The organism is Olleya sediminilitoris (assembly GCF_016785945.1).
In the GTDB taxonomy this organism is placed as follows: Bacteria; Bacteroidota; Bacteroidia; order Flavobacteriales; family Flavobacteriaceae; genus Olleya; species Olleya sediminilitoris.
Genome location: NZ_JAEMEF010000003.1, coordinates 230,685 through 288,355, shown reverse-complemented (window position 1 = coordinate 288,355; position 57,671 = coordinate 230,685). Strand labels below are relative to the sequence as shown.

Here is a 57,671-nt window from a genome sequence, read left to right as displayed (position 1 = left end):
CTTTAGGCGAAATGGAAAGTGAGAAACAAAGTTCTTATCCTGGAAAAATATTAGATTTAGCTATGGAAAGACAAATTATTACCGAAACCGAACGAGATGCTATTTGGGAAGATAACGTGATCCAATGGTTATGTGGTGATGACCAAGATGCTAAGGACAAATTAGTAAAACGAATTTTAGGATAATAAAAAGATCTCCTCGAGCGCAGTCGAGAGTGTTTTTATTTTTAATGATATATAATAGAAAGGTCTCGACTGCGCTCGACCAGACAATACCATGTATTTTTTACCCGAAAAATTAGACGACTACGTTGTAGCTCACAGTCAGGATGAGCCAGAATTATTACAACAACTGACTAGAGAAACTTACCAAAAAATATTACAACCTATTATGCTTAGTGGGCCGTATCAAGGTCGTGTTTTAAGCATGATTTCTAAATTAATTAGGCCAAAATCTGTTTTAGAACTTGGCACTTTTACGGGTTATGCGACACTTTGTTTAGCGGAAGGTTTACACCCTGAAGGGCAAATACACACCATTGATGTTAATGAAGAGCTGGAAGATTTTCAGCGTAAGTACTTTGATAAATCTGACTATGGAAAACAAATACATCAGTATTTGGGAAGTGCAATGGACATACTTCCTGATATGAATAAAACCTTTGATTTAGTTTTTATTGATGCTGATAAGCCTAATTATGTCAATTATTTTCATTTAATAATTGACAAATTAAATCCAGGCGGAATCATATTATCAGACAATGTTTTATGGCATGGAAAAGTTGTGGAACCCTTAAACGACAAAGATGTATCTACAAAAGCTGTTTTAGATTTCAATACACTTTTAAAAGAGGATCCAAGAATTGAAACCGTTTTACTACCTATAAGAGATGGTTTAACCATTAGCCGAAAAATATAAAAATACCAATGAATAAATTAGAAATAAGAACCGTTGATGTTACACAATACATCACACCTTTAAGAGAAGGTGGTTCTTTACCTGCAATTGTAAAAGCAGATGACGATTTTTTATACGTTTTAAAATTTAGAGGTGCTGGTCAAGGAAAAAAAGCTTTAATTGCTGAATTTATTGGTGGCGAATTAGCAAGAGCTATTGGACTAAAAGTTCCAGAATTGGTGTTTATGAATTTAGATGATTCGTTTAGTAAAACCGAACCTGATGAAGAAATACAAGATTTATTAAAATTTAGCGTCGGTTTAAATCTAGGTTTACATTACTTAAGTGGCTCTATTACTTTTGACCCCTTAGCTTCTGTTGCAGACCCTTTAACAGCCTCTAAAGTGGTATTACTAGATAGTATTATTAGTAACATTGACAGAACAGTTAAAAACCCAAATGTACTTAATTGGAATAAAGAATTATGGGTAATTGACAATGGTGCAAGTTTTTATTTTCATCATAATTGGGATACTTGGGAGAATCATTTAACACGTACATTTCCTTTAATTAAAGATCATGTTTTACTAGATCGTGCGACAAAATTAGACGAAGCATCACTACATATTACCTCAACACTAACAAGTAATACTATCAATACAATTATAAACACTATTCCTGAAGATTGGCTAATAAACGAATCTGACACGTTTACACCAGATCAAATAAGAGAAGCTTATAAAACGTATTTAAACTCTAGACTTGAAAAGATAAACTCACTAGTTAAAGAAGCGGAAGATGCAAGATAAAGTTACTTTTGAATACGCGATTATTAGACTTGTCCCTAAAGTAGAACGTGAAGAGTTTTTTAACATTGGTGTTATATTGTTTTCTAAAAGAAAAAAATATCTAAACGTTAAATTTAAAATAGACAAGACTAAATTAGCTGCATTTGCATGCGAATTAAATATGGAAGACTTAAATACCTATTTAAAGTCTTGGGAATTAATTTGTAAAGGAGATAAATCAAGCGGAAAGATTGGACAGTTTGAATTATCAGACAGATTTAGATGGTTAGCAGCATCACGCAGTACTGTAATACAAAGCTCTAAAACTCATTCTGGATTAACTAATAATCCCGAAAAAGAATTAGAACATATTTTTAACAACTATGTGCTGTGTAAATAACTTAAACAATTACTCATATTTTAATAACTAAAATTCAATCAAAAAAGAAAGCTAATATTCTAGGAATCTTAGTTGGTATTATTGCATTTTTAATCTCCTTTTATGGTGTTAAGCAACTATTTAAAAAAGACATTGCTGCAGAATTAAAAAAGGTTGCAATAGAAATGAACAAGCAAACACCTATAGCAATTGACCAATACACTAGACTAGACAGTACGTCTTCTAAGGGGAAAACTAATTTTATTTATCACTATACACTTTTAGACACCAAAAAATCTGAAGTTGTTATGGACACCGTAAATAAGTACATAAGACCTAATATTATTGAAAATGTAAAAAACAGTCCTGATTTAAAAACGTATCGTGATAATAATATAAGCTTAGACTATAGGTATTACGATAAAGACGGTGTTTTTACTATGGAAATTTCTGTAACGCCAGAGCTTTATAACAAATAAAGGCTCTATTAAATTTTGAGTTTGCTTAAATAAACAAATACTTAAAATTTAATTTTTACCATTTATAACATTTGCTAAATAACTAGCGTCTTTACTGACACCTCCTAAAGTAGCAGAACCTCGAGTAAACATCCAAGGTAAACCAATAAAATATAAACCGTCCATATTACTTACACCTCTGTAATTTTTAGGGTAACCGTCTGCATCCAACTCTAAACCATGTATCCATTTAAAGTTTGGACGATAACCTGTTGCCCAAACTACATTTTTAATAGATGATTTTTTAGTAGATTCAAAAATAATTTGATCATTCAAAGCATCCTTAGTTCTTCCAACAGGTATCACATTATCTCTAGACAATATACCCTTAACATCTGTACCAATAACAGGCTGTGTAGATCTATTTATTTTTTTTCCTATCCAGCTGTATTTATTATAACTTAAAAAACCAACCTTAGTAAACCACCACCATAATGTTTTACCTAAAAACTGTTGTGGCAAAGATTTGACTTTAGTATCTCCGGAAAAAAATACTGTTCTGGATTGGTCTTTAGAAATCTCATTTAATATTTGATAACCACTATCTCCTCCTCCAACTACCAAAGCGTCACCAGACTGCAATTGGTGTGTGCCTTTATAATAATTACTATGCATTTGCAAAGTTGAATCTTCAATTTTTGTATGACAAGGTGGTGTATATGGTATATGAAATGGTCCAGTTGCAACTATAACATTATTAGCCTTAATACTTCCGTTTTTGTGTATAACTTCAAATCCGTTTTCGGTTTTATTAATTGCTGTTACATGTGTATTAAGTTGCATAGGAATGCTAAATTTTTCGACGTAAGTCTTAAAATAATTAGCGACTTCAATTTTAGAAGGATAATGACCTTTAGGTGCATCAAATTTTAAACCTGGTAAATGATTATACTCTGTTGGAGTAAATAATTTTAACGAGTCCCAACGATTTAACCATGAGGCACCAACTTGAGACTGACCATCAAGCACTATAAATTGTTTATTCATTTTTTGCAAATGATAAGCCATAGCTAATCCTGCTTGTGCACCTCCAATAATCACATAATCCATCCTTAAACTTATTGTTTTCTGCAAAAGTAAAAACATATATACAACTGACTAATTATTGCTAATTAAATACCTATGGATTACTTTAAAATTGAAACTTCATTATTTTATCTAATATTAATGTTTTCTTAAAGTCAAAAAAAACGTCTTTAAACAGTTAATTAATTGATATTTTAAAAAAAAACCAATGTATTAACTACTAAAACATATTAAATTTTAATTTATGGAATGGATATACTCTATCAACGACCCACTAATAGAAACACTTGCAGGAAGCTTAATTTTATTTATTGTAATTATCGTAATTACACGTATTATTGGTCTTAGATCTTTTGCTAAATTTACAGCTTATGACTTTGCATTTACAATTGCTATTGGTAGTATTATCTCTTCGACTTTAACATCAAGTACATCATTAACTCATGGAGCTGTTGCAATTGCTAGTTTATTAGTGTTGACTTATATTTTTTCTTTTTTACAGAAAAAATTCTCGTTTATTTCTTCAATTATATCTAACAAACCTTTATTATTAATGAAAGGAAAAACTATTTTGTATGACAATTTAAAATATGCTAGAATTGAAAAGCCACAATTAATTGCGAAATTAAGGGAAGCCAATGTATTAGATTTTAATCAAATTGAAGCAGTTGTTTTAGAATCAACAGGAGACATATCTGTATTGCATAAATCTTCTGGCAGTGACGATACAAGTCTTAATAACGTTTTACTTGAAGATGTAAGAGAAAAACCATAAATATATCGCTATTTCAAAAAAAAAGCCTCTCAAGATTTTGAGAGGCTTATTAAATTAACACTTACTGTTTTTATTGAACTGCTTGTAAAGCATCTATATTACCATAACCAAAACTGCTATTTTTGTTAGGATAAAATTCTGCAGATTGTTTTAGTTTGTTTAAAACTTGTGTTCTTGACCAACTTGGATATCTAGACCAAACTAAGGCTGCAATACCAGCTGTTGTTGCTGTTGCAACAGAAGATCCTCCAGTATAACGTCTGTCTCCATCATAAAATCCTAATGTTGGAGGAGCTTTACTTGTATTATTGTTACCTTCCATGATAATGGTAAAATCTATTTTACTTCCACTATGACAAGTTTCGCATCTTTCATAGTTCGGTCCATCATCTACTCCTGTTACAGCAACAGTCTCACTCATAGTAGCTGGAAAAATCACTCCATATCCATTGGTAAAACTTGTCGAAGTTCCACCTGCTGCAAAAATTAATTTTCCTTTGCTGTAAGCATACTTAACAGCATCCTTTATATTACCTATAGACCATAAGTAACCAATAGACATAGATATTATTTTAACATCACTTCTATTACCTAATTGGGTTAACGCTTCAGAGACACCTTTACGTTCATGATAGTCATTTAATAAAACATCTTCTGTTGCTCTATAGGCTACCAAATTAGCATCGTAAGCTACACCAACAGGCATACCATTGTCATTACGTGGAGCTGCCATAGTGGATGCCATAGCTGTACCATGTCCACACTTATCATGTGGTCCATCATAATTATCTGACCACCACCAATTTGAATCTATAAACGTTCCGTATTTTTGAATGTATCGACTATTAGATGAATAGCCATCTTTAAATCCGTTTCCGTTTAATAGTGATTGAGAAGCAGACACACCTGTATCTATTAATCCAATAGTAACTCCGTTTCCTGTACTATAATTCCAAGCAGACGGAATATTAGTCGCATTAAAATGCCAAGATACTTGTGCGTCATTAGGACTTATTGTTGTGTAATGTGCCGAATTAATACTGTCTGCATTTTTATCACATCCAGAACTTGATCTTCCATTACTTAAAGTTTCATATTGATTGTAACCGTTAGGTTCTAAATACCTAACACCATCAGATTGTAATAAAGCTTTAATGGTTTGATAATTTTCTACCTTTACATCTATGACATTAATAATATCATGTTCTACCAAAGTTTCTTGACTACTTTTATAATCTTCGTTAGCTTCTACTACTTGAACAAGATTGGACAAAGTAGCTTTTAATTCTGAGGTTTTTATTTCGGAAAAACTTTGACCTTCCTCTCCGTAACCTATAGTTAAGATATTGTTACCTCTTACAACTGCACTCCATAAAGTGTGTGAGTGTACATCTTTCCAATTAAAAGTCCCAGTGGTATTTAAACTTTGATTGATAATGGCATTAATTTCTGAAACCGATAAAGCTTCTTTTTGGTCGTAATCAATAGTTTGCTCTTGAGGTAGTTCTTGATAATCCTCTTTCTGACATGCGTTAAACATTGTAAAAACTACCATAAGTACGGATAGTTTAAGTAATGGTTTTTTCATTTTATTAATAATTTTAGGTTGAAATCTAAATATATAAATTTTTCCTAAAAAAAGACTGATAATTTTATCAAATTAACAACTTTAAAGTAAAGTTAATAATAATTTGACACTGTCTTAAAGACCATGGTAATGCGTTAGCGGTAGAAATGGCATCCTTTTTTTGCTGCCATAAATGGCAAAAAAAGATATAATGGATGACGCGACCCTTGTGGTAACGCCAAAACAATTAAGATTAAATTATAATTTACGACGTACAGATCCTGTAAACTCTTCTAGATCGTCTTTAACTTTTTTAAGTTCTTCGTTTACGCCATCAGTGATACTAGTATCCAAACCGTTACGTTCTGCAGATTTTGTGATTTCGGTTTTAATATCATTGGTTGCATCTTTTATTTGACGCATACCTTTACCTAAACCACGAGCAATTTCAGGAACATTTTTAGCTCCAAAAACCATAACAACGATAAGCAGAATAAAAAATATTTCTCCTCCACTTATAAATAAAAATGTTGCTGTTGTAATCATAGTACAAATATACTAAGTTGTTTTGATTGTTTAGTTAAACTACTGTTTTTTTTAAGAGTCTTTTAGTACGTTTTTTGTATTTTTACAACACTTGAAATTTATACCAATGAAGTTTAAAAATATTGAATCTAATCCTATACTGGATCGTTTACCTAAGCATTTAAGACAGTTTATAAAGCCTCAAAATTATGAGGATTATACTGCTATTGATCAAGCTGTTTGGCGTTATGCAATGCGTAAAAATGTGGATTATTTAAGCCAAGTGGCACATAGTACGTATATGGATGGTTTACAGCAAACTGGTATAAATGTAGATGCGATACCAAATATGTATGGTATGAACCGTATTTTAAAAGCTATTGGTTGGGCTGCTGTTGCTGTGGATGGTTTTATACCTCCAAATGCATTCATGGAATTTCAGGCTTATAATGTGTTGGTTATTGCTAGTGATATTAGACAATTAGAACATATAGAGTACACTCCTGCTCCTGATATTATACATGAAGGTGCTGGCCACGCACCAATTATTGCTAATCCTGAGTATGCTGAATATTTAAGACGTTTTGGTGAGATTGGTTGTAAGGCAATTAGTAGTGCTAAAGATTATGAATTATATGAGGCTGTACGACATTTATCTATTATAAAAGAAGCCCCAAACACACCTCAAGATGCTATTGATCTAGCAGAAAAAAAGGTGGAAGATTTGCAAAACAATATGGGTGAACCTAGTGAAATGGCTTTGATAAGAAATTTACATTGGTGGACGGTTGAGTATGGACTGATTGGTACAGTTGAAAATCCTAAAATTTATGGTGCTGGTTTGCTATCTTCTATTGGTGAAAGCGCTTGGTGCATGACTGATAAAGTTAAAAAATTACCTTATACTATAGCTTCTACTTTTCAGAATTTTGACATTACAAAACCACAACCTCAACTTTATGTCACTCCTGATTTTGCGCACCTTAGTTTAGTGTTAGAGTCATTTGCTAACACTATGGCTTTACGTACTGGTGGACCTAGTGCTATAAATAAATTGATACAAAGTCAGGCTTTAGGAACCATTGAGCTGAGTACAGGCTTACAAATATCTGGTGTGTTTACTAATATGATTGAGCATAACGGAAAGGTTAGCTACATACAAACTACAGGACAAACTGCATTGGCTAACAGAGATAAAGAATTGGTAGGACACAGTGTTTTAGAGCATGCTGATGGTTTTGGTTCGCCTGTTGGAAAACTTAAAGGTATTAATCTTGCTATTGAAGACATGTCGCCTAGAGATTTACGCGCTTATGATATTTATGAAGGTGAAACGGTTACTTTAGAGTTTGAAGGTGATATTATTGTTACTGGAGACATTATAACTGGTACACGAAACCTACAGGGTAAAATTATATTAATAAGTTTTAAAAACTGTACTGTAACATATAAAGACACTGTATTATTTGAACCTTCTTGGGGACAATATGATATGGCTGTTGGTAAAGAGGTTATTTCTGGTTACTCTGGACCTGCAGATCTACATAGTTTTGATTTAATTACACATAAAATTAGTAGTACAACAATACAAGAAGAAAAGTCTCCTGAAAAATTAGAGCTTATTGAATTATACAAACAAGTACGTGAATATCGTGAAGGGACTAACCAAACAGTGTCTAGAACTAAAGTTTTAGAACAGTTAGTAAATCGTTTTCCTATGGATTGGTTATTACCTGTTGAGCTGTTTGAACTTGCTAAAAAAGGTAATGAAAACGAATTATGTGATAGTATTTTAGCTCACCTTGAAACCATCAAACAAAACCGTCCAGAAGTTGGACACTTAATTGATGATGGTATTAAAATTGCTAGTCAGGAAATAGCTGTTTAGTTAACTATAACTATCCAGCTTTTGCTTTGTAAAATTACTTAGCACTAATGTTCCGCTAATCTGAGCACGCTCTATAAGTAACGTATCCCAATGATTGGTATCTTGCCAAAGCACTTTTTTAAGTTCTAAAAGTGCATCTGGATTATATGAGGCTAGTTTTAATGCCAATTCTTGTACTGCTATATCCAAAGCATCTACAGTTTCAAAAACATCAGCATACAGTCCTTTTGCTTTTGCATAATTTGCATCATAAAACGCTTCTGCATTAATGGTCATTTCTGCAAAAGCGGTTTGACCAATTTTTCGGCTTACAGCAGGCTCAATAACAAATGGCCCAATACCAATACTTATTTCTGATAATTTTATTGCAGCATATTTAGTTGCCAAACAATAGTCTGTAGCACTTGCTAAACCTACTCCGCCTCCAACAGCTTTACCTTGCACACGTCCAATAATTAACTTTGGGCAATTACGCATTGCGTTAATAACATTAGCAAAACCTGAGAAAAAAAGTTTACCATCCTCAAGAGTATCAATAGCAACTAACTCGGTAAAACTTGCTCCTGCACAAAACGTACGCTCTCCTCCACTTTTTAAAACAATAACTTTAATGTCATTATTTTGACCAGCATTGATGATAGTTTGTTCCAATTGTTTTAAAATTGGACTTGGCATGGCATTATGCTCTGGTGTAAAAAAAGTGATGTAACCAATATTATTTTCAATGGTTTGCTTAACGTATGTTTGAGACATTTACTGCTTATTTTAAATTGAAGTTAAACAAATTTAAGGATTTTTAAGTTTCAAATTAGTAGCTTTGTAATAAACAATTTTACTATGGGATTTTTTAGTTTTCTTTTTGGAAATAAAGCCAATAAAATCAAAGACTTTACTGATCGTGATGCCATTATTTTAGATGTACGCTCAAAAGCAGAATATGATTCTGGTGCCATACCAGGATCAAAACACATACCTTTACAACAAGTTCAAGCAAAAATCAATCAAATTAAAGCTTGGAAAAAACCTGTAATTACTTGTTGCGCTAGCGGAATGCGATCTGGTAGTGCTGCTTCTATTTTACGTAGTAATGGTATAGAAGTAACTAATGGTGGTGGATGGCAAAGTTTGTATAAAAAGCTATAGTTTAAAACGCTCTAACTTATCTTGTGTATCTATAGTACTGTCATTATACTGTAATGTCCAACCCAAACTATTGGTTAAAATATAAAATTTAGACAACTCACTAATCAACCTGTTTTTGGCATTTAAACGTAAGTTTGAAGCTTCAATTTTTTTTCTAATTCTTATAGTCACTGTTTCTTTTATCTTATTGTAATCGTCTTGATTAAAAGCATTAAGATAACCACTTTCTACATCATAATATTCCAAATCAGGATAGATCTTTAATTCTTCCTGAGGGATTTTTACAATCTTTAAAACTTTATTAATACTATCTATTTGGTATTCAATTTTACTTAAATCATAACTTACAGTAACTTCTGCATTTACAATTACTAAAGCTTGCTTATCTGAAGTCAAGTTTGCAAATAATGCTTTTGAACTTTTATAACTATAAGCATCACTAAAATAGCCTTCTGTTACAACTAGTTTACCAACGTTATTTATTTGTTTTTCAATTAATGCAGAGTGCTCTCTAATAACTGTTTTGTCTGCACTACCTTCTGTACATTTTTTTAAAATGAAAGACACCACAAATGCAATGACGATTCCTATAATAATTTTTCGCATGATATAAATGTACTATTAGATTACTAATTTATCTAATAAAGTGAAGTTAAAATACAATTAAGAAAAAAACACCAAGAAGTAACTACAAGAGCAGTTAAATAGTTGGTGTTAATTTGAATATATTGATTAATAGCATGACCAAATTAGTAATAATATAATATTAACACCTTTTTTTTCGATAAAATGAATATTAATTAGCTGTAAATTAAAACAACCTACCGTCATAAACAAGCATAACTGTCTGATATCTAAAATTTTATAAAAGGAAATTGTTTTTGTAATTGCTCTTGTTTAGCAACTAGCTGCTCTAAAAACTTGATATGCGCTTCAGACGAAGCATTAAATGGCTTGTGTTGTAATCCTTTTTGAATAAGCGCTACAGTTTGCATTGTTTTTTCAGTAGTATCATCAAACCACACCTCTTTAAAACTATCCCAAATATATTGTACTGCTTTATTACATGGATGTATCATATCGTCATTATAAAAACGATAATCACGTAACTGATCCATCATAATTTCATAAGACGGAAAGTAGTGTGATTGATTATCTAACACCTGATGGATTGCTGTAATTAAATGGGATTTACTTTGTGTGTTTTCAACAAAACCATCTTTAATATGTCTTACTGGCGAGACGGTAAAAATAAAATTAACATTTGGATTTACTTGCTTAACTTGACTTATAATAGATTGTAAAGCATGGACTATATCCTGAACACTTAATATATGTTTTTTAAATTGCTGTTGCGGAATTTTATGACAATTTGCAACCACTTTATTAGTTTCTAAATATTTATAAACCCATGCAGTACCTAAAGTTATAATAACATGTGAACTTTGTTTTAAATAGTGTCCTGTTTTTTGTGATGCTGCATTAAGCTGATGTAATATTAAACTTTTGGTAGACTGACTTAACTTGGAGTGTGCATCAAAACTATGAAACTGTTCATTGTTTAAAAACACGTCTTCATCTGTATACTTTTTACCTTGTAAAGCTTTAGTTACAAGGTTATGAATAGCTATAGGATGAAATAAAATACCAAAAGGATTGACATAATTTTGAAACTTGTAATACTCAAATTTATCACCAATATTTTCAGCAAAACAAGACCCTAAAAGAAACACCTTTGTGTTGTAACTTATTAGGTTCTTGTCTTGTTTTTTTAGTGGTATTTTGGTGTGTAGATTCATAATCAAATCTAATATATGCTTTAATTAGGTTAAGCAATATACCCTTTAGCTGCTTCTAAAGCATCTTTGATTCCTGCTGGATTCTTTCCTCCTGCTGTTGCAAAAAATGGTTGTCCACCACCTCCTCCTTGGATGTGTTTGCCTAATTCCCTAACAATTGTTCCTGCATTTAAATCTTTTGTTTCAACTAGACTTTTAGACACATAACATGACAGTATGGCTTTACCGTTATTTTCTGCTCCAAATAATAAAAATAAATTATCAAACTGACTACCTAGTTCAAAACATAAATCTTTTATACCAGACGCATCAAGATCTAATTTTTTAGCTAAAAAATTAACTCCGTTAATTTCAGTAATCTCATTTTTAAGCTCTCCTTTTATATTCTTTGCTTTCTCTTTTAACAATTGTTCTATTTGCTTTTTAAGACTAGAATTTTCATCTTGAAGATTTTGCAATGCCTTAATAGGCTCTTTTGCATTATTAAGCAAGTCTTTCATTTCAAAAAACGCTCTGTTGTTTTCATGATAATAAGACTTAACAGCATCATTAGTAATTGCTTCTATACGACGTATACCTGAAGCAACAGCACCTTCTGATACTATTTTAAAATGCCAAATTTCGGCTGTATTTTTAACATGCGTACCACCACATAATTCTATTGACTGACCAAATCGTACTGTACGTACTGCATCTCCATATTTTTCTCCAAATAAAGCCATAGCACCTTCTGCTACTGCTTTTTCCATTGGTACATTACGTCCTTCTTGCAATGGTAATTTACTTTCGATACGTGCATTAACAAAGTTTTCTACATCACGTAACTCATCTACAGTTAGTTTAGAGAAATGAGAAAAATCAAAACGTAAATACTTTGAGTGCACTGCACTACCTTTTTGCTCTACATGATCACCTAAAACCTCTCTTAATGCTTGGTGTAATAAGTGAGTTGCTGTGTGATTACACTCTGTTCTGTAACGTTGTTTTTCATCTACTTTAGCCTCAAAGGTTTGATTAACATCACTTGGAAGCTCTTTGGTTAAATGTATTATTACGTTATTTTCTTTTTTAGTATCTACAATGTATGACACGTCACCATTACTAGATTGTATATATCCTTTATCACCAACTTGACCTCCTCCTTCAGCATAAAAAGGTGTTAAATTAAATACCAATTGGTACATTGTCCCTTCCTTTTTAGAAACAACTTTACGGTATTTTGTAATCTTAACTTTAGCATCTAGCTGATCATAGCCTATGAATTCTTGTTCTTCATCTTCGATTAAAATAGTCCAGTCATCAGATTTTAATTCTGAGGCTTCACGACCACGACCTTGCTGTTCTTTTAAACGCTTATTAAATTCTCCCTTATTATAAGAAAATCCTTTTTCTCGTAAAATTAGATCTGTTAAATCTTCAGGAAAACCATAGGTATCCTTAAGTTCAAACACCTTTGATCCTGAAACTTGCTTATCTGTAGCATTGTCCACAATACGATCTAATATAGCTAAACCTTGATCTAGGGTACGTAAAAAAGAGGCTTCTTCTTCTTTAATTACGTTTTCTATTAATTGTTTTTGAGCTTTTAACTCTGGAAAAGCTTGACCCATTTTTTCAGTCAAGACATTTACCAATCTGTAAATAAAAGGTTCTTTTTTATCTAAAAATGTAAACCCATAACGTACTGCACGTCGTAAAATTCTTCTAATAACATATCCAGCTCCTGTATTACTTGGCAATTGCCCATCTGCAATCGAGAAAGCTACAGCACGAACATGATCCGAAATAACACGTATAGCAACATCTGCTTTTTCATCTTTACCATAATCTTTACCAGTAATGGCTTCAATTTCTCTAATTATAGGCTTAAAAACATCTGTATCGTAATTAGATTGTACGTTTTGTAATACCATACATAAACGCTCAAACCCCATTCCTGTGTCAATGTGTTTGTTAGGTAGCCCTTCTAAAGTTCCGTTTGCTTTACGGTTGTATTGCATGAAAACTAAATTCCATATTTCAACTACCTGAGGATGATCTTCGTTTATTAAAGTTTTACCATCTACTTTAGCTTTTTCTTCAGCAGATCTAATATCAACATGTATTTCGCTACAAGGTCCACATGGTCCTTGCTCACCCATTTCCCAAAAGTTATCTTTTTTGTTTCCTTTTAAAATACGGTCTTCGCTAATATATTGTTTCCAAATATCATAAGCTTCAGTATCCATATCAAGATTATCTGTATCTTCACTACCTTCAAAAACAGTAACATATAAAATATCTTTATCTATTTTATAAACTTCGGTTAACAACTCCCAAGCCCAAGCAATTGCTTCTTTTTTAAAATAATCACCAAAAGACCAGTTTCCTAACATTTCAAATAAAGTATGGTGATAAGTATCATAACCAACCTCTTCTAAATCGTTGTGTTTACCAGAAACACGTAAACATTTTTGACTATCTGTTAGTCTATTATTTTTTGGTTGTGCATTACCTAAAAAATATTCTTTAAAAGGTGCCATACCAGAATTAACAAACATTAATGTTGGGTCATCCTTTAACACCATTGGTGCAGATGGTACAATACTGTGTTTTTTATCTTCAAAAAACTTTAAAAATGTGGTACGTATGTCTTGAGAATTCATAGGACTATGTTGATAATCTTGTTTACCTAAGCCTACCGCTTATTAAAACAATTTATATATTTGTTATTCGTTAACTATTTTAATGCGCTGAAAATTCAGCTTTAACAATTGCAAAAATAGTATAAAGTTAGATAATGAGTAAGGTAAAATATTATTATGATTCTGAAACGCTCTCTTATAAAAAAATTGAGCGCAAAAAAAGACGCACATTTAAGTACATAACGCTGTTATTAATTGCTGCTTCTTTATTTGCTTTTTTGTTTGTTTTTATAGGTGGACAATACTTTGAATCTCCGAAAGAAAAAGCTTTGAAGCGCGAATTAACTAACCTAGAGTTACAGTTTGATTTATTAAACAAAAAAATGGCTGAAGCCGAAACTGTGTTAGCAAACATTGAAGATCGCGATAATGCTATTTACCGTTTATATTTTGAAGCTAATCCAATTCCGGAAGAACAACGAAAAGCAGGTTTTGGAGGTGTTAATAGATATAAAAAACTGGATGGTTATGATAATTCTGAACTAATAATAAGTAGTAACAAGCGTATTGACAACCTTTTGAAACGTATTGTAGTACAATCTAAATCTTTAGATGAGATTGCAATTTTAGCCGAAGAAAAAGAAAAACTCTTAAGAGCAATACCTGCTATACAACCTGTAAGTAACGAAGATTTAACACGTATGGCTTCTGGATACGGAATGCGATCTGACCCTTTTACCAAATTAAGAAAAATGCATTGGGGAATGGATTTTACTGCACCAAGAGGCACACCAATTTACGCCTCAGGTGATGGTATTGTGGAGCGTGCTGACAGCAACTCGGCTGGTTATGGTAATCATATTAGAATAAATCATGGTTATGGCTATATTTCATTATACGCTCATATGTACAAATATAATGTGCAAAAAAACCAAAAAGTAAAACGTGGAGATTTAATAGGTTTTGTAGGTAGTACAGGACGATCTGAAGCACCACACTTACATTACGAAATTTTTAAAGATGGACAACGTATTAATCCTATTAACTTTTACTACGGAAGTTTAACTCCTGAAGAGTTTAATAAATTGTTAGAACGAGCTTCTTTAGAAAACCAATCTTTAGATTAATGATAATTGATCTACCTGAAAAAAGATATTATACCATTGGTGAAGTTGCAAAAGCTTTTGATGTTAATACGTCTTTAATTAGATTTTGGGAAAAAGAGTTTGATGTTTTAAAACCTAAAAAAACAGCAAAAGGTAACCGAAAATTTACACCAGACGATATTAAAAACCTGCAGTTAATTTATCATTTAGTAAAAGAAAGAGGCTTTACTTTAGAAGGCGCCAAAATTCATTTAAAAGAAGAAAAGAAAAAAACACTTGATAATTTTGAAATTATAGCTAAATTGGAAAGTGTTAAAGCACAGCTAATAAAATTAAAAAATGAACTATAAACAATTACCAGAAAACACAAATAAAAAATCATCTACCATGAAAAAGTTACTTATACCAATTATTATTATAGCAATTATAGCCTTTAGTTTATACAAATGGGCTGTTGGTATAAATAACACTGCTGTAACACTAGAAGCTAATGCAAAAACGTCTTGGTCTAATGTAGAGAGCACTTACCAAAGACGTAATGATTTATATAATACTGTTATAAAAACGGTACAAGGATCTGCAGATTTTGAAAGAAAAACGTTAAAAGAAGTTATTGAAGCTAGATCTAAAGCAACCTCTGTAAATGTAAATGTTGACGATTTAACACCTGAAAACTTAGAAAAATTTCAGAAAGCACAATCTCAACTTAGTGGATCTTTTAGTCGCTTAATTGCTAGTTTTGAGCGTTACCCAGAATTAAAAACAACAGATCAGTTTAGAGATTTTATAAAACAACAAGAAGGTACAGAAAACCGTATTAATGTTGCCAGAGACAGATATAATCAAGATGTAAATCAATACGATATTTATACGTCTAAATTTCCAAATAGTGTCTTAACAGGATGGTTTGGTTTTGAAGAAATGGCTAGATACAAAGCAGATCCAGGATCAGAAAATGCACCTGAGGTAGAATTTAATTTTGACTAAAAAAACATGGCATCAGACAACGTAGAATCTTTTTTATCGACTATTGAAGAACAAGAAATTGTAGCTGCAATACGCACTGCTGAAGACACAACGTCTGGCGAAATACGTGTACATATAGAAAACACTTGTAATGACATGTTAGAACAACGTGCATTAGAAGTGTTTTCTGTTTTAAAAATGGATAACACAATAGACCGTAATGGTGTATTAATTTATGTAGCTGTAAACGATCATAAATTTAGTATTTATGGAGATCAAGGCATTAATAACTTGGTTCCTGATCATTTTTGGGATGATACTAAAACAGTTATCCAAAACCATTTTAAAAATGGACAATTTAAACAAGGTTTAGTAGATGGCATTTTACATGCTGGAGAACAGTTAAAAACTCACTTTCCTATTAAAGCCAATGATATTAATGAGTTACCAAATACGATATCTAAAGGATGATTATAAATTTTTATCAATCCTCATTTCATAATAAAACAAGAAAAACAGCATGTAAAAAACATACTTTTTTAATGCTAATTGGATTGTTATTTTTAGGGACTCAGTTATCTTTTGCACAATATAAAATACCTGACAAACCAACTAAAGCAAATCCAGATGCTGTTTATGACTACGTAGGACTACTAACACAAGGTCAAAAGCAGACGTTAGAAAAAAAACTAATAAAATACTCTGACACAACATCAACACAAATTGTTGTTGCTATTATACCATCTACTCAAGGTGAGTATATTAATTATCTAGCCACGCAATGGGCTCAAAAATGGGGAATTGGTCAAGCTAAAGAAGATAATGGTGTTTTTATACTATTAGCTAGAGACGATCGAAAAATAATGATTACTACTGGTTATGGTGTTGAGCATTTATTAACGGATGTTATCTCTTCTAGAATAATTGAATATGATATTATACCATACTTTAAACGTAACGATTATTATGGTGGCTTAAATAATGGTGTTGACGCCATTTTTGACACTTTAAAAGGCGAATATCAAGGCACAAGACAAGGTCTAAAGAAAAGTACTCCAGTTGGTTTTATATTTATTTTAATACTAATATTTATTATCATTCTTATATCCATATCCAAAAAACGTGGTGATGGTAATGGAACCGATAATTTTGGTGGAGGAAGCAATACAACTAGAGATATTTTAGAAGCCTTAATTTTAAGCAATTCTGGTCGTGGAAGCTACAGACGTCATTCTGGAGGTTTTGGAGGCGGATTTGGAGGATCTTCAGGAGGCGGAAGCTTTGGAGGTGGTTTTGGAGGAGGCTTTGGAGGTGGAGGCTTTGGAGGTGGAGGAGCTTCTGGAGGCTGGTAACTATAATTAAAACTTATTTTTAAAAATGAAACAATTTACTCTACTTCTATTTTTTTTAACACTTCTATCATGTAACTCACAAACCCAAAATTCTAGTCAACAACATGCTTTAGTCGTTATTGATGAGGCTAATTTTTTTACTCGATCACAAACAGACTCGATTTCAAAAATTATTTTAGACTTTGAAAAACAAACTACCAATCAAATTTGTGTTTATATAAAGGACTCTATCCCAAACCAAGAAAACACACTAACTTATGCTACTAAATTAGCTAATAATTTAGGTGTCGGTCAAGCCGAAAAAAACAATGGTCTGCTTTTACTAATATCTAAACACGATCGTCAAGTAGCGATAGCAACAGGTACTGAAACTGAAAAAGTCATAACAGATATTATCTGCTATGACTTGATTGAAAATATTCTTGTGCCTTCTTTTAAAGAAGAACGTTATTTTGAAGGTGTATTACAAGTTTTAGATTCGGTTAAAGTTAAATGGGTTAATCCGTAAAATACATTCCGTTTCCTCTAGTTTCACCTTTAGATCCTAAACTATTAAACTTCCAACTAAAGTTAAGCATAAAGTATTGACGTAATACTGTACTTTGTGTATCTTGAATATAATCTTGCGTAGCAGTACGCCTAGCATTGGTATTTTGATCAAGTAAATCATAGACCTTTAATGTCAATAAACCTTTATCTTTTAAAACAGAATACGCGACACTAGCATTCCAAAACCATGCATCTTTTTGAAAACCATCTGCGATATTTGGATTGTAATTATAGGTGATATCATTACGCCATTCCAATCCTTTTGTTAAGAAAAAAGCAGTGTTTAAATCCAAGTTGTGAGATGTAAAATTAATATCCTCAAACGCATCAATATCATAGGTGTTATTAGTAATTGTTAGTCGGTAACGTGGTTTAAACTCAAACACATCGTTATAAATATAGTCAATCCCAACATTAGGATTGTAAGTAAAAACATTACTAGCATATTGCACATCATTATTATAATTGATATTTTTTGAGAAATTTGACCAGTTACCTATTTTAAATCTCACAGATTGTACAGAGTCTATTTTAAACTTCTTACTGTAATCAATTCCAAAATAACCATTGTGATTACCATTAACATTGTCATAAGTAGTTGTGCGTTTTAAAGTTTCAGAATCTATTGTTGTTCTAGACACTACTGCATTTTGATTTTTTGACACATTTGCATAAATATAAAAACCTGTACGCTCTTTCCAATTATAAGCATTGAAACCCATATATAATCTATGCTCATTTGTTGGTTCTAAATTTGGATTACCAACAACTGTATTTAAAGGGTTTGACACATCCTCAAAAGCTTGTAATTGTCTTAAAGCTGGTGGTCTGTTTGATAACCTATAACTTGCATAAATTGATGCTTTTTTACTAAATCTATAATTAAAATTAGAGTTCAATTCGATTGCATTAAAGTCTCTTTCAACATTAAATTGTGGTCTTAAACCATCTTCATTTTTAAGTGTACGTAACACATAGTCTGCACCAACTCTAGCAGACCATTTTTCTTTTCGATAACTTAAACTAACTCCAGGCACACTTTTAGTATCTGTATATTCAAAATCAGTACTCAAAGCTTCATTAAACACGTCATATTGATTTGATGTATTATTATAATCAAAGGCACTTTGCTTGTTTTGGTCATTATTTCGTTGGTATTCGTATTCAAAATTTACAAAAAACTCTTTTTCTTTAATTGGTAATCTGTAAGTAACATTACTTCTTAAATTGTCACTGTTATTATCGCCATCTGTAAATTGATTACGATTAATAGTTTCGGCTGAGTCACCAAAAACTTCAGTATTAGAATTAATAAAGTCATCACTTTCTGAAGCATTAAAACTATTATTAATTCCAAATCTTATAAAAGCACCTTTAGACCCAAACTTTTTAGTTGCACTAATTTGATTAGAAAAATTATTGCTTTTATTTTCTACAAACGAATTTAAAGTAGATTGATTGGTTAATGTTAGATCTTCATTTAAGGTTTCGTCATTACTATTATAAGTTGTTGTACTTGTAGAACTTGAAAAAGATGGTTTTATATTAATAAAAAATGTCGAATCTATCTTAATTTCAAAATCTGAATTAATGGAGTGACTTTGTGTATCACTATCTGATTCAGAATTTGAATTGGAAAAATATCTTGAATCTGATAAAATAGTTTCACGTTGTGAAGCGGTTTCGTTTTCAGAATTACTATTAGAATAAAAATAATCTGCAGAAACCTCTGTTTTTTCGCCAAAAGCATCAGCATAATTAGCACCTACTAAATTAGACGTTGTAATCCCTTGACCTCCTCCAAATTGTCGTCCATTAATACTAAATGAGCCATTGCTATTAAACCAAGTACTTCCGCCATTACCAAACATTTTTTCGATTTCTCCGAAGCTAAATCCAGGAGAGTTTATATTATTTCCTCCAACCAAAACACTAATACGTTGGTCGTTATCAAACCTATTAAACATACCTGCAAATTCATACCTGTCATCAGTACCAACTCCTCCTGCAACACGACCAAAAACCCCTTTGTTGTTTTCTTCTTTAATAGTCAGGTTTATAGTTTTGTTTTCTGTATCACCTTCTTCACCTGTAAAAGCTTCACTTTTAGTCTTAGTATCTACAACTTGAATTTTTTCTATAATTTCTTTAGTAAGATTTTTAATTGTTATTGAAGGATCATTACCAAAAAAGGGCTTACCATTTACTAATATTTTATTGACCTCTTTACCATTGACTTTAATTTTGCCTTCTTCGTCAATTTCTACTCCTGGTAATTGCTTAAGTAAATCTTCAACTGTGGCATCTTTTTTTGTTTTAAAAGAATTGACATTAAACTCTAAAGTATCTTTTTTGATAGTAACAGGAGCTGATGATTGTATTAAAACTTCATCTAACGAATTACTAATTTGTAGTTTAATGGCTCCTAAATCTATAACCGATTTATTGATTGTTACTTTTTGTTTGTAAGATTGATATCCAACATAAGACACTAATAAATTTAGGTTTTCTAGACTGGTTTGGTCCTCTAGCTCAAAGCTTCCATCTTTATTAGTTATAGTATAAGTTACCAGGCTGCTATCCTTAGCTCTTTCTAGATAAACTGTAGCAGCCTCTAGAGGAGATTGGTCTAAACCATCTAAAACTTGACCTTTAATACTAAATTCTTTGGATTGACTAAATGAAAATACTGTACATAATAGTGTACAAACAATAATTAAGTTACGCATTGTTTTTGGTTGATGTTACAGCTTGATTAATAGCTATTTATTTTCAACGAAAATAACTTTGTAATCCAATTATCTATCTTAAAAAAAAGCTAAAAGTAATTTAGAATGATTATTTTTTACGCATGTAAACGCTAATAGGCACACCTTTAAAGTCATAAATTTCACGTAATTTATTCTCTAAATAACGCTTATAACCTTCACGTACATATTGTGGTAGGTTACAGAAAAAAGCAAACTGAGGCTGTGGTGTAGGCAGTTGCATAATATACTTAATCTTAACAAACTTACCTTTGTAAGCTGGTGGTGGATAGTTATCTATAATAGGCAACAACGTCTCATTTAACTCACTAGTTTTAATACGTTTTGTACGGTTATTATAAACCTCAACAGCAGTTTCAATAGCTTTGTAAATACGTTGTTTTGTTAAAGCAGAAATAAATACAATTGGCACGTCTGTAAAAGGCTCTAATTGTTTTTTGATATACTTTTCAAACTCCGTAGTAGATTTATGATCCTTTTCTACTAAATCCCATTTGTTAATTAACACCACAATACCTTTACGGTTACGTTGCGCTAACCAAAATATATTTTGAATTTGACCATCAAAACCTCTTGTTGCATCAACGACTAATAAACAAACATCTGCATGCTCTATTGCACGTACGCTTCGCATTACAGAGTAAAACTCTAAATCTTCTTTAACTTTAGATTTTTTACGGATACCAGCAGTATCCACTAAGTTAAACTCAAATCCAAAACGGTTATATTTAGTATCAATTGCATCTCTAGTTGTTCCTGCAATATCTGTAACTATATATCTATCTTCACCAATAAGAGCATTAATAAATGACGATTTTCCTGCATTTGGTCGTCCAACTACAGCAAATCTTGGTAAAGTATCTTCTATTTCTTCTTCTTCATTTTCTGGTAAAGCTTTTACTAAAGCATCTAGTAAATCTCCAGTACCACTTCCATTTATACTTGCAACACTAAAATAATCACCAAGTCCAAGGTTGTAAAACTCTACAGCATCCTCTTCACGTTTACCGTTATCTACTTTGTTTACAACTAAAAATACTGGTTTTGTTACTTTACGTAGTAATTTGGCAACATCTTCATCCATTCCCGTAACACCATCTTCTACACTTACCATAAATATTATGGCATCCGCTTCATCAATAGCCAATTCTACTTGCTTATCAATTTCAGCTTCAAAAATATCATCACTACCTTTAACGTATCCTCCTGTATCAATTAAAGAAAATTCTCTTCCGTTCCAATCACTTTTTCCGTAATGTCTATCTCTAGTCACACCACTAACTGCGTCGACAATTGCCTCACGACGTTGTATTAAACGATTAAAAAAGGTAGATTTACCAACATTTGGTCTTCCGACGATAGCTACTATACTGCTCATAATTTTAAGTTTTTATGCATTACATATCCTGTAAGCGAGTGCAAAGGTAGTGTTTAGTTTGAGAAAAAATAGTATTTTACTTTCATTATGAGATATTTATGAACGAAAACTTAAACCAAGTCGTGCTACGACCACGATTTAAAATAGAAATAAATAAAAAACACAGCACTGTTTTAGAGGCTTTTGAAGCTAAAAAGCATAACCAAAGTCAATTTATTGTCTCAAGAATAGATGATCATGTTTTTATAAAACTACCAAAAGCACAACAGCATTTTTGGTCACCACAATTACATTTAGAAATAAATGAAGTAAATAATAATAAAAGTCAGTTGTATGGATTATTTGGACCTAACCCTACCGTTTGGACTTTATTTATGTTTTTACATTTTGTTATTGCTGGTTTATTTATTGCCTTTTGCGTTTGGGCATATTCTAATTATGCGCTTAAAGTAGATTACCATTTACAACTTTGGGGAATAATATTAATGGTTATTTTATGGTTTGTGTTATACTTTTCAGGTCGAATTAGTAAAACCTCCAACCAATCTGAAATGACTAATTTATATACATTTATGAGCCTTGTTTTAGACGAATAAAAAAAGCTTCAGATTAAACTGAAGCTTTTTTACATGAGTTAAAATGTATTACTACTGCTGATTCTCGTAGAAACTAACTGTCCCACTATCCTCATTAGATACAATTAATAAATCTTTTCCGGTTGGACTATCTGCTGCTGGTACAACTAATAAACCTTCTGGAGCATAATCTCCATCATGAGATAAAATAGATAAAAAAGTAGGAGCTGCTGGATTTGTTATGTCATAAACCATGACTTGACAATTTCTTTCTAAACCAACAAATAAAATATAACGTTGGTCTGCGATATTTAAAACAGTAACACTTTCTGGTTCTGCACCTTTATCATCGCTACGTTTATCGTTTTCGTTATCTTCCCAATCCCAATTAAAACGACTTGGTGTATTAGCTAAAATTTGAGTCGCAATATCATTACCACTATCATACACTTGAGAGCCATTTGCATTCCATATTGAAAAAGAACGAGCTCCATAACTATATATCTCGTCTATATCTCCATCATTATCAATATCTCCTAACGTTGTCGTTGTTTTTAAGCGTCCAAGATTCTCGTCTGCTAAATAATCTAATGTTGCAGGAAATACTGTTGGGTCTAAAGTTAAATCTTTTAAACGCTCTTCTTCACTAAAACCATCGTAGTCTCTAGAATCGCCTTCGTTAGCAGAAATCACATAATCTGTTCCGTTAATATTTACAGACACGATAGCGTCTGGCATATAAATACCTTTTACAGGCCAATTTTTAAGTTCTGTCACTTCATCTTTATCACTTGCGTCAATTGAGTTTTGAGCTAAATTATAGTCTTTATAGCCTAAAGGATAAATAGCTTCAATCACTTTAGTGATTAAATTAATTTTAGCAATACCATTATTTTCTTGTAGAGAGACCCAAGCAGTTTGAGAGTCGTCAGAAATAGCTATATATTCTGGCTCTACATCTTCTACTAAAGTTGCATTTGGACCAAAAACTCTAAAGCCTTGAGACGTTAAATTAGCTTCTTGGGACGTAAAGGTTGAAAAATCTAATGTGGTAACCGTATCGTCGTTTAAATCTATGATACTAACTGTTCCCATTGGATCTATTGTATAATCATCGTTAGGCTCACCTTCATTAGCAGATAAAATATAATTACCATCTTTTGAAAACGTAACCATATCTGGTAAAGCACCAACAGTATATTGATTATCTAAAGATAAATCTGAAGTATTATATACATGAATTTGTCCAGGGTTTTGTTTTGTTGAAGCTTCAACTGCTACTGCCAATTTTCCGTCAAGAACAGCAACGCTATTAGGTGCACCAAAAGCATTTAAACTTATTGAAGACTCTTGAACTGGCACGTCTAAATCTGAAATATTATAAACTGAAATTTCGTTTAATTCTGCATTAGTTACAAATAACTTGTTTGTAGAAGCGTCAAATGCTGAAATCTCTGCAGAAGCTTCTCCTCCAACATTAATAGTAGTTTTGTATTGAAAATTAACTTCAGTATTAACTGGATCAATAATGATATCTACATTACCATCGTCGTCATCAGAACAATGTAATAATAGTAAAGACGAAAATAATAGTAATGTGTGTTTTAAATGTTTCATTTTTAGTTGGTTTTTATGTAAACCATAAAGATGAAACTATAGCTTTAACCAAAAGTTAAGCCTAAATGACGATAACATTAAAATTGCTTACTGATTGTAACCAAAACGTTTTAACTGACGTTGATTGCTTCTCCAGTTTTTGTTAACTTTCACATACAATTCTAAGTGAATTTGCTTACCAAAAAACTTTTCTAAATCTTTTCTAGCCTCAACACCTACACGTTTTAAAGCAGATCCTTTATGACCAATTATGATTCCTTTTTGAGTTTCACGCTCTACCATAATTACAGATCTTACACGTATAATTTGTTCTTCTTCAAAAAACTCTTCCGTATCAATCTCTACTGCATAAGGGATTTCCTTTTTGTAATGCATTAAGATTTTTTCACGAATCGTTTCGTTTATAAAAAAACGTTCTGGCTTATCTGTTAACTGGTCTTTTGGATAAAATGCAGGCGACTCTGGTAACAGCTCGATAATACGATCAAAAACTTCTTTAACATTAAAGCCTTCTAAAGCAGATATTGCAATAATCTCGGCATTTGGGACTTTTGATGACCAAGACTGTACTTGCTCTTCTAACTGCTCTTGATTAGATTTATCTATTTTGTTTAAAAGTAATAAAACAGGGATTTTAGCATTGGTGATTTTATTAAAAAAAGCATCATCTTTTAATTCCTTTTCACCAATTTCTACCATATAAATTAAAACATCAGCATCATCAAAAGCAGATTTTACAAAATCCATCATTGAGGCTTGCAGCTCATAAGCTGGTTTGATAATACCTGGTGTATCACTTAATACCACCTGAAAATCTTCACCATTTACAATCCCTAAAATACGATGTCTAGTTGTTTGAGCTTTAGAGGTGATTATGGATAACTTTTCACCAACAAACGCATTCATTAATGTAGATTTACCCACATTTGGATTTCCGATTATGTTTACAAAACCTGCTTTATGTTTCATTTTACTTTAATTTAATAGACCGCAAAGTTACGACCTTGGTTTGTTTATTCCTCTATCATACATCACAATACTTCCTGCAACAGCTACATTTAAACTTAATTCTGACTTAAATTTAACTAAAAAATGGCTTTTTTCAATAGCTTGCTTAGATAATCCATGGTCTTCTGCTCCTAATAAATACACACAACGTCTGGGATGATGGAAGGTTTCTAAGTCTACAGCTGTGTCATCCAACTCAACACCTACTAACCTTGCTCCTTTGGGTATGTTATTATAAAAATCTTCAAAAGTTTTATAATGAAAATATGGCATTGCCTTTACTGCATTATGCGTATCACAAGCTTGTTTAGCATATCTGTTTCCGATAGTAAAAATATAACTAGCACCTAAATTTTGTGCTGTACGCCAAAGCACGCCTAAGTTTTCGGGTGTTTTTCCGTTTTGAATACCTATTCCGAAGTATTCATTTTCAAAATTATCTACCATTTTACAAAAGTAAAATATTTTGAGTTTAGAATTAATTCTTCTTTTTTCAAATTTATAAGTCCAAGTAATGTCTTAAAGTTTTATTAATTAACTGAAAGGTCTGTGTTTTAAAACGACAAATCGATTAGATTTATATAAAAATATCCCAATGTCAACCTTAAAATTCGTAATAATCACATTTGTAATACTTTTATTTTGTGCTTGCAATAATAAGACTACAAAAAAAGAGACCTTAACAAAAAAAACCCCAATTACAACGTCTAAAGAGGTTAGTTTAAGTCCTTCGGAAACCATTTTAAAAGCTACAATAGCTGCACATGGTGGTCCATTGTTTGATTCTGCTAACTATGCTTTTAATTTTAGAGGTGTAAACTATCAATTTAAAAATAACGGTTTAGACTATAAGTACACTAAAAGCTACCAAAAAGAAGGTAAACAAATTACAGATGTCTTAAAAAACGGAACGTTTTTTAGAACCATAAATGATAGTGCTGTAACATTAAGTAAAAAGGACATTAATAGCGCAACAGGAGCTATTAATTCGGTGATATATTTTGCGACTTTACCGTACAAATTAAATGACAAAGCGGTTAACACCAAGTTTATTGAAACCACGACTATAAAAAACAAATCTTATGATGTCATTGAAGTGACTTTTGACGAAGCTGGTGGTGGAGAAGATCATGATGATGTCTTTAATTATTGGATTAATAAAAATACTAAAAAAATAGACTATTTAGCTTACAGCTATAAAGTAAACAAAGGTGGTGTAAGATTTAGAAGTGCTTTTAACACAAGAATTATTGATGGCATTACGTTTCAAGATTATGTTAATTACGAAGCTAAAGTTGGAACACCTTTAAAGGATTTACCTAAGTTATATGAAGCTGGTGAGCTTAAAGAACTTTCAACAATAAAAACAGAAAATATAATTAATCTAAATAACAACTAAAATGAAAAAATTATTATTTATTATCGCAATTATTGTAACAGCATCTACTGTTAATGCACAAGAGTTTAAGAAAATGGATAAAAGCCCAATGGATCGTGCATACTATCCTGATGGAGCACCACACAGAGCTTTTAAGAAAACAGAGGCTAAAAAAACTGCTTTAGAACCACAAATACGTGTAACTTATTCTAGACCTGCAAAAAAAGACAGAGTCGTTTTTGGAGAGTTACTTAAATTTGGTAAAGCTTGGAGAGTTGGTGCTAACGAGTCTACTGAAATTTTATTTAATAATGATGTGACTTTTGGAGGTAAAAACATCAAGGCTGGACGTTACACTATTATAGTAATACCTACTGCTACAGAGTGGACTTTAAAATTAAACACTATTTTAGATGGTTGGGGAAATTATGGTTATGATGCTAGTAAGGATGTTGCTAGTGTGACTGTACCTGTTTCTAAAAGTGATAAAGTTATTGAAAACTTATCTATTGCTTTATATGAAGCTTCAAAAAACACAGTACATTTAAAAATTGGATGGGATACTACAATTGCAGAGTTTCCTATTACAACAAAATAATTTTTAGATAATATTAATAAAAAAGCCTGACTATCAAGTCAGGCTTTTTTTATGCTTTTAAATTAAAGTTAAACTTAAGTTTAGATGATAAACATCAGATTTCTATTTATAAAAATTATTGTAATTTGTTGTAAGTTTAGACACCATAAGTCCATTCAATTTATAAAATATGCGCACCTTAATACTTATAATTACTAGTGTTTTTTTATTCGGTTTTACCGTATTAACTACACCTAAAAAAAACACCATAAATTTTAATGTTGTAAGAAACAATAAAATTATTGGCAATCTTAAAGCCACCAAAACGACAACAAATAATAGTATTAACTATCAAAGCGCAACTACAATTGAAGCTAAAATTATTAAAAATATTATTGTTAAATATAATTATGATGTTACGTTTAAATCCAATAATCTTGAAACTGCAGATGTAAAAATTATAGTTAATAATAATCCGCATACTAGTACAAAAACAAAAAAAACAGATGGCAACTATAAAGTATTAATAGATGGTAAAAATGAAGAAACTATTGATGCTGTAATTAATTTTTCTACTATTCAGTTATATTTTAACGAACCCATAAACATCAGTAAATGCTATTCTGAACAAACCGGACAGTTTAATAGTATTATTGCTATGGGAAATCATGTTTACAAAAAAATAAACGAAAAAGGTAAAGCTGGAATTTTTCATTACACAGATGGTCTTTTAACTAAAGCATCAATTGATGGTGGATTAATTAAATTTGATTTAATAAAACAATAGATTTAAATAACAACTATTAAGTTAGCAAAAAAAATGAATATAGGCTTAGTATTATCAGGTGGTGGAGTAAGAGGCGCAGCACACATTGGCGTGATTAAAGCATTAGAAGAACACAACATTAAACCAACCCATATTTCTGGTACAAGTGCAGGTGCTATTGTTGGCGCATTGTATGCTGCAGGTGTACATTGGTCAGACATTCTGACTTTTTTTAAAAGTGTTTCAATTTTTAAAACCACACGATATGCTAGAAACAAACCTGGTTTTATAAATTCTGATAAATTTTATGAAGACCTAGAAGCCTTCTTTCCTATTGACGAATTTAATGCTTTACAGAAGCCCTTATACATTACTGCAGCAAATGTTATTGATGGTACCCTAAAAATTTTTAAAAAAGGACAATTAATTAAACCTATAATAGCATCTGCATCATTTCCTGGTGTATTTACACCCATAGAAATTAATGGTAATTTTTATATTGATGGAGGTACATTAAACAACTTTCCTGTTGAACCTTTACAACAAGAATGTGATAAAATTATTGGTGTATATGTAAATCCCCTAAAAAAAATAAGCATAAAAGATTTAAGACACTCCTACTCTGTTGTAGATAGAGCGTACAAAATTAAAGTAGCTTCAGAGTCTATGGTAAAATTTAAATATTGTGATCTAATTATTTATCCAGAAGAACTTATTAATTATAGCACATTTGAAATGAATAAAATTGATGCTATTTTTAATCATGGTTACCAAAACACTATTGAAGCTTTAAAAGAAAACCCAAGTTTATTTAGCTAAATAGTGAATGTTTAAATAATAGTATTCAAATTTAAAAATATTACACTAGTTAAATACAATATTATAATCTAAAGGAAATAAAATAAAATAAAAAAAGCTTCACATTTCTGTGAAGCTTTACTTAGTAGCGGGAACTGGACTCGAACCAGTGACCTTCGGGTTATGAGCCCGACGAGCTACCTACTGCTCTATCCCGCGATTTAATATTCGTAACAATTAATTTAGCTTTTAACTATCGGTTCATAATGCCGACCTAATTGTTTCGGACTGCAAATATACAACCCTTTTTAGATATAACAAGCAAAAAATGTGTTTTTTTTATTGTTCAATATTAATCACTTCAAAACCAACTAATTCTGATTCTAAAAATTCTGGCGTTAGCTGTATTGGATTACAACAAACCTCACAATCTTCTATATAAGTTTGTTTTGAGACGCTAGAATCAAGTAACATTGAGATAGTTTCCCAACAATAAGGACATTGAAAATAATGTTCAAACATAAATTTACTTTTTACCAAAAATAAAAATAGCCAACCAAAGGTTGACTATTTTAAACATATATTTAACTAAAAGTTACTCTTTATTTGCTGCTAATGTTGTGTCTTCTAAGAATAATGTTACTTTATTTGGTGCATCATCAACAACAGTTACATAATCATTATTTAGTAGGTTATCACTAACCATTATCAATTTTAATTTAGATAATTGAGATAACTCAAATGGTAATCTTCCAGTAAGATTATTACTTGATAATACTAACTCTTCTAAGTTAGTTAACTCTGCTATTGTTTCTGGGATTTGACCTACTAACTGATTATCTAATAAACTTAATTTTTTAAGTTCTGTTAAGTTATTTATTTCAAAAGGGATTTTACCTGTTAAAAAGTTACTTCCTAATTCTAACGATTTTAACTTTTTAAGCTGCGTAATAGATTGAGGAATAGTTCCTGAGAACTTGTTACTATATAAAGCTAAAGCTTCTAAGTTAGTCATGTTACCAATCCAGCTTGGAATTTCTCCTTCAAATTGATTTAAAAATAATTGAAGAGAATATAGTTTTTGTAAGTTAACAATAGCCTCTGGTAAATCACCCTTAAGTTTATTAAAACTAAGGTTTAAAACTTGTAAGTTACTTAATTGCCCAATCTCTGTAGGTATAGTACCTTGAAGATTATTAAAAGATAAGTTTAAACTTACAACCTTAGAATCTACTACAGTTACTCCATGCCAAGTATCTATTGACGTGTTTAAATCCCATGAATTGTTCCACTCTGCTCCATTTGTATTTTCATACAAAGCTATTAATGCTTCCTTTTCAGAATTTGATACTCCTGCAATGGTTAGGCAAGTAAAAAGAAGTGCTGCTAAAGTAAGTTTTATCGTTTTCATGTTAATGATTTAGGATTAACTGTATCAAATATACCTTTTGACAGGTTTAAAAACAAATAAAATCGACAAAAGACACCAATTAAGAAGAAAACGCTTTAAAACCGTGTGTTTAAAAGTGATTTCTAAAAATTAATAGAAAATCATTCGGTAAAAACAAGCTGTAAATCAGTAATTTAAAAATCTACATTTAGTAATTGACCACTCAATTGTAGTAATTGCAATTCGGCTAATTTAGCATCGTATTTAGCATTATTTCGGCTTAATTCTGCATTTAAAAGGTTAAGTTGTGCTTGTCTAAACTCGATTGAATTGACTTGACCTATCTTAAACTGCTCTTGAGTACGTTCAAAATTATTTTGTGAAGTGATAATGTTTTGCTCTTGTATATTAAAGATATTCAGTTTATTAGTGTAATCTTCCCAAGCGTTATCAAAATCACGTTTTATACCTATTAGGATGTTTTCTTTTTGAAGTTTTTGAGTTTCTAAATTAACTTTAGCATTTCTAACATTGGTTTTTGTTCTTCCTCCATCAAAGATATTCCATGATAAATTTAATCCAGCAGATAAACCTGTACTTGTACTAACAGACACGAATGATGCTGCATTGTTATTGTTTTTATTCCATCCGTAGGTACCAGATAATCCTAATGTTGGTAAATAACCCGATTGATTAGATTTTATACTTAATTGACTAATAGCAATATTTTTTTCGGTTTGTAATAAAGCAACGTTTCTTATTTTAGCTTGTTCAAATAAACTATCTCGTTGAAATTGTAAAGCAAAGTTAACTTCAGTATTTACAGTAAAATCATTATCTAAAGTATTGCCTAAAACAACATTTAAATCACGTTTGGCATTTTTAAGATCTTGATATGACGAAATGATATTAATACTGTCATTATTAATATCTACTTCCGCATTTAAAACCCCTAACTTAGTATTTTGTCCGTATTCAAACTGGTATTCTGCACGTACTAATCTATCTTTTGAAACTGCTAAGGTTTCTTTTAAAGCCTCTAAATTTTCAGTTAACTGTGCAACGCTATAATACACAGAAAACAATTGAGTAATTGTATTTTCTATAGTTTCTCTGGCTTGAAGTTCTGACAACTGGTATTGTTCTTTCAAACTTTCGTAATTATAACGTCTACCTAATCCATCAAAAATGGTATAATTAAGGCTTATTGATGCATTATAACGGTCACTTTCTGCTCCATTTAGTACAGTAGGATCTGTTCCATTAGAAAACTCTGCTTCAGTATTATCTAAATTATAAGTTGCACCTGCAGCTGCAGTAACCGTTGGTAAATAACCAGAATTTAAAATACTTGTGTTGTTATTAGCGACTTCAACATCGTTTTTGGCAATTTTGATTCCGTAGTTATTATCTAAAGCTAATTTTACAGCGTCTTCTTGAGTTAAAATTTGTTGTGCATTCACAATTGAAGCACCACACAATAATACTAGAAGTAAAAGGCTTTTATTAATGTTCATTTTCTTCATTTTGTTCTTTAATTGCACGTTCTACTTCTTCTTTAGTTATATTATCTCCTGTAATTAACCATTTTGTTTTTTGCTTAATAGTATTACTAAACGATAAAAACAATGGTAAAACTAATAAGGTTAATATTGTTGCATAAGCAATACCAAATGATATTGAAATTGCCATAGGTTTTAAAAACTGAGCTTGTCTACTTTTTTCTAATAATAATGGTGCTAAACCAGCGACAGTTGTTAATGAGGTTAAAAATATGGCTCTAAATCTTGATTTACCAGCTTCAGATAACGCCAAATCAAAAGCCATACCTTCTTTTAAATTACTATTAAACTTACCTATCAATACTAAGCCATCATTAACCATAATACCTATTAAAGCAATGATCCCTAGTAAGGATAATACATTAACCGGAAATCCTAAAATCCAGTGTCCCCAAGCTACAGCAGTCATACTAAAAGGCACTAATAAAAGTAATAATATAGGTTGACTATAACTTCTAAAAGTAAAAGCAATTGTAACGTAAATTAATAGCAATATTGGTATTCCGGCTTTACTTAAAGAACTTACTAATTTGTCTTTTTCACGATTTTGACCTTCGTAAGATGCTTTTATAGTTGGGTATTTTGATTGCAAATTAGGAATGAAATTATTTTTAATATCGTCTAAAATATCTGTCGTACTTGTACTTGGATCTTTTAAATCTGCAGACACCCTAATTTCTCTTAAACCTTCTAGGTGATTTATTGCTACATCTCCTCTAGCTATACTATAATTAGCAATGTCTTTTAAATTTACACGCTCACCAGTTGGTGTTAAAATACGCATGTCGTCTAAATCGTTTATCGAATTACGGTTTGGTCTGTCATAACGTACCCAAACTCTAATTTCGTCTTGTCCACGTTGAAAACGTTGTGCTTGTGATCCAAAAAAACCAGAACGTACTTGTGACATTACTGTTCTTAAATCTAAACCTAATAGATAGGCACTTTCTTTAAGTTGTAATCTAATTTCTTTAATTCCTGCAGGATCATTATCCTCAATATCTTTTAATAGTGGATTGGTAGACAGGTAAGCTTTTAGTTCTAATTTAGATGCTTTAAGCTCTTCGATATTATTACCTAACAAGGATACAGATACTGGACTACCTCCAAAATTACCACCAGAACCAAAAATTAAACTTTCTGTTCCTATTACTGGTCCAACTAACTCTCTTAATCGATTAGAAACCATTGACGATTTTATAGCATCTGGACGTTCTTCTCCTGGTAACATATTTAATCTAAGAGTGGCACTTGAGCTACTATTGATACTTAAAATTGTATTTTCAAAAAGCTTTTTACCCGTTCCTTTTAAATATTTTTCGCTTAATTCTTCATTTACTATGAATGATTTTTCTTCAATCATAGAAATTATTGAATCTGTAACCTTAACATTTGTTCCATTAGGCATTTCTAATTGAACTGAAACCCTATCACTAGCTACACTTGGAAATAGTGTCACTCCAATTATACCTCCACCTATTGATCCAAAAGTTAAAACTAGTAATGCAACAAATATACCTAAGGATAACACTTTAAATTGAAGCACAAAATCTAGGGCTGGAGCATACACTTTATCTCTTAAATAACCCATAAATTTATCTCCTGCTCTATTAATCCCTCTCATTTTAGCAAAAAACTGCTTCATCTTTGAAGGATTTTCTTCCTCTACTTGTGGTTGTAATGCTTTAGAATGTGCTAAGTGAGCTGGTAAAATAATTAATGCTTCAACTAAAGACACTACTAAAGTTAAAATTACTATGACTGAAACTTCGCTAAAAAACTCACCTATACGACTATCTAAAAACAAGAATAATGAAAAGGCTAGTAACGTAGTAATAATAGCCGAAACTACTGGAGGAATAACTTCCATTGTCCCATCCAACGCAGCTTGTTTTGGCGTTTTACCTTTTTCAAAATGTTGGTAAATGTTTTCTGCAATTACAATACCATCATCCACCAAAATACCAATAACGATAATCATACCAAATAATGACAATACATTAATTGTGACATCAAATTGTCCTGCAAAAATAAACATTCCTAAAAACGAAATTGGCAAACCAAAAGCTACCCAAAAGGCTAAACGTGTGTTAAGGAATAATGATAAAAACACCAATACCAAAATCATCCCAACTATTGCGTTTTCTGTCAATAAATCTGTACGCTGATTAAGTGTTATAGATAAATCTCTTACAATATGTAATTGTATGTTATTATATTTTTGATTAAAACTTGTGATATACTCCTTAACTTTATCTGCAGATGAAATTAAGTCTTCGTTATTAGTACTGGTTACCGAAACATTTACAGATAACTCTTGATTAAAATAAGATGCATTTGGTGTTTCAGAAAAACGATCTCTGATTACAGCAACGTCTTTTAATCGTACCACTTTACCATCTGCTGAGGCTTTTACAATAATATTAGAAAATTCTGCGCCATAATATTGTTTGTTATTGGCTCTAATCAAATACTCTTCAGCTTCTGTTTTTATATTTCCACCTGTTACTAATATGTTAGACGTACTTACAGCATTGGCAACATCGGTAAAAGTTAAGTTATAGGCTAATAAACTTCCTTCATTTACAGCAATTTCTATCTCTTCTTCTGGATAACCTGTTACTTCTATTTGAGAAATACCTTCAATAGCACGTAAATCGTTTTCAACTTGACGACCTAATTGTTTTAATGTGGATAACGGAATCTCTTTTCCGCTTAAAGCGAAAGAAATAGTCTCTCTAACTGCTTCTTGTTTAGAAACTACTAATGGCTCCATACCTGTAGGAAACGTTGGAACTCTATCTACCGCGTTTTTAACTTCTAGTAACATGAAATCTAGGTTTTCACCTTTTTCGATTTCTACAGTAATGGTTCCGCTGTTTTCTCTTGACACAGATGTGACACGATCTACCCCTTTAAGTCCTTTTAAATTTTCTTCTATTTGAAGTACAATACCTTCTTCAATTTCTTGAGGTGAAGCTCCTGGATAAGCAATACTAACATTGATTATCTTAGATTCTGTTAATGGAAAAAACGAAGATTTTAAAGACGAATATCCAAGAATACCAAATATTGCAAATGCAATAATAAATACATTTACTGCAACATGGTATTTTATAAAATAGCTAATTATTTTTCTCATTATAGTATGCTATTTAGTTGTCTTTTGTTTCTACAAAAGGTTTTACAATCATACCAGAATAAGCTCCTGGTACTTGACGCTTTAAAATAACTGTTCCGTTTGGTACGTCTTGCAACACGACTTTGGTATCAGAAAAATGTACAGGTTTAGCTGGTATTACATCAAGGATAGAATCTTTTATGACAAATATTTCTTGATTATCCGTTAATAGATTTCTATTAATCTCAATTGCATTGTCAATACTTTTAGCATTTAAATTGGCTTCAAGATACATACCTTCTTTTAGGTTATCATCTGTTACCTCTATAAAAGCTGTAATGGTTTGTGTGGTAGCGTCAATGCTTCCGTTTACTCTAGACACCTTTCCTGTATAACTTTCGGTTTTATCTAAATTAGTTAAAGCTACACTTTCACCTACTTTTAAAATATTAGCAAATGTTTTACTTATTGATACTTCCATTTCATAAACAGAAGGATTAATAAATTCGCCTAACTTTTGACCACTTCTAATTAAAGAACCTTCTGTTGCTAAAGCTTCGGTTAAAATACCATTAAAGGGAGCAGATATAGTGTACTTAGACAAACGCTGTTCTAAGTTTTTTACATTGTAATAGCTTGTAATAATACCACGACCTGTTATGAAATAGTTTTCTTTATCAGAACTCATTTCTGGTAACTTGGGTGTTGTTTTATTTAAATCGAAACTATTTAAATAGGATTGCCATTTTGAAAATATATCTGGAAAATCTAATCTTAAATCTGGCATTATTGCAGCTATTGAATTGTACAAGCCACTTTTTGAAGATTGTACACTTGCATAATACTCTGAAGCATCAACACGAATTAAGGTTTGACCTTTACGATACGTTTGACCAGGTTTAAACAAATAGCTACCATTACGAAAAACGCCTTGCACTTCTGAATAGATCTCTACACGTTGTTTTGCTGTAAGATTACCATTAGCAGGAATTACAATAGGAATGGTTGTATTTTTAACCGTATCTGTAAAAACAGTTTTAATAACTTTTGCAGCTACTGGTCTTGGCTTATTTTTGTTATCAATAAGATTTTTTGCAATTATAAAAGCACCTATAATAAAAAGAACACCTAAAATTGAAAGGATAATTTTGCGCATGAATTTGGTTTTGATGGTATGACCGCAAAATTAGTTTATAGTTTAAAGGTTAAACGTTAAAAAAAAGCTAAAAGACTGATGTTAAAATTGTTCTAATTGTAGCGTTATATTTTCCCAATCTTCCATTAATTGCTCTAATTTATCTTTTTTAGCTTGATATTGTTCAAAAAAGTTAGGTTTAGCAACGGTTTCGTCATAATTAACAGCTAATTCTACATCAATATCTTTTATATCTTTTTCAAGCTGTGCGATTTTAGACTCGCAATTACTTAATCTGTTGTTTAATGATTTTTGCTTCTTTTGGTCTTCGTATGACTGTTTAGGTGTTTCTTTAGCTTCCGTTTTTACAACTGTACGTTTTTCAACCTCTCTAAGGTTTTCTACATTACGTTGTTCTAAATAATAATCAATATCACCTAAATATTTTTTAATATTTCCGTCTTTAAATTCGAACAAAGTGCTTGTTAAACCTTGTAAAAAATCTCTATCGTGAGATACTAAAATTAATGTTCCTTCAAAACGTTGCAAAGCATCTTTTAAAACATTTTTAGATTTTATATCCAAATGGTTGGTTGGCTCATCCATTATTAGCACATTAAACGGTTGTAACATTAGTTTTGCTAATGCTAAACGGTTACGTTCACCTCCAGATAAAACTCTAACATATTTATCTGCTTCTTCACCTCTAAATAAAAATGAACCTAAAATATCTCTAACTTTACTTCTGTTAGTTTCATTAGCTGCATCAATCATTGTATCTAAAACGGTTTTATTTCCGTCTAAATATTCTGCTTGGTTCTGTGCAAAATATCCTATTTGTACATTATGACCTAACTTTAATTCTCCATCATGTTTTAAATCTCCTACTAAGATTTTTGCCAAAGTAGATTTTCCTTGACCGTTTTGACCAACAAAAGCTGTTTTAATATCACGCTCAATCATTAAATCAACATCAGATAATACGTGAATGTCTCCATAATTTTTAGAGATATTATTAGCCTCAACCACAACTTTTCCTGGAGTAATTGATACTGGAAAGTTTAAAGTCATTACGCTATTATCATCTTCATCAACCTCAATACGATCAATTTTATCTAATTTTTTAATTAAAGATTGTGCCATAGTTGCTTTGCTGGCTTTGGCACGAAATTTTTCTATTAGCTTTTCAGTTTGTTCAATTTGCTTTTGTTGATTTTTTTGAGAGGCTAATTGTTGTGTTCTAATTTCTTCTCTTAATACTAAATATTGCGTGTAAGGTTTTGGGTAGTCATAAATACGTCCTAAGCTAATTTCGATAGTACGATTTGTAACATTGTCTAAAAACATTTTATCGTGAGATACAATTGCTACTGCACCTGAATAATTTTTAAGGAAACTTTCTAACCAAATAATAGACTCAATATCTAAGTGGTTAGTTGGCTCATCCAGAAGTAAAACATCGTTATTTTGAAGTAATAATTTGGCCAACTCAATACGCATACGCCAACCACCAGAAAAAGTATCTGTAAGTTTATTAAAATCTTCGCGCTTAAAACCTAAACCTTGTAATATTTTTTCGGTTTCACCTTGATAATTATAACCACCTAAAATTTCATATTGATGCTGGATATCACTTAACTCAACCATTAGATCGTGATAAGCTTCACTCTCATAATCTGTACGTTCTGCTAATTGTGTATTTATATGTTCTATTTTAGCTTCAATCTCTTTAATTTCAGTGAAAGCTTGATATGATTCTTCAAGAACAGTACGACCCAAAACAAAGTCTATATCCTGTTTTAAAAAACCAATTTTCAAAGTTTTATCTGCAGCAATTTGACCTGAATCAGGCTCCATTTCTTTAGATAAAATTTTAAGCATGGTAGACTTACCTGCACCATTTTTACCTATAAGACCAACTCGGTCACCATTTCCTAATTTAAAAGTGATGTCTTCAAAAAGATATTCTCCTTGAAATGAAATTGATAAATTATGAATGTTTAGCATTGAATTGTGACTTATGTTACTTAATATAAAAATTAGAAGTTATATTTTTGTTCTTCTAATTACAAAAGGCAAAAGTACACAAATATTATGTTTAAAAAAGGCTCTAAATTATATTCGATTTTTACAGGTACATGTCCAAAATGTCACGAAGAATCTATGTATACAAACCCTAATCCTTATGCTATAAGTAAGCTATTTAGTATGCATGAACGTTGCAGTAATTGTGATACAAAATATAAAATTGAACCTTCCTTTTTTTATGGTTCTATGTATGTTAGTTATGGAGTAGGTATAGCTTTTGCAGTTGCTGCATTTATAATAAGTTATGTGTTTTTAGGAAGCAGTACAACCACAGCGTTTTTTGCTATTATATTTACATTAGTAGTATTTTACCCAATAATAGTAAGGCTTTCTAGAAATATTTGGATTAATATTTTTATGAGTTATGACAAAAAATTAGCCAAAAAAGATTAGTTTAAAAAAAACGACTACAGTCAATCTCTGTATCTAAACTTCCATTATTTTCAATAAAATTGAATAATTGATTTGCAACATATGGAGCAATCATAACGCCTCGTGACCCTAGACCGTTAAACAAATACATGTTTGGTATTGTTGGATGCTTACCTACCAAAGGTTTACGATCTTTAACAGTTGGCCTAATTCCAGCAACTTGATTAATGATTTCAAAATCGCATTTAACAAACGTTTTAAGCTTGTTTAATAACATTTCCTTTGCGTCATCAGTAATAGTGTTCGTTTTATCTTTTTGCTCATAAGTAGAGCCTACACGATATAAATCCTCACCTAAAGGAATAACAAATACACTGGATTTTAACACATAATCTAATTTTAACTCTGGAGCATGAATAGTTAACAACTGTCCTTTAGTACCTGAAAGTGGTAAATCTTTAAAATATGGATTTTGTTTCATACCAAAACCTTCAGCAAAGACAATGTGCTTTGCAGTAATATGTTGATAAATTACTTTTGATTCATCTAGGATTAACAAATCATAATTAAAGGTTTCTGAAATAAGAAGATTATTATCAGAAAGCCATTTTTTATAATTTTCAATAAGTTTCTTGGTATCTAATCTTCCCGTTTGAAAGACTTCACCTAATTTAAAATTAGCATCAATATAAGGGTTGTTATTAACAAAAAGATCAGTATTAATAAATGGTTTTAGTCCTTTTTTGTCTGAAGCAGAAAACCAATTATTTTGCTCTTCTAGGGACGTAAATCGTCTTTTAACAGGAACCTTATAATCTAAAGTAGAATTTAATTTTTGTTCTAAGAGTTTATAAATAGGTAAAGCTGTAGCTAACTGTTCTTCACTTTTCCAAACTGGAGTAAAACGTTTTAAAGTAACTGGATTATATAATCCACCTGCAACAACCGAAGATTGCTGAGAATTATTATCTATGACTATAAAAGATTTATTATTCTCTAATAATTTTTCGCAAAAAGATAATCCTGCTAAACCGCAACCTACAACTATATAATCTACTTTCATGATACAAAAATATTGATAAATAAATCAAAAATCTAATCTGAATAAAAACAAAAAACGCTCACTTAAAAGTGAGCGTTTTTTAAAATATTAATTAGTGTGTAACTTAGTAAGACCACATGTCTAACTCAAAGTTTCTAATTTTTTCTTTTATTCTTTCAGACTCTAATAATTGCATTAAAGCATTTTCTGCAACATAATCTTCAACTTTTCTGTCTCCAAATACGTTTTCTTCTTTATAAATTACACTATTAAAACGTCTAGAGTTTAATATGTGATCAAAAGAAAAAGGCATTGCACTATTTTTAGCATTAAAAGCTTTAGACTCATGTAAAATACTTCTTGCATCTGGATAGAAAATCCAAAATAAAGGAATTGGCTCTTTGTTAGCTTCATCATTTGAGTTAACGTAGTTAACATCTGGTGCAGCTGGAGCAAGACCTAACAATCTATATTTTAATTCACCTTGACGCTTATCAAAATACCATAATCCTTTGATTAAGTATGCTGATACATCATAAGAAGCAATAGTTGTAGTTGTAATATACTCAGGATCTACAAAACCATCAGCATTTAACTGATCGTAACCAATATCCATAGTATCAACTGCTGTTCTAATTTGCTCTAATTCTTTTTTAGTACGTCTACCAGTAAAATATGAATCGTTATAAACATTTTCAATTTTACCTTCATCGATAGCCTTAGTTAGAACATCAAATAGAGAACGTCTTTCACTACCTATATTATTAGTATCAACAGGATAATATAATGGAAAGTTTACACGCTCGTCTAAAACAACTTTCTCCCAAGTCATTTTTGCAAACATAATATCTCTATCATCAACATAACCATATTCTAATGGTCTATCATTATCTAATGCTATTTGTTCCTCTGTTCTTACACCAATCTCATCTGGAGATTTAGCATTTAGAATATTAGATTGTGCAACTGATTGAGATGCAAAACATACTCCGAAAACAACTGCTAATAAAGATTTATAATTCATCTGAAATTTATTTTATAATTTATTAATCAAATTTAGTTTGATTAGTTAGATAGCTCAATTGCTATTGGACTAGCTGGTTTAATTCTTGGACCACCTGATGATTTAGACTTAATATCAAAAATCTGAATAGCATCACCACGTCTAGCTTTTCTTAAAGCTGCTTTAGCTTGACCATTTAATCTACTACCAGAAACATTTACTGTTGCTTGACCTGGTACTTTAATTTTAAATGATGTTACAGTTAAAGGTAAATCAAAATCAAAATCTTCTAATACTGCTTTAACAGTACCAATTTCAACATTGTTTCTTGGTAAAGAACCTTGAGACTTACCAGCAATAGTACCAGAAGGCTTTGGAATATCTTTAATTCTGAAAACTGCTCTGTCAGAAGCACTAGAACCGTCGTCAAGTTTTGCTGTAACATTAATAGTCACTTGCTTACCTGAACCAGGTGTCATAATATACTTACCACCACCTTTTGATGATAAACCTGATGCAGAAGCATTAACTTTATTATCTGGTACACCAGCGAAAGAGATAGTCATTGGGTTAGCAACACCTCTATAAACTACATTCATTTTATCAGCTGAAATTGTAGCTGAATTTGGTCTTGGAACTACAACATAGTTACCAATAATAGGTATTTCAAGTTCTTTACCGTCCTCTAAGAAAGTAAATTTACCATCTATATCATGTTCTCCAACATTACCAACATTAAAATCTAATTTAGCAGCTCCAGTAGAATCAATTGCTTCTGTTAGATCAATGTCTTTACCTGAAACGCTCATTTTAGTTGGTGCAACGTTAGCATACTTACCTAGAACAACTCTTCCTTGAAATTTTTCTCCAGCAAAGAATGCTGATTTATCAGCCAAAACAATCGCTTTATAATTTTTTAAAGAAGTAGCATTACTTACTAAGTTACCAAGAAAACCGTTATAAATATTAGTTTCAGTAGCTTTGATATCGTTTTGCATAGCTGTTAACTTTGTATAAGATGCAATAGCTGGAAAACCTTGGAAATGGTAATCTAACCATTTTTTCTCAACACCTTCGTTATCTTTAACTGGTGATGTACTAAAACGTTTTTCAAAGTTCTCAATTACAGGTTTCCACTTTGCTTCTTTTGGTAATACTGCAATTATATCTGACTTATACTTTTCGATTCTATCAAGTACTTCTTGACCTCTTTTGGTAAGTCTATCTCCTGTAAACCATAATTCATCTAGTTTATCTCCCTTATCCATTTCTTCGTAAGGTAAATCACCATTATCTTCAAGCTCGTAACCACCTAATTTCACTATATCATTGGCTTTAACTGTACCTAGAAATTTGTAAAAATCATCTGAAATTACGCTTATTTGCTTTGCTAATTCATTTGCCGATTGAAACTCCTCAGGCTTTTCTTCAGCTTGTGTGTTAAGTTGGCTTAATATACCATCATTTGAAGCTATTGCTAATTCATTAGCTCTATCAAATTTTTTATCCATTAACCCAAATGCAGATAATACTTCTTTTGACATAGTCATTGCAATCATTGCAATAAATACTAAGTACATCAGGTTAATCATTTTCTGTCTTGCGGACTGTTTTCCTCCTGCCATTTCTAATTAGTTTAATTTATTAATATTAGTTGATATTAATCACTAATTAGTTTTTATTCATTGCAGTTAACATACCACCATATACTCCGTTTAAAGAAGATAAGTTAGACGCTAAAGATTGCATTTGTTCTTTTAATTTAGCAGCATTTTCAACAGCTTCTTCATTAATAGTAGCTTGACGAGAAGCACTTTCCATTTGCACTTTATATAAGCTATTTAAAGACTCCATTTGAGATGCAGCTAATGTCATTTCTTGACCATACTTTTTAGTAGCAGCAATAGAATCTACAGTTGGAGAAATTCCTTTTGCAGCTCCTTCAAAGTTTTTAATACTTGTTCCTAAGCTAGCCATTAATTCACCATCAATTTTAGCTTCTTTTAATAAGTTATCTAATTTTTTAGATAATAAACCTTCAGCATCTTTAGGCTCTTCAACTTTACCTTTTTTAGTTGTTGCTTGTCCGCCTGCTAATTCAGGATACACAAGAGACCAATCTAATTCACCACCTTGTTTTTCAAATGCAGATAATGTAAATACAACAGCTTCTACAATCATACCTATTGTTAAGATAAGTGAACCGTAAGGCCAGTGTTGGATTTTAAATAAAGCTCCAATAATTACAATTGCTGCTCCTAATCCGTAGACCATGTTCATTGTTGAAATCTTTTTTTGTGCCATAATTTCTAAGTTTTTAGTTGTTAAGTTTTTTAGTTGTTATTAGTAGTAATTATTATTGTCTTGAGTTAGCTGTAACATCAGTTCCCATGTAATCTTGAACCGTTCTGAAACCAATGTAACTTCTTGCAGAATCAGAATATTCGTAATCTCTTGAACTTACTTGTAAATAGTAAGCAACATCTTTCCAAGAACCACCACGAACAACTTTACGTTTGTTATATGGATCATTAACACTTGGATTAATAGTAGATGCGTACTCATATGAACCTGGATCGTAAGAAGAATCTACCCATTCTGACACGTTACCTGCCATGTTATATAAGTTAAAATCGTTTGGTTCATAAGCATCTGCTTCAACTGTATATAAAGCTTGATCTGCTGCATAATCTCCTCTTAATGGTTTAAAGTTAGCCATAAAACAACCTCTATCGTTTTTAGCATAAGGTCCTCCCCAAGGAAAAGTTGCAGCTTGCAGACCTCCTCTTGCAGCATATTCCCATTGTGCTTCTGACGGTAATCTATAACGACCTACATTGTGTATTTTTCTTGAACGTCTGTAATCATTATGATGTTTTGTTCTCCACTCACAGAATGCTTTAGCTTGTTGCCAAGATACACCTACTACTGGATAATCACTGTATGCATCATGCCAGAAATAATCATTATGCATTGGTTCGTTGTAAGAATAAGCAAAATCTCTAATCCAAGCTGTTGTATCTGGATATATTTCAACTTCTTCTCTAATAACTACATCTTTACGACTTAAATTTTTGTTTTTTGCAGCTTTTGCAATGTCCATGTAAGTGTATTGAAACTTAAACTTTGTCACATCCCAAGTACGTTGTCCATTATAAGACTCCTCTAATGGTAAATACATTGTATCCATTACTTCCACATAGTACTCATCTGGATATTCTGCAGTGTCAAAAAACAAATCTACATCGTAGTTTAATTTTCTACCTTCATAACCAGTTTCGCCAAGTCCACTATAATTATCAATCATATACTTTTCGTAAGCTGAAGCATCTGTTGTATCTGCATCTTTAAATGCAAATTCACCAATACCTCCATCATCTGGAGTCATTCCTACTTCATCAGCTAAGATTGCTAATTTTGTACGAATTGTTGAATCTCTTACCCATTCTACGAATTGACGATACTCACTATTTGTGATTTCTGTCTCATCCATGTAGAACGAAGCTACTGTAACTGTTTTAGCTGGTGCATCTTGTATACCTGCTAAATCATCATCTGCTTTACCCATAATAAAAGCTCCACCAGGAACTAATGTCATACCGAAAGGTTTTTCTGGGTGCCACTTTTTTCCTTTAGCACCTACTAGCTGTCCTTTATCTTTTGATCCACAACTTACTAAAAGTGCGAAAACCGCTGTTAATAATACAAACTTCTTCATATCCATTGAAAACTCGAGGTTAATTTAATACTCTTAATTTTTTTAAGAGCGTAAACATATTTATTTATTTAATGAAAAACAACTTTTTTGGCAAAAAAAAATACATTTCGTCGTAAAAATTTAACGCTTAAACGATACACAATATCGTCGATCTGTTAAGCTATACGATTAGACACTATTTTTTTGATAAGCCTTATACCATCGCTCAGGTATTTTATCATTACAGGCATCTAAATAATCTTGATGCGTGCATGGTAATAACGTATGTTTTTTTAATTTATTATTAACATTTGCTAAAAATGGAATTTCTATCCACCAACGTCCTGTTTTTGTACTCTTATAGAAAATTAATTCATGAGATTCGGCTAAAGTAATGAATTTTTGGTGATTATCATCATTTGAAAAATCATCATCGTTAACACGACAATTAAAACCTTCAATAAAATACCAAATCATCTGTGAAATTAACATTGAAGTAATTTCGTCATCCTGAGACGGTTTATATTCATAAATACCAAATGATGATACTTTATTACTTATTCCTGCATAACGTGCTACTGCACAGATTTCTTTTCCATCTAAACCATTTGGTGACACCTTTTGCTTCTGACTAACTTCTGAGGCTTTGATAGCTCCCAAATCAACAGTAACAATATTTGCATCACGCATTACTGGCTCCACCAAAGTAATATCATTAGATATTTCTCCTAAACGATAAGGTTCAAAATACAAACGCTCCATCAAATCTATCTCTTCTTGACTATTAAAATATGTTTGATAGCCTAAAATAGCGTAGTTAAATAAGTTATATGGTTCGTCTAAAATTATTTTACCTACAAAATTTGAATTTTTAGTAGGTTTAGAAGAATCGCCTAAATCAAAAGATCTATCTACATTTACAACATTAACCATTGGCATTAAACTATCATAGGCACGATAATTAGCATAAGCTAAATCTTGACTTCCACCAATAATAACTGGTGTAATACGATTTTGCACTAATGTATTTATAGTTTCTTTTAAGGCAAAATAAGTATCCTCTACCGTTTCCCCTTTCTGAATATCACCTAAATCGGCAATGGACGCACTCCAACTTCCTGGATATAAAGTGTAAAAAGATTTTCTAATTTCGTTTAAATTAAAATCTTCTCCTATATAATTAACATCATTACGATTTTCAAGAACACCAAAGATGGCTATTTTAACTTTATCCAAATCTGGAAAACCATTCTGTACCGAATGAATTTTAATTTTTTGTCCTAAGCTTAAAGGCGATAATAATTGATTATGCGCTAAAACAGTATCTGAAACTGGAGTAAGAAAATTAAAATTCATTTATATTATTTCTTTTTTGCTGTAGTTTTTTTCTTGGTCGTTGTTTTCTTTTTTGCTGGAGCTTTCTTTTTAGTTGTAGCCTTTTTCTTTGTAGCTTTCTTCTTAGGCGCTTTCTTTTCTATTAAGTCTTTGACCTCATCCAAAGTCAATGCTTTTGCATCCACTGTTTTAGGCAACTCAATCTTAATTTTTCCTTTTAAGATGTTATGTCTTCCCCAACGCGCTTTTTCGACACGTATACCTTCTTCTTCCCAATTATGGACAACTTTATCAATTTCCTTTTGAATTTTAGCATCAACTAATTCTTCAATTTCTTCGGTAGTTAAATTATCCCAATCGTATTTTTTGTTGACATTAATAAACAAACCATTCCATTTAATGAAAGGTCCAAAACGTCCTTTACCTTTTGTAACGCCATGTCCTTTATAATGATACACAGGAGCATCAGCAATTTCTTTTTCTTTAATTAACTCTATAGCATCCTCTATTTCTACATTTAAAGGATCTTGACCAGGAGCTAATGATACATATTTTTTACCATATTTTACATAAGGTCCAAAACGTCCATTATTAACTTCCACTACTTCATCTTCATATTTCCCTAAAGTTCTTGGCAATTTAAACAAATCCATTGCCTCTTCATACGTGATAGTTGTTAACTGTTGGTCAGGACTTAAACTAGCAAAGGTGGGTTTTTCTTCGTCATCTACAGTTCCCATTTGTACCATAGGTCCAAATTTACCTAAACGAACACTTACTTGTTTTCCTGATTTTGGATCTTTACCTAAAATACGTTCTCCAGATTCTCTATCAGCGTTTTCTTTTACATCTTCAACAACAGGATGAAACTTTTTGTAAAAAGTTTTCATCATTTTTTTCCAATCCTCTTTACCTTCGGCAATATCATCAAATTGGTTTTCAACTTTTGCTGTAAAGTTGTAATCTAAAATACTTTCAAAATGATTTACTAAAAAATCAGTTACAATCATTCCTATATCTGTTGGCACTAATTTCCCTTTATCAGATCCAACTTTTTCTGTTAAAGTCTTATCCTTTAACTCACCATCTTGTAACACTAATTGTGTATATTCTCTCTCAACACCTTCAATAGTCCCTTTTTCTACGTAGTTTCTATTTTGAATTGTCGAAATTGTTGGCGCATATGTAGATGGTCTACCAATACCTAACTCTTCTAACTTCTTAACTAAAGACGCTTCAGTATACCTGTAAGGCGCACGCGAATAACGTTCGGTTGCAGTAATAATTTTATTTAACAATGTTTCATTTACCTTCATTGCAGGTAACATGCCTTCTTGCTCTAGATCTTCATCATCTGTACCTTCTAAATACACTTTTAAAAACCCATCAAAAGTAATTACCTCTCCATTTGCTGTAAAGGTTTGTTTATGTGTGTTAGCTTCTATTTTAACGTTGGTACGTTCTAATTGTGCTTCACTCATTTGAGACGCAATAGCACGTTTCCAAATTAAATCATATAATCTTGCTTGATCATAATCTATATCTACTGAATGTCTTGTAAAATCTGTTGGTCTAATCGCTTCGTGAGCCTCTTGAGCCCCTTTAGATTTTCCTTTAAAATTGCGCTCTTTAGCATACTCTTTACCATAGGCAGCAACAATTTCTTTTTCAGCTCCTTTTCTTGCCTCGTCAGATAAATTAACACTATCTGTTCTCATATAAGTAATCAAACCAGCTTCATACAAACGCTGAGCCATAGTCATGGTTTTACTTACTGAAAAGTATAATTTACGTGATGCTTCTTGCTGTAAGGTAGAAGTTGTAAATGGTGCTGCTGGAGATTTTTTTGCTGGTTTTTTAGTTAAATCTGCAACTTTAAAATCGGCATTAGCATTACTTTCTAAAAAGTCAAAAGCTTCTTTTTTAGTTGAAAATGTTTTTGGTAATTTAGCTTTAAATGATTGACCAGCTTCATTTGAAAACTCAGCATCAATCCTATAAGACGCTTCAGGTTTAAAATCTTGTATATCACGTTCGCGCTCAACAATTAACCTCACAGATACAGATTGTACACGACCTGCAGACAAACCTCCCTTTACTTTTCTCCATAACACAGGAGACAACTCATAACCTACTATTCTATCTAATACACGACGTGCTTGTTGTGCATCTACTAAATCATAATCAATTTGTCTTGGATTTTCTACTGCTTTTTGGATTGCAGCTTTTGTAATCTCATGAAAAACGATACGTTTAGTTTTATCTTTTTCAAGTTTTAAAGACTCGGCAAGGTGCCAAGCAATAGCTTCTCCTTCACGATCCTCATCACTTGCTAGCCAAACCATTTCGGCTTTTTTAGCAAGATCTTTTAATTTTTTTACAAGTGACTTCTTGTCCGAGGACACTTCGTATTTTGGATCAAAATCTCCTTCTACATCTACTCCCAACTCCTTAGAAGGTAAGTCTGCAATATGCCCAAAACTGGATTCGACTTTAAAGTCTTTTCCTAAAAATTTTTCAATTGTTTTTGCTTTTGCAGGTGACTCTACTATTACTAAATTCTTCGCCATTCTTCGATTTTTATGAGCACAAAGGTATATCAAAAAAAATTTATCTTCCTAATTTTATAACTTTTAGGTTAAATTTAAGGTCTGTCAGATTGTCATAATTTTAAAATAATCCTATCTTTGCGTACTCATTAGAGGTTAGTGATTTCAACACATTTATGGAAAAGACAATAGACGAAAACAAACAAGGCGAAACATTAGTTATCCCTCAAAAAAAAGAAAACACCAAAAAACTTTTTATTGAAAGTTATGGTTGTTCTATGAATTTTAGTGATAGTGAGATTGTTGCCTCAATATTACAAAACGAAGGTTTTAATACCACACAAAGTCTTGAAGAAGCAGATTTAGTATTGGTAAACACCTGCTCTATTCGTGATAAGGCTGAACAAACTGTTAGAAAACGTTTAGAGAAATACAATGCTGTAAAACGTACCAATCCAAAAATGAAAGTTGGTGTTTTGGGTTGCATGGCTGAACGTTTAAAAAGCAAATTTTTAGAAGAAGAAAAAATAGTAGACCTTGTAGTAGGTCCAGATGCCTATAAAGATTTACCAAATTTAATTGCTGAAGTAGACGAAGGTCGCGATGCAATTAACGTTATATTATCTAAAGAAGAAACTTATGGAGACATTGCTCCTGTTAGACTAAACACTAACGGAGTTACCGCTTTTGTATCTATAACTAGAGGTTGTGACAATATGTGTACCTTTTGTGTTGTTCCTTTTACAAGAGGTAGAGAGCGTAGTCGTGATCCACAAAGTATTATTGAAGAAGTTAATGACCTATGGAATAAAGGTTACAAAGAAATCACCTTACTAGGACAAAATGTAGATAGCTACCTTTGGTATGGTGGTGGCTTAAAAAAAGATTTTGAAAAAGCTTCAGATTTTGAAAAAGCTACAGCAACTGACTTTGCCAAACTTTTAGAGTTATGCGCTAAAGCACAACCTAAAATGCGTATTAGATTTAGCACATCAAACCCTCAAGACATGCATCTAGAGGTTATAAAAACCATGGCTAAATTTGACAACATCTGTAACCATATACACTTACCTGTACAAAGCGGAAGTGATAGAGTACTTAAAGCTATGAATCGTTTACATACTCGTGAAGAGTATTTTACTTTAATAGATAATATTAAAACAATAATTCCTGGTTGTGCAATAAGTCAGGATATGATTGCTGGTTTTCCAACTGAAACTGAGCAAGACCATCAAGATACATTAAGCTTAATGGAATATGTAAAATATAATTTTGGTTATATGTTTACCTACTCTGAAAGACCTGGTACTTTAGCTGAACGTAAATTTGAAGATGACATACCAGAATCAACTAAAAGCAGACGTTTAAGCGAAATTATAGCACTTCAATTAAAACATAGTGAATTTAGAACTAGACAATTTTTAAATACAACTGTGGAAGTTTTAGTAGAAAAACAATCAAAAAAATCTGATCAACAATGGTCTGGTCGTACACAACATAATATAGTAGCCGTATTCCCTAAAGGTGATTTTAAAATTGGAGATTTTGTAAATGTAAAGATAACAGACTGTACAAAAGCTACGTTAATAGGTGAGGCAGTAGGACTATCTAAAAACAACTAATCAGATTATGAAAAAAACATTACTAATATTGCTAACCGTTACATTGATTACATCTTGTAACAATGAAACTCTGGAAGGTTTTGAACTAGCAGACAATACCACAAGTAATAACGTACAACTAACTAATTATACATTTGACGTAGATACAGAAATTATTTTTTTTGGACCTGTAAATATCAATACTGATTTTAGCTTTAACACTAACAATAAAGTATCTACCTTAGATGTAGAAACTATCTTTTCAAATGTTCCGTTTTATACCTCAGGAATTATTAACAGAGATAGTAGTGGTAAAATTTTAAATGCACAAAGTTTTGAAGGTGATACACCAATTAGCCAAACTAGCATAACATACTCAACAGGTAGCAACATCTCTCAAATTAATTTTAATGATTTAACAGACGATACTGAGGACTACACTTATAATTTTACAATATCAGGTAATTCTATAACTAAAACTCAAGACGGAAATCCAGTAACTACAGTTTATACTACAGATAATTTAGGAAGACTAATCACAAAAGAGTCTTTTGAAGATGGTGAAAGTATTCAAATAGAAAACCTAGTATATGACACAAATGGTAATTGTATTTCTGTAATCACATCAGGTGAGCTTAATAACAATACAATCTATGGTTACGATACTTTTACCAACCCTTTAAAAGATGGTTTTAGTGATCAATATTGGTTAACAATTTTAGATGATGATTATGAAGCTGAAGCTGGACCTGCTATTGTACAATTTCACAGTACAAACAATTGGATAAATGTTTCTTCAGAAGCAACAACAGTTAATTTTACTATGACTTATGATACAGAAAACCGTATATTAAGCAGAAGCGGAACTTTTACCAACGAAGGTATAGAAGCCACTCATAACGAAAACTTTAATTACGTTAACTAACATGGAATCAATACAATCTATAAAACAACGTTTTGGTATTATAGGAAATAGTCATGCTTTAAATCGTGCTATCGAAAAAGCAATGCAAGTCTCTCCTACTGATATATCTGTATTGGTAACAGGAGAAAGTGGTGTTGGTAAAGAGAGTATTCCAAAAATAATCCATCAACTTTCTCATCGCAAACATGGTAAATACATTGCTGTTAACTGTGGTGCAATACCAGAAGGAACTATAGATAGCGAACTTTTTGGTCACGAAAAAGGAGCCTTTACTGGTGCAACTGCTACCAGAAGTGGTTATTTTGAAGTTGCAGATGGTGGAACCATTTTTTTAGATGAAGTTGGAGAACTTCCACTAACCACACAAGTACGCTTATTACGTGTTTTAGAAAATGGCGAATTTATAAAGGTTGGATCCAGTAAAGTTCAAAAAACAAACGTACGTATAGTAGCAGCAACAAACGTTAATATGTTTGAAGCTATTAAAAAAGAAAAATTTAGAGAAGATCTTTACTATCGTTTAAGCACAGTAGATATAAACCTTCCTCCTTTAAGAGAGCGTCAAGAGGATATTCATATTCTATTCAGAAAATTTGCTAGTGACTTTGCATTAAAGTACAAAATGCCAACCATAAAATTGACTGATGATGCTATACAGTTATTATTAAAATATCGCTGGAGCGGAAATATAAGACAGCTACGTAACGTTGCAGAGCAAGTGTCTGTTTTAGAACAAAACAGAACCATAAACGCTACTACTCTACATGGCTATTTACCAAGCGGAAGCAACCTTCCAGCTGTTATAAATTCGACTAAATCCGAAAGTGATTTTAGTAGCGAGCGCGAAATATTGTACAAAGTCTTATTTGACATGAAAGCTGATTTAAATGATTTAAAAAAGCTAACCATGGAATTAATGAAAAGCGGTAACGCTAATGACGTTAAAAAAAATAACGAAACATTAATTCAGAAAATATATGGCGAAAATGAAAGCGACACCGAGTTTGAAGAGCACATAGAAGATATGGAAGTATTATCCATACCTCAAAATGCAAATAACACCTCTGCAATAACAGATAATGCTGAAGACAAATACCATTTTGCTGAAGAAATTGAAGAAGAAGAAACGCTATCCTTGCACGATAAAGAATTAGAACTAATCAAAAAATCTTTAGAACGTCATAACGGAAAAAGAAAATTAGCAGCAGAAGAATTAGGGATTAGTGAACGTACCCTTTACAGAAAAATTAAACAATTTGATTTGTAATACAACGTTGTTATTTTAAACAAAACATAAATGAAATACATTAAAAACATATTATTCCTTTGTATTACTATAACAATATTAAGTTGTGGTGCATACTCTTTTACAGGTGCTGATACAGGGTCTGCAACAAGCTATCAAGTTAACTACTTTCAAAATACCGCAACATTAATAGATCCAGGTTTAGATTTAGACTTTACTAGAGCCTTACAAGATTTAATACAAAATCAAACCAGTTTAGACCTTGTTAACTCAAATGGAGATTTAGTCTATGAAGGAGAAATTACACAATACCGTATATCACCAACTACTGCAACAGCAAATAGTACAGCAGCACAAAACAGACTAACCATTGGTGTAAAAGTTAGATTTTACAATAAAAAAGAACCAGAAAAAGACTTTGAAAAATCATTCTCTTTTTTCTATGATTATACAGGTACTGAATTATTATCAGGAACCACAAAAACTGTGGCTTACGAGGAGATTTTTGAGCGTTTAACACAAGACATATTTAATGCCTCATTAGCAAACTGGTAACCAATGACAAGCCTAGAATTAACAAATATACTCCAACAACCTCAGCTTGTAACAGCAAATCAAACTAACAATCTAGAAACTATTCTAGAGGAGTTTCCGTATTTTCAATCAGCAAGAGCGCTATTTCTTAAAGGTTTAAAAAACAAAGACAGTTTTAAATACAATCAGGCATTAAAAGTAACAGCAGCATATACAACAGATAGAAGTATATTGTTTGATTTTATAACTTCAGAAGTCTTTAATCAAAACGAAATTTCAGAATACATAAAACAAAACTCAGCCTACATAAATAGTTTAGATGTTTTTGCAGAAGACATGACTGATAACACAAATCAATCAGTAAAAGATGCATTAAATATTCAAATCGAAACTACTAAACAAACTTTAAACCCAGATTTATTTCAACCCAAATCTGAAGTTAAAACAGAAAAAAAACCTGTAGTTGAGCAATCCAAAACGGATACTATAGATTCAGAAAAAGTTGAAGCAGAAACCATATTAAAAATAGGAAAACCATTAGAATTTGATAGAAATGAAACGCACAGTTTTAATGAGTGGTTAAGTTTATCAAAACTAAAACCTATTCAAAGGGAAACTTCAACACCAATTGAGGATACCACAAGTAAAGAACGTGCTAAAAAATTTGAATTAATAGATAAATTTATAATCGAAAACCCAAAACTTGAAGCTAAAAAAACAAAAGTATCCTCACACAATATAGCTAAAGCACAGATGATACAGCCTGAGGTTTTAATGACAGAAACTTTAGCTCGTATTTATGTAGAACAAAAAAACTATAAAAAAGCAATTCAATCTTATAAAATATTAAGTTTGAAATATCCAGAAAAAAGTGGTTTCTTTGCAGACCAAATTAAAGCAATACAAAAATTACAAGACTAAATACTATAATATAATGAGCACATTTGCAATCTTTTTATTCTTAATCGTAGTAGTAGCATTTTTACTAATAGTAGTAATTATGGTACAAAATCCTAAAGGTGGTGGATTATCATCTTCTTTCGGAGGTGGTGGAACACAGCAATTAGGTGGTGTTAAAAAAACAACAGACTTTTTAGATAAAAGTACTTGGACTTTAGCAACAATCTTACTTGTATTAATTTTAGCATCAAGTTTAGGAATTGACAAAAATGGTGTAGCTAACGAATCAAAAATTTTAGAAAGTGATTCAATCGAGTTACCAACACCTACTGCTCCTGCTCCAATAACAGATGAGGCAACTAAAGTAATAGAGCCTACAACTGGAGAATAATTCTAAATAATAAAAAATTAAAAAAAATGCCAACTTTTACAGTTGGCATTTTTTATTTCTGAAAGTTTGTCAGTCCATATCTGTTGGCACATTTTTAGCTTATAATAATTCAAATTTTTAAATTAATTAAACCTATATATTATGAGTAAATTAAACATTAAACCACTTGCAGATCGTGTGCTAGTAGAAGCACTTCCTGCCGAAACACAAACAGCTTCTGGTTTATACATACCAGATACAGCTCAAGAAAAGCAACACAAAGGAACTATTGTTGCTGTTGGAAACGGAAAAAAAGACGAACCATTGACCGTTAAAATTGGAGACAAAGTACTTTACGGACAATATTCTGGTTCTGAGATTAAGCTAGATGGTAAAGCTTACTTAATGATGCGCGAAGATGACATCATGGCTATAATCTAAATAACTATTAGTTTAACTACAATTAATACAAACAAAATTTAGTTAAGCCTAGTGCTTAAACTATAACAAAATTCAAAAAAATGGCAAAAGATATAAAATTTGATATTGAAGCACGTGACGGATTAAAACGTGGTGTTGATGCATTAGCTAATGCAGTAAAAGTAACTTTAGGACCAAAAGGTAGAAACGTTATTATTGGACGCTCATTTGGTGCTCCTGTAGTTACAAAAGATGGTGTTAGCGTTGCAAAAGAAATAGAATTAGAAGATGCTCTTGAAAATATGGGAGCTCAAATGGTAAAAGAAGTTGCTTCTAAAACCAATGATTTAGCTGGTGACGGTACAACAACTGCAACCGTTTTAGCTCAAGCAATTGTAAAAGAAGGTTTACGTAATGTTGCTGCAGGTGCAAATCCAATGGATTTAAAACGTGGTATTGATAAAGCAGTAGAAGCTATTGTAACAGATTTAGGTAAGCAATCTAAAGAAGTTGGTGATTCTTCTGAAAAAATCAAACAAGTTGCGTCTATTTCTGCAAATAACGATGGTGTAATCGGAGACCTTATTGCTAAAGCTTTTGGTAAAGTTGGCAAAGAAGGTGTTATTACTGTTGAAGAAGCAAAAGGAACCGAAACTTATGTTGATATTGTTGAAGGTATGCAGTTTGACAGAGGATATTTATCTCCTTATTTTGTAACTAACAGTGACAAAATGATTACTGATTTAGAAAATCCTTACATCTTATTGTACGACAAAAAAGTATCTACAATGAAAGATTTATTACCTGTTTTAGAGCCAGTTGCACAATCAGGGAAACCATTACTAATTATTGCTGAAGATGTTGATGGTGAAGCTTTAGCAACATTAGTAGTTAACAAACTACGTGGATCTTTAAAAATTGCTGCTGTAAAAGCACCAGGTTTTGGTGATCGTAGAAAAGCTATGTTAGAAGACATCGCTATTTTAACTGGTGGTACTGTTGTCTCTGAAGAAAGAGGTTTTACTTTAGAAAACACAACTTTAGAAATGTTAGGAACAGCTGAGCGTGTTACTATTGATAAAGACAATACAACTGTAGTTAATGGAGCTGGTGATAAAAGTTTAATTCAAAACAGAGTTAACCAAATTAAAGCGCAAATTGAAACCACTACAAGTGACTATGATAAAGAAAAACTTCAAGAACGTCTTGCTAAATTAGCAGGTGGTGTTGCTGTACTTTATGTTGGTGCTGCTAGTGAAGTTGAAATGAAAGAAAAGAAAGATCGTGTAGACGATGCTTTACATGCTACACGTGCTGCAGTTGAAGAAGGTATTGTTGCTGGAGGTGGTGTTGCTTTAGTTAGAGCTAAATCTGTACTTGATAAAATAACAACAGAAAACTTAGACGAAACAACAGGAATACAAATTGTTGCTCGTGCTATTGAAGCACCTTTACGTACTATTGTATCTAATGCAGGAGGCGAAGGAAGTGTTGTAGTATCAAAAGTAATGGAAGGTAAAAAAGACTTTGGTTACGATGCTAAAACAGAAAACTATGTAGACATGCTTAAAGCAGGAATTATTGATCCTAAAAAAGTAACTAGAATAGCATTAGAAAATGCTGCTTCAGTTGCAGGAATGATCTTAACTACTGAGTGTGCATTAATAGACATTAAAGAAGATGCACCAGCTGGAGGCGGAATGCCAATGGGTGGAGGTATGCCAGGAATGATGTAATACACTATCACTCTTAATATAATAAGAAAGCCTCAACACATGTTGAGGCTTTCTTATTATATATATTATTTAGAACAGCAAATTAAGTCAACCTATTATAATAAAATGCAGGTAATAGTAATAGTAATAGGATCGGCTGAATTAAAAAACGTCTGATGTTAAAAAACAAATAATAGTTTTCTTGTTTTGGATTTAAAACAAAAAACATAAATAAAGCTATTAAAATAACAAAAGAAAAAACATAGACTAAACTTGCAAACTTAATCACACTTTTATCTTTAAAAAAAAGATATAAAATTGCTATTGACAACATAGTATTTATCACAAATCTAAGTGTTGTGTTGGCTACTAATTTAAGGACTTCTTGGCGTGGAGAATCCAGGTACAAATAATCGTTTTGAAAGAACAACAAATAGGGATCATAAAACAAATCGTTTTCAAACCATCTAACCAATGCCAACAAAAAAAACAAAGCAGTAATACCTATGTACTTTAAATATTTTTTCATTTTATTGATTAATCTTTGAAAAACGATTCACCCAAAACATCCATAACAAAAATACCATTCCGTAGATTATTGCAGGAAAAACAACACTATGCAATATGGCTTCCCTCCAAGGATAATGATACAACCCAATAGATAAGACAACAATCCTGATAAGATTTACAACATACAGCAATACACTTCCGCTTAAAGCGAAAATAATAGTCGTTTTTATTTTGCCAGAAAAAGCAACAATAAAAGATACAAACAAAATAATAATGCTTGCTGCATTACACCCTTCAATAACTCTTGCCAAGTATTTTCCTTCTACTATCACCTTTATGGATGGCTCATTTGGATGTGGCACGACGTTTGTCTCATACCCAAAGGTTTTTAGTAAGTTTTCAGATTGTTTAGCGACTAGGTTTGTAATAAAATCCGGATAATATTGTCCAGACTTAGACGCATCTAGATAAAAGCTATACACCAAAGACAAAACACCATATACTATTAAAAAAGTAAGTATAAATTTTATAACAGATTTATATTTTATTATTAACGTTTTCAATAAAAAAGAATAAACTTTAAGTTTTTTTAAGGGTTGAAATTACACCTTTTTAAATACTTTTACCAAAATTTTCAAACAAATGACTTTCGAAACTTTAAAACCTCAAGTTGAAACTATAGTTTCTAATTCTAATTTATCTCATGATGATAAATTGTTACAAATATGTCAACTATTAGAAACTAACATTTCTTATTATAATTGGGTTGGTTTTTACTTCAAAAACGGAGATAAAAACGAGCTTAAATTAGGGCCTTATGTTGGTGAGCCAACAGACCACACTATTATTCCTTTTGGAAAAGGTATCTGCGGACAAGTTGCTGTTAGTAACGAAAATTTTGTGGTACCAGATGTTTCTGCTCAAGATAATTACATTGCTTGTAGCATTACTGTTAAGGCAGAAATTGTAATCCCTATTTTTGTAAACGGAGAAAACATTGGTCAAATAGACATAGACTCTAACACTCCTGATCCTTTTACAGAAGCTGACGAGCGCTTTTTAGAATTTGTTTGCAGTAAGGTTTCAGAATTACTATAGATGTTAATAACTACTTGTTTTAGTTGAAAAAGGACTTAAGTTTTTCAACTAAAACAATTTAGTTTTACTTAAATTTGCTTGCTTATTAACACAACTATAATGAGCAACAAAACAATTAAATCTGCATTAATTTCAGTTTTTAGCAAAGATGGATTAGAACCAATTGTTAAAGAACTAAACAAACAAGGTGTTACCATTTACTCTACTGGTGGAACCGAAACTTTTATAAAAAACCTTGGTATTGATGTCGTTCCTGTAGAGGACGTGACGTCTTATCCTTCTATTTTAGGT

General features: G+C 31.5%; 57 protein-coding genes and 1 tRNA gene (2 of these 58 cut by a window edge). 30 read left to right on the top strand and 28 right to left on the bottom strand.

Annotation, left to right across the window (positions count from 1 at the left end; translation table 11 throughout):
* The 5 genes from JAO71_RS05565 to JAO71_RS05545 all read left to right on the top strand — a co-directional run.
* A protein-coding gene (locus JAO71_RS05565; RefSeq protein ID WP_202999515.1) for an amidohydrolase family protein crosses the window boundary here: on the top strand, positions 1 to 185 show its end. 901 nt of this gene lie to the left of the window's left edge; the window shows 185 of its 1,086 coding nt (coding positions 902–1,086); the start codon falls outside the window, past its left edge; the stop codon is at positions 183 to 185.
* A 91-nt stretch (positions 186 to 276) separates the two neighbouring features.
* Entirely contained in the window at positions 277 to 918 is a 642-nt protein-coding gene (locus tag JAO71_RS05560; RefSeq protein WP_116824179.1) for an O-methyltransferase, read from the top strand.
* 8 nt (positions 919 to 926) lie between these two features.
* A complete protein-coding gene (locus tag JAO71_RS05555; RefSeq protein ID WP_116824178.1) occupies positions 927 to 1,706 on the top strand; it encodes a HipA family kinase in 780 nt (259 codons plus the stop codon).
* Positions 1,696 to 2,085, top strand: coding sequence for a DUF3037 domain-containing protein (locus JAO71_RS05550; RefSeq protein ID WP_116824177.1), 390 nt, complete (start codon positions 1,696 to 1,698; stop codon positions 2,083 to 2,085). Before JAO71_RS05555 ends, JAO71_RS05550 begins: the two co-directional genes overlap by 11 nt.
* Positions 2,086 to 2,249: 164 nt before the next feature.
* On the top strand, positions 2,250 to 2,543 hold the full coding sequence (locus JAO71_RS05545; RefSeq protein ID WP_116824176.1) for a hypothetical protein: 294 nt from the start codon (positions 2,250 to 2,252) through the stop codon (positions 2,541 to 2,543).
* 48 nt (positions 2,544 to 2,591) lie between these two features.
* Here JAO71_RS05545 and JAO71_RS05540 read toward each other — a convergent pair whose 3' ends face one another.
* A complete protein-coding gene (locus JAO71_RS05540; RefSeq protein ID WP_236011174.1) occupies positions 2,592 to 3,668 on the bottom strand; it encodes a flavin-containing monooxygenase in 1,077 nt (358 codons plus the stop codon).
* Positions 3,669 to 3,852: 184 nt separating this feature from the next.
* On the opposite strand from JAO71_RS05540, the gene JAO71_RS05535 reads away from it, so the two are divergent.
* Positions 3,853 to 4,383 (top strand): DUF421 domain-containing protein, encoded by a 531-nt coding sequence (locus JAO71_RS05535; protein WP_116824174.1) that lies wholly within the window; start codon positions 3,853 to 3,855, stop codon positions 4,381 to 4,383.
* A 70-nt stretch (positions 4,384 to 4,453) separates the two neighbouring features.
* Here the strand turns inward: JAO71_RS05535 and JAO71_RS05530 are convergent, their stop codons facing one another.
* Both JAO71_RS05530 and JAO71_RS05525 read right to left on the bottom strand, forming a co-directional pair.
* Complete coding sequence (locus JAO71_RS05530) at positions 4,454 to 5,971, bottom strand: S8 family peptidase (protein ID WP_202999465.1); 1,518 nt, start codon at positions 5,969 to 5,971, stop codon at positions 4,454 to 4,456.
* 237 nt (positions 5,972 to 6,208) lie between these two features.
* Complete coding sequence (locus JAO71_RS05525) at positions 6,209 to 6,496, bottom strand: Sec-independent protein translocase subunit TatA/TatB (RefSeq protein WP_028607363.1); 288 nt, start codon at positions 6,494 to 6,496, stop codon at positions 6,209 to 6,211.
* A gap of 106 nt (positions 6,497 to 6,602) precedes the next feature.
* Between JAO71_RS05525 and JAO71_RS05520 the strand changes: the two genes are divergently transcribed.
* Positions 6,603 to 8,363, top strand: a complete 1,761-nt coding sequence (locus JAO71_RS05520; protein ID WP_116824172.1) for an aromatic amino acid hydroxylase — start codon at positions 6,603 to 6,605, stop codon at positions 8,361 to 8,363.
* On the opposite strand, the gene JAO71_RS05515 is transcribed toward JAO71_RS05520, so the two are convergent.
* Positions 8,364 to 9,116, bottom strand: coding sequence for an enoyl-CoA hydratase/isomerase family protein (locus JAO71_RS05515; RefSeq protein ID WP_202999463.1), 753 nt, complete (start codon positions 9,114 to 9,116; stop codon positions 8,364 to 8,366).
* Between the two features lie 84 nt (positions 9,117 to 9,200).
* Here JAO71_RS05515 and JAO71_RS05510 point away from each other — a divergent pair, with 84 nt between their 5' ends.
* Positions 9,201 to 9,506 (top strand): rhodanese-like domain-containing protein, encoded by a 306-nt coding sequence (locus tag JAO71_RS05510; RefSeq protein ID WP_116824170.1) that lies wholly within the window; start codon positions 9,201 to 9,203, stop codon positions 9,504 to 9,506.
* Here the strand turns inward: JAO71_RS05510 and JAO71_RS05505 are convergent.
* The 3 genes from JAO71_RS05505 to alaS all read right to left on the bottom strand — a co-directional run bounded on the left by JAO71_RS05505 (position 9,501) and on the right by alaS (position 13,950).
* Positions 9,501 to 10,112 carry a DUF4230 domain-containing protein gene (locus tag JAO71_RS05505; RefSeq protein ID WP_028607360.1) on the bottom strand — a complete coding sequence of 204 codons (612 nt, stop codon included), beginning with the start codon at positions 10,110 to 10,112 and terminating at the stop codon, positions 9,501 to 9,503. The two genes, JAO71_RS05510 and JAO71_RS05505, sit on opposite strands and share 6 nt — an antisense overlap.
* A gap of 248 nt (positions 10,113 to 10,360) precedes the next feature.
* Positions 10,361 to 11,305 (bottom strand): GSCFA domain-containing protein, encoded by a 945-nt coding sequence (locus tag JAO71_RS05500; RefSeq protein ID WP_202999461.1) that lies wholly within the window; start codon positions 11,303 to 11,305, stop codon positions 10,361 to 10,363.
* Positions 11,306 to 11,334: 29 nt separating this feature from the next.
* Complete coding sequence (gene alaS / locus JAO71_RS05495; protein WP_202999459.1) at positions 11,335 to 13,950, bottom strand: alanine--tRNA ligase; 2,616 nt, start codon at positions 13,948 to 13,950, stop codon at positions 11,335 to 11,337.
* Positions 13,951 to 14,084: 134 nt separating this feature from the next.
* On the opposite strand from alaS, the gene JAO71_RS05490 reads away from it, so the two are divergent.
* The 6 genes from JAO71_RS05490 to JAO71_RS05465 are packed head-to-tail and all read left to right on the top strand — an operon-like array spanning position 14,085 to position 17,861.
* On the top strand, positions 14,085 to 15,056 hold the full coding sequence (locus JAO71_RS05490; RefSeq protein WP_028289597.1) for a M23 family metallopeptidase: 972 nt from the start codon (positions 14,085 to 14,087) through the stop codon (positions 15,054 to 15,056).
* Positions 15,056 to 15,385: a MerR family transcriptional regulator gene (locus JAO71_RS05485; protein ID WP_028289596.1), complete on the top strand. Its 330-nt coding sequence runs from the start codon at positions 15,056 to 15,058 to the stop codon at positions 15,383 to 15,385. The genes JAO71_RS05490 and JAO71_RS05485 overlap by 1 nt, the downstream gene beginning before the upstream one ends.
* A 37-nt stretch (positions 15,386 to 15,422) precedes the next feature.
* Positions 15,423 to 16,022, top strand: a complete 600-nt coding sequence (locus JAO71_RS05480) for a LemA family protein (RefSeq protein ID WP_028607357.1) — start codon at positions 15,423 to 15,425, stop codon at positions 16,020 to 16,022.
* 6 nt (positions 16,023 to 16,028) lie between these two features.
* Positions 16,029 to 16,472 carry a TPM domain-containing protein gene (locus JAO71_RS05475; protein WP_028607356.1) on the top strand — a complete coding sequence of 148 codons (444 nt, stop codon included), beginning with the start codon at positions 16,029 to 16,031 and terminating at the stop codon, positions 16,470 to 16,472.
* Positions 16,469 to 17,353: a TPM domain-containing protein gene (locus JAO71_RS05470; RefSeq protein WP_317193456.1), complete on the top strand. Its 885-nt coding sequence runs from the start codon at positions 16,469 to 16,471 to the stop codon at positions 17,351 to 17,353. The genes JAO71_RS05475 and JAO71_RS05470 overlap by 4 nt, the downstream gene beginning before the upstream one ends.
* A 25-nt stretch (positions 17,354 to 17,378) precedes the next feature.
* Positions 17,379 to 17,861, top strand: a complete 483-nt coding sequence (locus JAO71_RS05465) for a TPM domain-containing protein (RefSeq protein ID WP_202999457.1) — start codon at positions 17,379 to 17,381, stop codon at positions 17,859 to 17,861.
* On the opposite strand, the gene JAO71_RS05460 is transcribed toward JAO71_RS05465, so the two are convergent.
* Together JAO71_RS05460 and der are read right to left on the bottom strand one after the other, a co-directional pair.
* On the bottom strand, positions 17,851 to 20,631 hold the full coding sequence (locus tag JAO71_RS05460; protein WP_202999455.1) for an outer membrane beta-barrel protein: 2,781 nt from the start codon (positions 20,629 to 20,631) through the stop codon (positions 17,851 to 17,853). The genes JAO71_RS05465 and JAO71_RS05460 overlap by 11 nt on opposite strands.
* 109 nt (positions 20,632 to 20,740) lie before the next feature.
* Positions 20,741 to 22,048: a ribosome biogenesis GTPase Der gene (gene der / locus JAO71_RS05455; RefSeq protein WP_028289591.1), complete on the bottom strand. Its 1,308-nt coding sequence runs from the start codon at positions 22,046 to 22,048 to the stop codon at positions 20,741 to 20,743.
* 98 nt (positions 22,049 to 22,146) lie between these two features.
* Here der and JAO71_RS05450 point away from each other — a divergent pair, with 98 nt between their 5' ends.
* Positions 22,147 to 22,644, top strand: a complete 498-nt coding sequence (locus JAO71_RS05450) for a GTP-binding protein (protein WP_202999453.1) — start codon at positions 22,147 to 22,149, stop codon at positions 22,642 to 22,644.
* Between the two features lie 51 nt (positions 22,645 to 22,695).
* Here JAO71_RS05450 and JAO71_RS05445 read toward each other — a convergent pair whose 3' ends face one another.
* The 3 genes from JAO71_RS05445 to JAO71_RS05435 all read right to left on the bottom strand — a co-directional run bounded on the left by JAO71_RS05445 (position 22,696) and on the right by JAO71_RS05435 (position 25,695).
* Entirely contained in the window at positions 22,696 to 24,240 is a 1,545-nt protein-coding gene (locus JAO71_RS05445) for a choice-of-anchor I family protein (RefSeq protein WP_202999451.1), read from the bottom strand.
* 87 nt (positions 24,241 to 24,327) lie between these two features.
* Positions 24,328 to 25,209 carry a GTPase Era gene (gene era, locus JAO71_RS05440; protein WP_202999442.1) on the bottom strand — a complete coding sequence of 294 codons (882 nt, stop codon included), beginning with the start codon at positions 25,207 to 25,209 and terminating at the stop codon, positions 24,328 to 24,330.
* A gap of 27 nt (positions 25,210 to 25,236) precedes the next feature.
* Positions 25,237 to 25,695, bottom strand: a complete 459-nt coding sequence (locus JAO71_RS05435; RefSeq protein ID WP_202999440.1) for an RNA methyltransferase — start codon at positions 25,693 to 25,695, stop codon at positions 25,237 to 25,239.
* Positions 25,696 to 25,843: 148 nt separating this feature from the next.
* Here JAO71_RS05435 and JAO71_RS05430 point away from each other — a divergent pair, with 148 nt between their 5' ends.
* The 4 genes from JAO71_RS05430 to JAO71_RS05415 all read left to right on the top strand — a co-directional run bounded on the left by JAO71_RS05430 (position 25,844) and on the right by JAO71_RS05415 (position 28,788).
* Positions 25,844 to 26,647 (top strand): DUF6503 family protein, encoded by an 804-nt coding sequence (locus JAO71_RS05430; protein ID WP_202999438.1) that lies wholly within the window; start codon positions 25,844 to 25,846, stop codon positions 26,645 to 26,647.
* A 1-nt stretch (position 26,648) separates the two neighbouring features.
* A complete protein-coding gene (locus JAO71_RS05425; protein ID WP_202999436.1) occupies positions 26,649 to 27,224 on the top strand; it encodes a DUF2911 domain-containing protein in 576 nt (191 codons plus the stop codon).
* Positions 27,225 to 27,393: 169 nt separating this feature from the next.
* Positions 27,394 to 27,990, top strand: coding sequence for a DUF6134 family protein (locus tag JAO71_RS05420; protein ID WP_116824161.1), 597 nt, complete (start codon positions 27,394 to 27,396; stop codon positions 27,988 to 27,990).
* A gap of 33 nt (positions 27,991 to 28,023) precedes the next feature.
* Positions 28,024 to 28,788 (top strand): patatin-like phospholipase family protein, encoded by a 765-nt coding sequence (locus JAO71_RS05415; protein ID WP_116824160.1) that lies wholly within the window; start codon positions 28,024 to 28,026, stop codon positions 28,786 to 28,788.
* Positions 28,789 to 28,913: 125 nt separating this feature from the next.
* On the opposite strand, the gene JAO71_RS05410 is transcribed toward JAO71_RS05415, so the two are convergent.
* From JAO71_RS05410 to JAO71_RS05380, 7 genes are all read right to left on the bottom strand, one after another.
* A tRNA-Met gene (locus JAO71_RS05410) sits at positions 28,914 to 28,986 on the bottom strand.
* Positions 28,987 to 29,106: 120 nt separating this feature from the next.
* Positions 29,107 to 29,289, bottom strand: a complete 183-nt coding sequence (locus tag JAO71_RS05405; protein WP_116824159.1) for a CPXCG motif-containing cysteine-rich protein — start codon at positions 29,287 to 29,289, stop codon at positions 29,107 to 29,109.
* A 73-nt stretch (positions 29,290 to 29,362) separates the two neighbouring features.
* On the bottom strand, positions 29,363 to 30,178 hold the full coding sequence (locus JAO71_RS05400) for a leucine-rich repeat domain-containing protein (protein WP_116824158.1): 816 nt from the start codon (positions 30,176 to 30,178) through the stop codon (positions 29,363 to 29,365).
* A gap of 173 nt (positions 30,179 to 30,351) precedes the next feature.
* Positions 30,352 to 31,674, bottom strand: coding sequence for a TolC family protein (locus tag JAO71_RS05395; RefSeq protein ID WP_202999434.1), 1,323 nt, complete (start codon positions 31,672 to 31,674; stop codon positions 30,352 to 30,354).
* On the bottom strand, positions 31,664 to 34,861 hold the full coding sequence (locus tag JAO71_RS05390; RefSeq protein ID WP_202999432.1) for an efflux RND transporter permease subunit: 3,198 nt from the start codon (positions 34,859 to 34,861) through the stop codon (positions 31,664 to 31,666). The genes JAO71_RS05395 and JAO71_RS05390 overlap by 11 nt, the downstream gene beginning before the upstream one ends.
* A gap of 13 nt (positions 34,862 to 34,874) precedes the next feature.
* On the bottom strand, positions 34,875 to 35,996 hold the full coding sequence (locus tag JAO71_RS05385) for an efflux RND transporter periplasmic adaptor subunit (protein ID WP_202999430.1): 1,122 nt from the start codon (positions 35,994 to 35,996) through the stop codon (positions 34,875 to 34,877).
* 81 nt (positions 35,997 to 36,077) lie between these two features.
* Positions 36,078 to 37,982: an ABC-F family ATP-binding cassette domain-containing protein gene (locus tag JAO71_RS05380; protein WP_202999428.1), complete on the bottom strand. Its 1,905-nt coding sequence runs from the start codon at positions 37,980 to 37,982 to the stop codon at positions 36,078 to 36,080.
* An 87-nt stretch (positions 37,983 to 38,069) separates the two neighbouring features.
* Here JAO71_RS05380 and JAO71_RS05375 point away from each other — a divergent pair, with 87 nt between their 5' ends.
* Positions 38,070 to 38,456 (top strand): DUF983 domain-containing protein, encoded by a 387-nt coding sequence (locus tag JAO71_RS05375; protein WP_202999426.1) that lies wholly within the window; start codon positions 38,070 to 38,072, stop codon positions 38,454 to 38,456.
* Position 38,457: 1 nt separating this feature from the next.
* Here JAO71_RS05375 and JAO71_RS05370 read toward each other — a convergent pair whose 3' ends face one another.
* The 7 genes from JAO71_RS05370 to topA all read right to left on the bottom strand — a co-directional run bounded on the left by JAO71_RS05370 (position 38,458) and on the right by topA (position 48,082).
* The gene (locus tag JAO71_RS05370) at positions 38,458 to 39,498 is read right to left on the bottom strand and encodes an NAD(P)/FAD-dependent oxidoreductase (RefSeq protein WP_202999424.1); all 1,041 of its coding nucleotides are present in this window, start codon (positions 39,496 to 39,498) and stop codon (positions 38,458 to 38,460) included.
* Positions 39,499 to 39,601: 103 nt separating this feature from the next.
* Positions 39,602 to 40,501, bottom strand: a complete 900-nt coding sequence (gene porN / locus JAO71_RS05365) for a type IX secretion system ring subunit PorN/GldN (RefSeq protein WP_028289574.1) — start codon at positions 40,499 to 40,501, stop codon at positions 39,602 to 39,604.
* Between the two features lie 41 nt (positions 40,502 to 40,542).
* Entirely contained in the window at positions 40,543 to 42,105 is a 1,563-nt protein-coding gene (porM, locus tag JAO71_RS05360; RefSeq protein ID WP_116824151.1) for a type IX secretion system motor protein PorM/GldM, read from the bottom strand.
* A gap of 46 nt (positions 42,106 to 42,151) precedes the next feature.
* Complete coding sequence (gene porL, locus JAO71_RS05355; protein WP_028289572.1) at positions 42,152 to 42,784, bottom strand: type IX secretion system motor protein PorL/GldL; 633 nt, start codon at positions 42,782 to 42,784, stop codon at positions 42,152 to 42,154.
* Positions 42,785 to 42,836: 52 nt separating this feature from the next.
* Positions 42,837 to 44,198, bottom strand: coding sequence for a T9SS ring complex lipoprotein PorK/GldK (gene porK / locus JAO71_RS05350; RefSeq protein ID WP_202999422.1), 1,362 nt, complete (start codon positions 44,196 to 44,198; stop codon positions 42,837 to 42,839).
* A 168-nt stretch (positions 44,199 to 44,366) separates the two neighbouring features.
* Positions 44,367 to 45,533: a formimidoylglutamase gene (locus JAO71_RS05345; RefSeq protein ID WP_054851880.1), complete on the bottom strand. Its 1,167-nt coding sequence runs from the start codon at positions 45,531 to 45,533 to the stop codon at positions 44,367 to 44,369.
* Between the two features lie 5 nt (positions 45,534 to 45,538).
* Positions 45,539 to 48,082 (bottom strand): type I DNA topoisomerase, encoded by a 2,544-nt coding sequence (topA, locus tag JAO71_RS05340; RefSeq protein WP_054851881.1) that lies wholly within the window; start codon positions 48,080 to 48,082, stop codon positions 45,539 to 45,541.
* Positions 48,083 to 48,237: 155 nt separating this feature from the next.
* Between topA and miaB the strand changes: the two genes are divergently transcribed.
* The 8 genes from miaB (at position 48,238) to groL (ending at position 55,793) form a co-directional block, all read left to right on the top strand.
* Entirely contained in the window at positions 48,238 to 49,683 is a 1,446-nt protein-coding gene (gene miaB / locus JAO71_RS05335) for a tRNA (N6-isopentenyl adenosine(37)-C2)-methylthiotransferase MiaB (protein WP_054851882.1), read from the top strand.
* 7 nt (positions 49,684 to 49,690) lie between these two features.
* On the top strand, positions 49,691 to 50,587 hold the full coding sequence (locus JAO71_RS05330; protein ID WP_202999414.1) for a hypothetical protein: 897 nt from the start codon (positions 49,691 to 49,693) through the stop codon (positions 50,585 to 50,587).
* A 1-nt stretch (position 50,588) separates the two neighbouring features.
* Positions 50,589 to 51,854 carry a sigma-54 interaction domain-containing protein gene (locus JAO71_RS05325; protein ID WP_202999412.1) on the top strand — a complete coding sequence of 422 codons (1,266 nt, stop codon included), beginning with the start codon at positions 50,589 to 50,591 and terminating at the stop codon, positions 51,852 to 51,854.
* Positions 51,855 to 51,884: 30 nt separating this feature from the next.
* Positions 51,885 to 52,388: an LptE family protein gene (locus JAO71_RS05320; protein ID WP_202999410.1), complete on the top strand. Its 504-nt coding sequence runs from the start codon at positions 51,885 to 51,887 to the stop codon at positions 52,386 to 52,388.
* A 3-nt stretch (positions 52,389 to 52,391) separates the two neighbouring features.
* Complete coding sequence (locus tag JAO71_RS05315) at positions 52,392 to 53,288, top strand: hypothetical protein (protein ID WP_028289564.1); 897 nt, start codon at positions 52,392 to 52,394, stop codon at positions 53,286 to 53,288.
* A gap of 13 nt (positions 53,289 to 53,301) precedes the next feature.
* Positions 53,302 to 53,658 (top strand): preprotein translocase subunit SecG, encoded by a 357-nt coding sequence (secG, locus tag JAO71_RS05310; RefSeq protein WP_202999408.1) that lies wholly within the window; start codon positions 53,302 to 53,304, stop codon positions 53,656 to 53,658.
* Between the two features lie 141 nt (positions 53,659 to 53,799).
* Positions 53,800 to 54,078 carry a co-chaperone GroES gene (locus JAO71_RS05305; protein WP_028289562.1) on the top strand — a complete coding sequence of 93 codons (279 nt, stop codon included), beginning with the start codon at positions 53,800 to 53,802 and terminating at the stop codon, positions 54,076 to 54,078.
* An 80-nt stretch (positions 54,079 to 54,158) separates the two neighbouring features.
* Entirely contained in the window at positions 54,159 to 55,793 is a 1,635-nt protein-coding gene (gene groL, locus JAO71_RS05300) for a chaperonin GroEL (protein ID WP_116824145.1), read from the top strand.
* Positions 55,794 to 55,875: 82 nt separating this feature from the next.
* On the opposite strand, the gene JAO71_RS05295 is transcribed toward groL, so the two are convergent.
* The gene (locus JAO71_RS05295; RefSeq protein ID WP_116824144.1) at positions 55,876 to 56,301 is read right to left on the bottom strand and encodes an exosortase F system-associated membrane protein; all 426 of its coding nucleotides are present in this window, start codon (positions 56,299 to 56,301) and stop codon (positions 55,876 to 55,878) included.
* Between the two features lies 1 nt (position 56,302).
* Complete coding sequence (gene xrtF, locus JAO71_RS05290; protein ID WP_202999406.1) at positions 56,303 to 56,845, bottom strand: exosortase family protein XrtF; 543 nt, start codon at positions 56,843 to 56,845, stop codon at positions 56,303 to 56,305.
* Between the two features lie 79 nt (positions 56,846 to 56,924).
* Here xrtF and JAO71_RS05285 point away from each other — a divergent pair, with 79 nt between their 5' ends.
* Entirely contained in the window at positions 56,925 to 57,380 is a 456-nt protein-coding gene (locus tag JAO71_RS05285) for a GAF domain-containing protein (protein WP_116824142.1), read from the top strand.
* Positions 57,381 to 57,479: 99 nt separating this feature from the next.
* Positions 57,480 to 57,671, top strand: partial view of a bifunctional phosphoribosylaminoimidazolecarboxamide formyltransferase/IMP cyclohydrolase gene (gene purH, locus JAO71_RS05280; protein WP_202999404.1) — the 5' portion only. Its footprint extends 1,338 nt past the window's final position; 192 of the gene's 1,530 nt are visible here — the first part of the coding sequence; it begins with the start codon at positions 57,480 to 57,482; its stop codon lies beyond the right edge, outside the window.

Bases quoted from the DNA above. Each gene is read 5' to 3' on its own strand.
- JAO71_RS05560 (WP_116824179.1), top strand. From the start codon at position 277: ATGTATTTTTTACCCGAAAAATTAGACGACTACGTTGTAGCTCACAGT.
- JAO71_RS05555 (WP_116824178.1), top strand. From the start codon at position 927: ATGAATAAATTAGAAATAAGAACCGTTGATGTTACACAATACATCACA.
- JAO71_RS05550 (WP_116824177.1), top strand. From the start codon at position 1,696: ATGCAAGATAAAGTTACTTTTGAATACGCGATTATTAGACTTGTCCCT.
- JAO71_RS05545 (WP_116824176.1), top strand. From the start codon at position 2,250: ATGAACAAGCAAACACCTATAGCAATTGACCAATACACTAGACTAGAC.
- JAO71_RS05540 (WP_236011174.1), bottom strand. From the start codon at position 3,668: ATGTTTTTACTTTTGCAGAAAACAATAAGTTTAAGGATGGATTATGTG.
- JAO71_RS05535 (WP_116824174.1), top strand. From the start codon at position 3,853: ATGGAATGGATATACTCTATCAACGACCCACTAATAGAAACACTTGCA.
- JAO71_RS05530 (WP_202999465.1), bottom strand. From the start codon at position 5,971: ATGAAAAAACCATTACTTAAACTATCCGTACTTATGGTAGTTTTTACA.
- JAO71_RS05525 (WP_028607363.1), bottom strand. From the start codon at position 6,496: ATGATTACAACAGCAACATTTTTATTTATAAGTGGAGGAGAAATATTT.
- JAO71_RS05520 (WP_116824172.1), top strand. From the start codon at position 6,603: ATGAAGTTTAAAAATATTGAATCTAATCCTATACTGGATCGTTTACCT.
- JAO71_RS05515 (WP_202999463.1), bottom strand. From the start codon at position 9,116: ATGTCTCAAACATACGTTAAGCAAACCATTGAAAATAATATTGGTTAC.
- JAO71_RS05510 (WP_116824170.1), top strand. From the start codon at position 9,201: ATGGGATTTTTTAGTTTTCTTTTTGGAAATAAAGCCAATAAAATCAAA.
- JAO71_RS05505 (WP_028607360.1), bottom strand. From the start codon at position 10,112: ATGCGAAAAATTATTATAGGAATCGTCATTGCATTTGTGGTGTCTTTC.
- JAO71_RS05500 (WP_202999461.1), bottom strand. From the start codon at position 11,305: ATGAATCTACACACCAAAATACCACTAAAAAAACAAGACAAGAACCTA.
- alaS (WP_202999459.1), bottom strand. From the start codon at position 13,950: ATGAATTCTCAAGACATACGTACCACATTTTTAAAGTTTTTTGAAGAT.
- JAO71_RS05490 (WP_028289597.1), top strand. From the start codon at position 14,085: ATGAGTAAGGTAAAATATTATTATGATTCTGAAACGCTCTCTTATAAA.
- JAO71_RS05485 (WP_028289596.1), top strand. From the start codon at position 15,056: ATGATAATTGATCTACCTGAAAAAAGATATTATACCATTGGTGAAGTT.
- JAO71_RS05480 (WP_028607357.1), top strand. From the start codon at position 15,423: ATGAAAAAGTTACTTATACCAATTATTATTATAGCAATTATAGCCTTT.
- JAO71_RS05475 (WP_028607356.1), top strand. From the start codon at position 16,029: ATGGCATCAGACAACGTAGAATCTTTTTTATCGACTATTGAAGAACAA.
- JAO71_RS05470 (WP_317193456.1), top strand. From the start codon at position 16,469: ATGATTATAAATTTTTATCAATCCTCATTTCATAATAAAACAAGAAAA.
- JAO71_RS05465 (WP_202999457.1), top strand. From the start codon at position 17,379: ATGAAACAATTTACTCTACTTCTATTTTTTTTAACACTTCTATCATGT.
- JAO71_RS05460 (WP_202999455.1), bottom strand. From the start codon at position 20,631: ATGCGTAACTTAATTATTGTTTGTACACTATTATGTACAGTATTTTCA.
- der (WP_028289591.1), bottom strand. From the start codon at position 22,048: ATGAGCAGTATAGTAGCTATCGTCGGAAGACCAAATGTTGGTAAATCT.
- JAO71_RS05450 (WP_202999453.1), top strand. From the start codon at position 22,147: ATGAACGAAAACTTAAACCAAGTCGTGCTACGACCACGATTTAAAATA.
- JAO71_RS05445 (WP_202999451.1), bottom strand. From the start codon at position 24,240: ATGAAACATTTAAAACACACATTACTATTATTTTCGTCTTTACTATTA.
- era (WP_202999442.1), bottom strand. From the start codon at position 25,209: ATGAAACATAAAGCAGGTTTTGTAAACATAATCGGAAATCCAAATGTG.
- JAO71_RS05435 (WP_202999440.1), bottom strand. From the start codon at position 25,695: ATGGTAGATAATTTTGAAAATGAATACTTCGGAATAGGTATTCAAAAC.
- JAO71_RS05430 (WP_202999438.1), top strand. From the start codon at position 25,844: ATGTCAACCTTAAAATTCGTAATAATCACATTTGTAATACTTTTATTT.
- JAO71_RS05425 (WP_202999436.1), top strand. From the start codon at position 26,649: ATGAAAAAATTATTATTTATTATCGCAATTATTGTAACAGCATCTACT.
- JAO71_RS05420 (WP_116824161.1), top strand. From the start codon at position 27,394: ATGCGCACCTTAATACTTATAATTACTAGTGTTTTTTTATTCGGTTTT.
- JAO71_RS05415 (WP_116824160.1), top strand. From the start codon at position 28,024: ATGAATATAGGCTTAGTATTATCAGGTGGTGGAGTAAGAGGCGCAGCA.
- JAO71_RS05405 (WP_116824159.1), bottom strand. From the start codon at position 29,289: ATGTTTGAACATTATTTTCAATGTCCTTATTGTTGGGAAACTATCTCA.
- JAO71_RS05400 (WP_116824158.1), bottom strand. From the start codon at position 30,178: ATGAAAACGATAAAACTTACTTTAGCAGCACTTCTTTTTACTTGCCTA.
- JAO71_RS05395 (WP_202999434.1), bottom strand. From the start codon at position 31,674: ATGAACATTAATAAAAGCCTTTTACTTCTAGTATTATTGTGTGGTGCT.
- JAO71_RS05390 (WP_202999432.1), bottom strand. From the start codon at position 34,861: ATGAGAAAAATAATTAGCTATTTTATAAAATACCATGTTGCAGTAAAT.
- JAO71_RS05385 (WP_202999430.1), bottom strand. From the start codon at position 35,996: ATGCGCAAAATTATCCTTTCAATTTTAGGTGTTCTTTTTATTATAGGT.
- JAO71_RS05380 (WP_202999428.1), bottom strand. From the start codon at position 37,982: ATGCTAAACATTCATAATTTATCAATTTCATTTCAAGGAGAATATCTT.
- JAO71_RS05375 (WP_202999426.1), top strand. From the start codon at position 38,070: ATGTTTAAAAAAGGCTCTAAATTATATTCGATTTTTACAGGTACATGT.
- JAO71_RS05370 (WP_202999424.1), bottom strand. From the start codon at position 39,498: ATGAAAGTAGATTATATAGTTGTAGGTTGCGGTTTAGCAGGATTATCT.
- porN (WP_028289574.1), bottom strand. From the start codon at position 40,501: ATGAATTATAAATCTTTATTAGCAGTTGTTTTCGGAGTATGTTTTGCA.
- porM (WP_116824151.1), bottom strand. From the start codon at position 42,105: ATGGCAGGAGGAAAACAGTCCGCAAGACAGAAAATGATTAACCTGATG.
- porL (WP_028289572.1), bottom strand. From the start codon at position 42,784: ATGGCACAAAAAAAGATTTCAACAATGAACATGGTCTACGGATTAGGA.
- porK (WP_202999422.1), bottom strand. From the start codon at position 44,198: ATGAAGAAGTTTGTATTATTAACAGCGGTTTTCGCACTTTTAGTAAGT.
- JAO71_RS05345 (WP_054851880.1), bottom strand. From the start codon at position 45,533: ATGAATTTTAATTTTCTTACTCCAGTTTCAGATACTGTTTTAGCGCAT.
- topA (WP_054851881.1), bottom strand. From the start codon at position 48,082: ATGGCGAAGAATTTAGTAATAGTAGAGTCACCTGCAAAAGCAAAAACA.
- miaB (WP_054851882.1), top strand. From the start codon at position 48,238: ATGGAAAAGACAATAGACGAAAACAAACAAGGCGAAACATTAGTTATC.
- JAO71_RS05330 (WP_202999414.1), top strand. From the start codon at position 49,691: ATGAAAAAAACATTACTAATATTGCTAACCGTTACATTGATTACATCT.
- JAO71_RS05325 (WP_202999412.1), top strand. From the start codon at position 50,589: ATGGAATCAATACAATCTATAAAACAACGTTTTGGTATTATAGGAAAT.
- JAO71_RS05320 (WP_202999410.1), top strand. From the start codon at position 51,885: ATGAAATACATTAAAAACATATTATTCCTTTGTATTACTATAACAATA.
- JAO71_RS05315 (WP_028289564.1), top strand. From the start codon at position 52,392: ATGACAAGCCTAGAATTAACAAATATACTCCAACAACCTCAGCTTGTA.
- secG (WP_202999408.1), top strand. From the start codon at position 53,302: ATGAGCACATTTGCAATCTTTTTATTCTTAATCGTAGTAGTAGCATTT.
- JAO71_RS05305 (WP_028289562.1), top strand. From the start codon at position 53,800: ATGAGTAAATTAAACATTAAACCACTTGCAGATCGTGTGCTAGTAGAA.
- groL (WP_116824145.1), top strand. From the start codon at position 54,159: ATGGCAAAAGATATAAAATTTGATATTGAAGCACGTGACGGATTAAAA.
- JAO71_RS05295 (WP_116824144.1), bottom strand. From the start codon at position 56,301: ATGAAAAAATATTTAAAGTACATAGGTATTACTGCTTTGTTTTTTTTG.
- JAO71_RS05285 (WP_116824142.1), top strand. From the start codon at position 56,925: ATGACTTTCGAAACTTTAAAACCTCAAGTTGAAACTATAGTTTCTAAT.